This window comes from Arthrobacter cupressi, assembly GCF_900099975.1.
GTDB classification, from domain to species: Bacteria; Actinomycetota; Actinomycetes; order Actinomycetales; family Micrococcaceae; genus Arthrobacter; species Arthrobacter cupressi.
This window is the reverse complement of the sequence record NZ_FNEI01000015.1, coordinates 55,836-99,101: the sequence shown is the minus strand read 5'-3', so window position 1 is coordinate 99,101 and position 43,266 is coordinate 55,836. Positions and strand designations below refer to the sequence as shown.

At 65.4% G+C, this 43,266-nt stretch carries 42 protein-coding genes (1 of these 42 cut by a window edge); 31 read left to right on the top strand and 11 right to left on the bottom strand.

What is annotated here, in order from left to right:
- The 6 genes from BLP88_RS15815 to BLP88_RS15790 form a co-directional block, all read right to left on the bottom strand.
- Positions 1 to 412, bottom strand: a 412-nt coding sequence (locus BLP88_RS15815) for an aldehyde dehydrogenase family protein (RefSeq protein WP_139163417.1), incomplete at its 3' end; no start/stop codon positions are given.
- Between the two features lie 28 nt (positions 413 to 440).
- Positions 441 to 1,694: an aspartate aminotransferase family protein gene (locus tag BLP88_RS15810; protein WP_074590741.1), complete on the bottom strand. Its 1,254-nt coding sequence runs from the start codon at positions 1,692 to 1,694 to the stop codon at positions 441 to 443.
- Between the two features lie 77 nt (positions 1,695 to 1,771).
- Entirely contained in the window at positions 1,772 to 2,908 is a 1,137-nt protein-coding gene (solA, locus tag BLP88_RS15805; RefSeq protein WP_074590739.1) for an N-methyl-L-tryptophan oxidase, read from the bottom strand.
- Complete coding sequence (locus tag BLP88_RS15800; protein ID WP_074590737.1) at positions 2,908 to 3,675, bottom strand: amino acid ABC transporter ATP-binding protein; 768 nt, start codon at positions 3,673 to 3,675, stop codon at positions 2,908 to 2,910. The genes solA and BLP88_RS15800 overlap by 1 nt, the downstream gene beginning before the upstream one ends.
- Positions 3,672 to 4,598 carry an amino acid ABC transporter permease gene (locus tag BLP88_RS15795; RefSeq protein ID WP_245413147.1) on the bottom strand — a complete coding sequence of 309 codons (927 nt, stop codon included), beginning with the start codon at positions 4,596 to 4,598 and terminating at the stop codon, positions 3,672 to 3,674. Before BLP88_RS15795 ends, BLP88_RS15800 begins: the two co-directional genes overlap by 4 nt.
- A gap of 11 nt (positions 4,599 to 4,609) precedes the next feature.
- On the bottom strand, positions 4,610 to 5,518 hold the full coding sequence (locus BLP88_RS15790) for an ABC transporter substrate-binding protein (RefSeq protein ID WP_074590733.1): 909 nt from the start codon (positions 5,516 to 5,518) through the stop codon (positions 4,610 to 4,612).
- A 414-nt stretch (positions 5,519 to 5,932) separates the two neighbouring features.
- Between BLP88_RS15790 and BLP88_RS15785 the strand changes: the two genes are divergently transcribed.
- The 8 genes from BLP88_RS15785 (at position 5,933) to BLP88_RS15750 (ending at position 15,700) form a co-directional block, all read left to right on the top strand.
- Positions 5,933 to 6,604, top strand: coding sequence for a haloacid dehalogenase type II (locus tag BLP88_RS15785; RefSeq protein WP_074590731.1), 672 nt, complete (start codon positions 5,933 to 5,935; stop codon positions 6,602 to 6,604).
- Positions 6,605 to 6,632: 28 nt separating this feature from the next.
- Complete coding sequence (locus tag BLP88_RS15780) at positions 6,633 to 7,910, top strand: NAD(P)/FAD-dependent oxidoreductase (protein WP_074590729.1); 1,278 nt, start codon at positions 6,633 to 6,635, stop codon at positions 7,908 to 7,910.
- A gap of 79 nt (positions 7,911 to 7,989) precedes the next feature.
- Complete coding sequence (locus BLP88_RS15775; RefSeq protein ID WP_074590727.1) at positions 7,990 to 9,486, top strand: aldehyde dehydrogenase family protein; 1,497 nt, start codon at positions 7,990 to 7,992, stop codon at positions 9,484 to 9,486.
- Positions 9,487 to 9,508: 22 nt separating this feature from the next.
- Positions 9,509 to 10,603 (top strand): tartrate dehydrogenase, encoded by a 1,095-nt coding sequence (locus tag BLP88_RS15770; protein WP_074590725.1) that lies wholly within the window; start codon positions 9,509 to 9,511, stop codon positions 10,601 to 10,603.
- A 68-nt stretch (positions 10,604 to 10,671) separates the two neighbouring features.
- On the top strand, positions 10,672 to 11,583 hold the full coding sequence (locus BLP88_RS15765) for a D-2-hydroxyacid dehydrogenase (protein WP_074590723.1): 912 nt from the start codon (positions 10,672 to 10,674) through the stop codon (positions 11,581 to 11,583).
- A gap of 45 nt (positions 11,584 to 11,628) precedes the next feature.
- Complete coding sequence (locus tag BLP88_RS15760; RefSeq protein ID WP_074590722.1) at positions 11,629 to 13,146, top strand: CoA-acylating methylmalonate-semialdehyde dehydrogenase; 1,518 nt, start codon at positions 11,629 to 11,631, stop codon at positions 13,144 to 13,146.
- A gap of 28 nt (positions 13,147 to 13,174) precedes the next feature.
- Positions 13,175 to 14,647, top strand: a complete 1,473-nt coding sequence (gene aspA, locus BLP88_RS15755; RefSeq protein ID WP_074590720.1) for an aspartate ammonia-lyase — start codon at positions 13,175 to 13,177, stop codon at positions 14,645 to 14,647.
- A 9-nt stretch (positions 14,648 to 14,656) separates the two neighbouring features.
- Positions 14,657 to 15,700 carry an NAD(P)-dependent alcohol dehydrogenase gene (locus BLP88_RS15750; protein ID WP_074590718.1) on the top strand — a complete coding sequence of 348 codons (1,044 nt, stop codon included), beginning with the start codon at positions 14,657 to 14,659 and terminating at the stop codon, positions 15,698 to 15,700.
- Positions 15,701 to 15,709: 9 nt separating this feature from the next.
- On the opposite strand, the gene BLP88_RS15745 is transcribed toward BLP88_RS15750, so the two are convergent.
- Positions 15,710 to 17,875, bottom strand: coding sequence for an amylo-alpha-1,6-glucosidase (locus BLP88_RS15745; RefSeq protein WP_074590716.1), 2,166 nt, complete (start codon positions 17,873 to 17,875; stop codon positions 15,710 to 15,712).
- Between the two features lie 263 nt (positions 17,876 to 18,138).
- Between BLP88_RS15745 and BLP88_RS15740 the strand changes: the two genes are divergently transcribed.
- Complete coding sequence (locus tag BLP88_RS15740) at positions 18,139 to 19,122, top strand: alpha/beta fold hydrolase (RefSeq protein WP_245679892.1); 984 nt, start codon at positions 18,139 to 18,141, stop codon at positions 19,120 to 19,122.
- Positions 19,123 to 19,132: 10 nt separating this feature from the next.
- Here BLP88_RS15740 and BLP88_RS15735 read toward each other — a convergent pair whose 3' ends face one another.
- Together BLP88_RS15735 and BLP88_RS15730 are read right to left on the bottom strand one after the other, a co-directional pair.
- A complete protein-coding gene (locus BLP88_RS15735; RefSeq protein ID WP_074590712.1) occupies positions 19,133 to 19,828 on the bottom strand; it encodes a tyrosine-protein phosphatase in 696 nt (231 codons plus the stop codon).
- A gap of 12 nt (positions 19,829 to 19,840) precedes the next feature.
- Complete coding sequence (locus BLP88_RS15730) at positions 19,841 to 20,671, bottom strand: HAD-IIA family hydrolase (RefSeq protein ID WP_074590711.1); 831 nt, start codon at positions 20,669 to 20,671, stop codon at positions 19,841 to 19,843.
- Positions 20,672 to 20,792: 121 nt separating this feature from the next.
- Between BLP88_RS15730 and BLP88_RS15725 the strand changes: the two genes are divergently transcribed.
- The 6 genes from BLP88_RS15725 to BLP88_RS15700 all read left to right on the top strand — a co-directional run bounded on the left by BLP88_RS15725 (position 20,793) and on the right by BLP88_RS15700 (position 26,982).
- Positions 20,793 to 21,473 (top strand): TrmH family RNA methyltransferase, encoded by a 681-nt coding sequence (locus tag BLP88_RS15725; protein WP_074590709.1) that lies wholly within the window; start codon positions 20,793 to 20,795, stop codon positions 21,471 to 21,473.
- Between the two features lie 138 nt (positions 21,474 to 21,611).
- Positions 21,612 to 22,916, top strand: coding sequence for a type I glutamate--ammonia ligase (locus BLP88_RS15720; protein WP_074590757.1), 1,305 nt, complete (start codon positions 21,612 to 21,614; stop codon positions 22,914 to 22,916).
- The gene (locus BLP88_RS15715) at positions 22,916 to 24,118 is read left to right on the top strand and encodes an amidohydrolase family protein (RefSeq protein WP_074590707.1); all 1,203 of its coding nucleotides are present in this window, start codon (positions 22,916 to 22,918) and stop codon (positions 24,116 to 24,118) included. Before BLP88_RS15720 ends, BLP88_RS15715 begins: the two co-directional genes overlap by 1 nt.
- Positions 24,119 to 24,280: 162 nt before the next feature.
- Positions 24,281 to 25,300: a class II fructose-bisphosphate aldolase gene (gene fbaA, locus BLP88_RS15710; RefSeq protein WP_074590705.1), complete on the top strand. Its 1,020-nt coding sequence runs from the start codon at positions 24,281 to 24,283 to the stop codon at positions 25,298 to 25,300.
- A 3-nt stretch (positions 25,301 to 25,303) separates the two neighbouring features.
- Positions 25,304 to 25,723 carry a DUF3151 domain-containing protein gene (locus BLP88_RS15705; protein ID WP_074590703.1) on the top strand — a complete coding sequence of 140 codons (420 nt, stop codon included), beginning with the start codon at positions 25,304 to 25,306 and terminating at the stop codon, positions 25,721 to 25,723.
- Positions 25,724 to 25,875: 152 nt separating this feature from the next.
- Positions 25,876 to 26,982 (top strand): M14 family zinc carboxypeptidase, encoded by a 1,107-nt coding sequence (locus BLP88_RS15700; protein ID WP_084111285.1) that lies wholly within the window; start codon positions 25,876 to 25,878, stop codon positions 26,980 to 26,982.
- Positions 26,983 to 27,069: 87 nt separating this feature from the next.
- Here the strand turns inward: BLP88_RS15700 and BLP88_RS15695 are convergent, their stop codons facing one another.
- Complete coding sequence (locus tag BLP88_RS15695) at positions 27,070 to 27,771, bottom strand: FadR/GntR family transcriptional regulator (RefSeq protein WP_074590699.1); 702 nt, start codon at positions 27,769 to 27,771, stop codon at positions 27,070 to 27,072.
- 186 nt (positions 27,772 to 27,957) lie between these two features.
- On the opposite strand from BLP88_RS15695, the gene BLP88_RS15690 reads away from it, so the two are divergent.
- The 3 genes from BLP88_RS15690 (at position 27,958) to BLP88_RS15680 (ending at position 30,487) form a co-directional block, all read left to right on the top strand.
- Positions 27,958 to 28,485, top strand: coding sequence for a gluconokinase (locus tag BLP88_RS15690; protein WP_074590697.1), 528 nt, complete (start codon positions 27,958 to 27,960; stop codon positions 28,483 to 28,485).
- A gap of 143 nt (positions 28,486 to 28,628) precedes the next feature.
- Positions 28,629 to 30,035 (top strand): GntP family permease, encoded by a 1,407-nt coding sequence (locus BLP88_RS15685; RefSeq protein ID WP_074590695.1) that lies wholly within the window; start codon positions 28,629 to 28,631, stop codon positions 30,033 to 30,035.
- Positions 30,036 to 30,109: 74 nt separating this feature from the next.
- On the top strand, positions 30,110 to 30,487 hold the full coding sequence (locus BLP88_RS15680; RefSeq protein ID WP_217635157.1) for a hypothetical protein: 378 nt from the start codon (positions 30,110 to 30,112) through the stop codon (positions 30,485 to 30,487).
- A 10-nt stretch (positions 30,488 to 30,497) separates the two neighbouring features.
- Here the strand turns inward: BLP88_RS15680 and BLP88_RS15675 are convergent, their stop codons facing one another.
- Positions 30,498 to 31,937 (bottom strand): purine-cytosine permease family protein, encoded by a 1,440-nt coding sequence (locus tag BLP88_RS15675; protein WP_074590693.1) that lies wholly within the window; start codon positions 31,935 to 31,937, stop codon positions 30,498 to 30,500.
- Between the two features lie 368 nt (positions 31,938 to 32,305).
- Here BLP88_RS15675 and BLP88_RS15670 point away from each other — a divergent pair, with 368 nt between their 5' ends.
- From BLP88_RS15670 to BLP88_RS15610, 13 genes are all read left to right on the top strand, one after another.
- On the top strand, positions 32,306 to 33,595 hold the full coding sequence (locus BLP88_RS15670; RefSeq protein WP_074590691.1) for an adenylosuccinate synthase: 1,290 nt from the start codon (positions 32,306 to 32,308) through the stop codon (positions 33,593 to 33,595).
- A gap of 544 nt (positions 33,596 to 34,139) precedes the next feature.
- Positions 34,140 to 34,763: an endonuclease domain-containing protein gene (locus BLP88_RS15665; protein ID WP_245679889.1), complete on the top strand. Its 624-nt coding sequence runs from the start codon at positions 34,140 to 34,142 to the stop codon at positions 34,761 to 34,763.
- Positions 34,764 to 35,165: 402 nt separating this feature from the next.
- Complete coding sequence (locus tag BLP88_RS15660) at positions 35,166 to 35,720, top strand: RNA polymerase sigma factor (RefSeq protein ID WP_074590689.1); 555 nt, start codon at positions 35,166 to 35,168, stop codon at positions 35,718 to 35,720.
- On the top strand, positions 35,717 to 36,532 hold the full coding sequence (locus tag BLP88_RS15655) for a hypothetical protein (RefSeq protein ID WP_074590688.1): 816 nt from the start codon (positions 35,717 to 35,719) through the stop codon (positions 36,530 to 36,532). Before BLP88_RS15660 ends, BLP88_RS15655 begins: the two co-directional genes overlap by 4 nt.
- Before the next feature lie 70 nt (positions 36,533 to 36,602).
- Positions 36,603 to 37,028, top strand: coding sequence for a CoA-binding protein (locus tag BLP88_RS15650; RefSeq protein ID WP_074590686.1), 426 nt, complete (start codon positions 36,603 to 36,605; stop codon positions 37,026 to 37,028).
- A gap of 19 nt (positions 37,029 to 37,047) precedes the next feature.
- Complete coding sequence (locus BLP88_RS15645; RefSeq protein WP_074590684.1) at positions 37,048 to 37,443, top strand: MmcQ/YjbR family DNA-binding protein; 396 nt, start codon at positions 37,048 to 37,050, stop codon at positions 37,441 to 37,443.
- An 82-nt stretch (positions 37,444 to 37,525) separates the two neighbouring features.
- Positions 37,526 to 38,155, top strand: a complete 630-nt coding sequence (locus BLP88_RS15640) for a tetratricopeptide repeat protein (RefSeq protein ID WP_074590683.1) — start codon at positions 37,526 to 37,528, stop codon at positions 38,153 to 38,155.
- Positions 38,156 to 38,388: 233 nt separating this feature from the next.
- On the top strand, positions 38,389 to 39,792 hold the full coding sequence (gene ngcE, locus BLP88_RS15635; protein ID WP_074590681.1) for an N-acetylglucosamine/diacetylchitobiose ABC transporter substrate-binding protein: 1,404 nt from the start codon (positions 38,389 to 38,391) through the stop codon (positions 39,790 to 39,792).
- 92 nt (positions 39,793 to 39,884) lie between these two features.
- The gene (locus BLP88_RS15630; RefSeq protein WP_084111291.1) at positions 39,885 to 40,784 is read left to right on the top strand and encodes a carbohydrate ABC transporter permease; all 900 of its coding nucleotides are present in this window, start codon (positions 39,885 to 39,887) and stop codon (positions 40,782 to 40,784) included.
- A 5-nt stretch (positions 40,785 to 40,789) separates the two neighbouring features.
- On the top strand, positions 40,790 to 41,668 hold the full coding sequence (locus tag BLP88_RS15625; protein ID WP_218872483.1) for a carbohydrate ABC transporter permease: 879 nt from the start codon (positions 40,790 to 40,792) through the stop codon (positions 41,666 to 41,668).
- A gap of 171 nt (positions 41,669 to 41,839) precedes the next feature.
- Positions 41,840 to 42,160, top strand: a complete 321-nt coding sequence (locus tag BLP88_RS15620) for a putative quinol monooxygenase (protein ID WP_074590677.1) — start codon at positions 41,840 to 41,842, stop codon at positions 42,158 to 42,160.
- Between the two features lie 34 nt (positions 42,161 to 42,194).
- On the top strand, positions 42,195 to 42,488 hold the full coding sequence (locus BLP88_RS15615; protein ID WP_074590675.1) for a DUF503 domain-containing protein: 294 nt from the start codon (positions 42,195 to 42,197) through the stop codon (positions 42,486 to 42,488).
- A 125-nt stretch (positions 42,489 to 42,613) separates the two neighbouring features.
- A protein-coding gene (locus BLP88_RS15610; protein ID WP_074590673.1) for a hypothetical protein crosses the window boundary here: on the top strand, positions 42,614 to 43,266 show its 5' portion. 295 nt of this gene lie beyond the right edge of the window; only the first 653 of its 948 coding nucleotides appear in the window; its start codon is at positions 42,614 to 42,616; the stop codon falls past the right edge of the window.

The window sequence follows — 43,266 nt, the reverse complement described above, 5'->3', positions numbered from 1 at the left end:
TGCCGTCCACGGAGGTGGCCTGGTCGCCGCCGATGCGGACGGCTTCCTCGGAGAACCAGCGCAGCATTTCGGCGCCGTAGGCCACTTCGCCCTTGGCCTCGGCCAGGGGCTTGCCCATTTCGGCGGTCATGATCGAAGCCAGCCGGTCGGTGTTGGCGATGACGAGCTCAAAGGCGCGCCGGAGGATGTCCGCCCGCTGGCGCGGAGTGGACTTTGCCCACTCCGCCTGGGCGCGGCCCGCAGCCTCGATGGCTGCACGGGCCTCTTCCGGGCCGCCGTCGGCCACGTGGGCAATGACCTCGTGCGTGGCCGGGTTTTCGACGGCGAAAGTGGCTCCGCTGGCAGCCTTCTGCCAGGCGCCATCGATGAACAGTTCAGTGTGAAGACCTGAAGGGTCGAATGAGGTGCTCATGTCACGCTTTCATGGATCGGAGGGAAGATTAGACGGCGGCTGTCTTCAGCGCCTGGGTGAACCGGGTCAGGCCGGCCTGGATCTCGTCGCTGCTGACGTTGAGCGGCGGAATGATGCGGATGACGTTTCCGTGCGGGCCGCAGGTGAGGAGCAGGAGTTCCTCCGGGATGGCCGCCTGCTGGACGGCAAGTGCGGTTGCTGCGTCCGGCGTTCCATCTGCGGCGGTGAACTCCACGGACTGCATCAGGCCGCGCCCACGCACATCGCCGATCGTGGCGAACTGGCCCTTGAGGCTGTCCAGCCCGGCGCGGAGTTCGTCGCCGCGGACCAGGGCGTTCTGGACCATGTTCTCGCGCTCGATGACAGCGAGGGTCGCCACGCCCGCGGCGGCGGCGACGGCGTTTCCGCCGTAGGTGCCGCCCTGCGAGCCCGGCCAGGCTTTGCCCATCAGCTCCGTTGAAGCTGCGATGGCCGAGATCGGGAATCCGCTGGCCAGGCCCTTGGCGGTGATGATGACGTCCGGGGTGATGCCTGCCCAGTTGTGTCCCCAGAACTTTCCGGTTCGTCCGACGCCGGCCTGTACCTCATCGACGATGAGCACGATGCCGTGCTTGTCGGCGCGTTCGCGCAGCCCCTGCAGGAAGCCCGCCGGAGTGGGGATGTAGCCGCCGTCGCCGAGGACCGGTTCGATGATGAAGCCGGCTGTGTCGGCCGGGCTGGAGATGCTGGCCAGGAGTTGGTCCAGTTCCTTCAGGGCGAAGTCGACGGCGGTTTCCTCGTCCCAGCCGTAGCGGTAGGCGTGCGGGAAAGGCGCGATGTGCACGCCGCTCATCAGCGGCGAGAAGCCCGAGCGGAACTTCGTGCCGGCCGTGGTGAGGGAGGCGGCGCCGACGGTGCGGCCGTGGAAGCCGCCGTGGAAGGAGATGATGTTCGGCCGTCCGGTGGCCATGCGGGCCAGGCGGACCGAGGCCTCTACAGCCTCGGAGCCGGACGTGGCGTAAAAGACACTGTCCAGCCCCGAGGGCAGGAAGTCTCCCAGCCGCTCAGTGAGCTCAAGCAGCGGCTTGTGCATCACGGTGGTGTACTGCGCATGGACAATCTTCCCCACCTGCTCGCGGGCTGCCGCAACCACGTCGGGGTGGCAATGACCGGTGCTGGTGACGCCGATGCCCGTCGTGAAATCGAGGTACTTCTTGCCGTCGGTGGCATAGATCCAGCTGCCGAGGGCGTGGTCGACGATTACGGGCGTGGCCTGCTTGAGGATGGGACTGAGAGTTGCCATGGCTTCATGCTTTCTTATGAACTGTAGATTGTCAACAATTTGCGATGTGAGGCGCATCGCTGTGATGACAGGATGGTTTAGCTGGTTTTGAATCGTTCCGGGCGGACGAAGCCCAGGCCGTCGAACGTCTGCTTTCCGAGGGCTTCGTGTGCGGCGATGTGGCCGAAGCCGGTGGCGTTCTTGAAGCCGGCACCGGAGAAGCCGGTGGCGCAGTAGATCCTGCTGCCTTCGCTGAACGGGCCAAGGAGGGGCTGGCCATCTTCGGTGAAGAGGTCGGGGAAGGCATCAGAACGGACGATGTTCGGGATAAGGCCGGGGAAGAATTCGCTGACGGTGTCCGTGGTTTCTTCGATTTCCGCGGTGGTGAGCTCCCGGGGGACGGCGTCAGGGTCCGGCGTCGGCTTTCCGCGGCCGTCAAGTGTTGCCTTGACGGTGACGCCGTCGACGGCGGGTGCGCCGTACATGGAGCGGTCTTCGTAGATCCGGATGAAGATAGGGAATTTCTCCGGGGTGAATTGGCTGGCATCGTTGGCGACGAACCAGGACAGGAAGATCCTCTTGGTTTCCGTTGCGGCCTTCAGGTAGTCGGGCATGAGCCTGCGTGACCAGCCGCCGGAGGCGACGATGACGTTCTCGAAGGTCCAGGACCGGCCGCCGGCGGTGACGACAACGCCGTCGTTGGTTTCGGTGATGCTGTCCACGGGGGTGTTGCGGTGGACCGTGGCACCGTTGGCTTCGGCGGCGGCGACTGCCGCCGTGACCGCGCGGTCGGTGCGCAGGGCGCCGGCGTTGGGGTCGTAGACGGCGACGTCGTCGGGGCGGAGGTTGTGCTGCGGGTACCGTTCGGCCAGTTCCGCGTGGCTGAGGAGCTGGTGTTCGGCGCCGGTGGCCTTGGTGGTTTCCAGGACGGCGTTGATGTAGGGGCCGTTGGCGGTGCCGATGGACAGGCCGCCGCAGCGGGTGAGGATGTCCTGGCCGGTTTCGGCTTCGAGTTCGGCCCAGAGCCGCTGGGAGCGTTGCAGGATGGGGTAGTAGTCGGGGTTGCCGCGGTAGATCATGCGGAAGAGTCGGGTGTCCCCGCCCACGGCGCTGCGGCCGTGGGCGGGGGTTGCGGCCTCGAAGCCGACTACGGAGTCGGACAGGCGGGATGCTTGCCACAGGGCCATGCTTCCGATGCTGCCCAGTCCGATGACTGCGAGTTTTCCGTCGGTCATTAGAGCACCTTTTCCAGGAAGGACCGAGTGCGGGCTTCCTTCGGATTGCCAAGCACTTCGCGCGCATCGCCGCGTTCAACCACGAAGCCCTCGTCCATGAAAAGCAGGGAGTCGGAGACTTCGCGGGCGAAGCCCATTTCGTGGGTGACGACGACCATGGTCATGCCCTTTTTAGCCAGGTCCTTCATGACGGCGAGGACTTCGCCGACCTTTTCGGGGTCCAGGGCGGAGGTGGGTTCGTCGAAGAGCATGATTTCGGGGTCCATCGCCAGGGAACGGGCGATGGCCACGCGTTGCTGCTGTCCGCCGGAGAGCTGGGCGGGGTACTTGAATCCGTGGCCGTCGAGTCCGACGCTGGCAAGGAGTTCGTCAGCCCGGGCGGCAGCCTTCTTCTTGTCCTGGCCTTTGACCAGGACGGGACCGGACATGACGTTTTCCTGGGCTGTCATGTTGGGGAAGAGGTTGAACTGCTGGAAGACCATGCCGACCCGGGTGCGCTGCTCGGCCAGCTTCTTCTTGCTCAGGGCATGGTAGGCGGTTTCGGTTTCGTGGTAGCCGAAGGTTTCGCCGTTGACCTGCAGGACTCCGAGGTCCACCGTCTCCAGCCCGTTGATACAGCGCAGCAAGGTGGACTTGCCCGAGCCGGACGGGCCGATGATGCAGCAGACTTCGCCGCTGGCGACGTCCAGGTCGATGTTCTGCAGGACCGTCTTATGTCCGAAGGATTTGCGGATTCCGCGGGCGTGAATGGTGCCGTCGGTGCTCATCGGGCAGCGCCTTCCGGTTGGGCAACCCGCTTGGCCTTGCGGGGCAAGGTGGAGGTTGCGCGGGAGTATCGTTTCTCGAGCTGGGCCTGCGGGTAGCTCAACAGCAGGGTCATCACCAGGTACCAGAGGCTGGCGACAATCAGCAACGGGATGGTTTCGTAGGTACGGGCATAGATCAGCTGGGCGCTTTGGAGCAATTCCGCGACGCCGAGCACGCTGACGAGGGAGGTCTCCTTGAACATGCCGATGAACTGGTTGCCGGTCGCCGGGATGATCGAGGGCATCGCCTGCGGGATGATGACCTTGCGCATCCGCATTCCGGCGCTCATGCCCAGGGAGTCGGCGGCCTCGATTTGTCCCTTGCCGACGGCGGAGAAGCCACCGCGGATGATCTCGGCCATGTACGCGGCCTGGTTGAGGGTCAGGCCCACCAGGGCTGCGGTGATCGGGCCCATGATCGCATTAGTGTCCACGGCCGTGCCAATGTCCGTGAACGGGATCCCGATCCTCAGGTCAGGGTAGAGCGCGGAGATGTTGAACCAGAAGATCAGCTGCACCAGCACCGGGGTGCCGCGGAACAGGGTGAGGTAGAGTCCTGCGGCGATGGAAACCGGCTTGACATGCGAGGCGCGCATGACCGCCAGGGCGAGGCCGAGCAACGTTCCCAGTGCCATGCTCGCGACCGTGAGGAAGACGGTGAGCACCAGGCCGCGCAGGATCGATTCGGCGAAGAAGTACTTTCCGACGATGCCCCATTTGAAGTTGGGGTTAGTCAGGACCGAGGCGAGGATCCCGAGGCCAACGAGAATACTCAGCACCCATCCGGCGTACTCGGTGGGAGTCCGAAGCCGGAGCCGCGGCTTGAGGGCTGCATCGATGCCACCCATCGTGGTTTCACTTCCTTTGCTGATAGTTGTGACCATGGAGGCGCCCCCTAGTTGAGCTTGGCGTCGGTGATGGCGCCGGACTCAAGACCCCAGGTCTCGAGGGACTTCTTGTACTCCGGGGTCTCCAGGACGGACTGGATGGCGGCCTGCAGGGCGGGTGTCAGCGGCGAGCCCTTCTTTACGCCAATAGCGGTGACGTCGCTCGAGCCGACATTGACCCGGCCGAGGAGGGTGAAGGAGTCCGGCTGCTGCTTCGCGGCCCACCCGAGTGCGGTGGTGTCGTAGAGGATGCCGTCGATCCGCTTGGAGTGCAGCTGGGTCAGGGCTTCCTGGACGTTGGGCAACGTGACGGCGTTGATCGCCGGCTGTCCCTTGGAGGTGCAGGTCTGCTCGGAGAGGGCGGGGAGGCGCTTGAGCTGGCCGGTCGAGCCGGCAGTGACGGCGATGTTCTTGCCGCACAGGGTCTCCATGCTGAGGTTCAGCGGGTTGCCCGCGGCCACGGCCACGGAGCTGCCGGCCTTGAAGTAGTCAATCATGTCGAGCACCGCAAGCCGTTCTTCGGTCTTGGACATGGTCGTTGCCGTGAAGTCGTAGCGGCCGCCGTCGAGGCCCGGGACGATCGTGTCGAACTTCGTGTCCTCGAACTTCAGCTTCAGTCCCAGCTTCTTGGCCACCAACCGGGCGATGTCCGGGTTCAGGCCGATCGGCGTCTGGTTGTCCTCCGCGAGGAAGGTCGTCGGCGGGTAGTGCAGGTCCATCGCAACCGTCAGTTCGCCCTTGTCCTTGTAGGACTGGGGAAGCAGGCTGACAGCCTTGGCATCAGGCTGGATACCTGCCGAGATATCAGCGGTGCCCGGGCTGTTCGAATCCTGCGTCGCGGCGGCGCTGCAAGCGCTCAGGGCCACCAGCACTGCAAGGCCTGCAGCGGCAGTCTGGATCTTGCTCATTGTCTTCATGGTGCTTCCCTTCAAGAATGGGTTTCAGGTGAAGTTGGTTTCGCCGAACGAGTGGGTATTTTCGGAGGGCTTCCGAGTGGCGTCCTTGTCAGTTCGGAAGCCGGTCCCAGGGGGAAAACGGGGAGGTGTTGGGTTCAAAGTGCTGTGATACGGGTCTCGTTCTGCATCCACTGCCTATGCAACTCCTCAAATCGCAGATTGTCAACAATCGACGATAAGTAAAGTTGGACGCGGGTTTGGGATCCGAACTATATGAGAAGGTTTCGCAACAGAAACTGTTGACAATCTACAATTCTGGGACCTACAGTCAAAGCATCTGGTTCTCGACGTCCAGGAATCTCCCGCCCCCATGAGCTGAAGCGGGACGGCGGACCACCGGGCGTCCCGCAAAAGTCATCAATGAACGGACGAATTATGGCAACCACCAACCGGCCGAAGTACATCTCCTTCGATGTCTACGGCACTTTGATCAACTTCGACATCGATCCCACCACGCGTCGCCTGCTGGATGGCCGCCTGCCTGAAGAAGAGTGGCCCGCGTTCAAGAAGGTCTTCCGCGGGTACCGCTTCGACGAGGTCTGTGGTGACTACAAGCCCTACGAGCAGATCCTCCAGGACTCCTTTGACCGTGTGTGCAAGTACTGGGGCATTGAGTCGAACGAGGATGCCGGCGCGCAGTTCGCCGAGGCGGTCCGCGGCTGGGTTGCCCACGAGGACGTGCCGGCTCCGCTGAAGCTCATGGGCGACAACTTCAAGCTGGTGGCCCTGTCCAACGCAGACGACAGCTTCCTGGACATCAGCATTCCCAAGCTCGGCGCAAACTTCCACGCCGTGCTCACCGCCGAGCAGGCACAGGCCTACAAGCCGCGCTACCAGGCTTTCGAGTACATGCTGGACACCCTGAACGCCAAGCCGGAGGACTTCCTGCACATCTCCTCCCACACCCGCTACGACGTGCATCCGATGCACGACATGGGCTTCCGCAACCTCTGGCTGCTGGACCGTGGCTATGACCCCATTGGCCCGGGCTACGACCTCAATGTTGCCAAGTCCCTGGACGAGATCAACAAGCACCTCGGTCTCTAGACCGACTTCGAGGCGAAAGGCCATTTTCGTGAAACTTGTCCCTTATTGGCTGGACACAGCCGAGCCTTCCGGCGATTACCGCAGCACCCCGGTGCCGGAAAACGTCGACGTCGCGATTATCGGTGCCGGGTTCACCGGCCTTTCGGCTGCGCTTGAGTTTGCCCAGCAGGGCGCGAGCGTTGCCGTTTTTGAGCGCCACACCGTGGGCTGGGGCGCGTCAGGCCGCAATGGCGGCATGGCCACCACCGGCTTGGCCATTGGATTCAGCACTGCGGTCAAGCGGTACGGGGTGCCCCGCGCCGTGGAGATGTTCCGTGAGTACAACGACGCCATCGACAGCATCGAGAAGCTGGTCCATGACCACGCCATCGACTGCGACTTCAACCGCTTCGGAAAGCTTTCGCTGGCCTACCACGAGTCGCACAATGACGGTTTCAAGAAGTCCCAGGAACTGCTGGCCAAGCACGTGGACCACTACGTCACTGTCATCCCGAAGGCCGACATCCACAGCGAGATCGGCACCGACTTCTACAAGGGAGCGATGCTCGACCCGATGGGAGCGGGACTCCATGTCGGTAAGTTCGCCCACGGCCTCGCAGGGGCAGCCGCAACCGCAGGTGCACTGATCTGCGAAAACGCCGGAGTGACCGAGCTCAAGCGGGTCAACGGCACCGTGCACGACGTACACACCACGCGCGGCATCACCCGGGCCAAGCAGGTCCTGGTCGCCACGAGCGGCTACACCGGCAGCATCACCCCGTGGATGCAGCGCCGCGTGATCCCCGTGGGCAGCTTCATCATCGTCACCGAGCCGCTGCCCGAGGACGTCGTGAACCGCATCCTGCCGAACCGGCGGATGGCCTCGGACAGCAAGATGCTGACGTACTACTTCCGCATCACGCCCGACAACCGGCTTCTCTTCGGCGGGCGGGCGCGGTTTGCGCTGTCCAGCCCGGACTCGGACGTCAAGAGCGCCGAGATCCTCCGCAAGGCGATGCTCGAGCTCTTCCCGTACCTGTCCAACGCCAAGGTGGATTACATCTGGGGCGGTCTCGTCGACCTGTCGATGGACCAGATGGTCCACGCCGGCGTGCACGACGGGCTCTTCTACTCGCTCAACTACAGCGGCCACGGTGTCCAGATGGCGGCCCACATGGGCAAGCGGATGGCGCATTACATGGGCGGAGACAAGAGCGCCAATGTGTGGGAAGACCTGAAGAACCCGCCCGTTCCCGGCCACTTTGGTCCGCCGTGGTTCCTGCCCTTCATCGGGGCGGCCGCGAAGATCATCGACCGGATCAAGTAGCTCCTTAGACTAGCTGGCCAGTCGGGACCGGCTGGCCAGCTTTCCAATCATCCTTTACACCGCCTAGCCAAGGGATCACATGTTGCCATCAACAATCCTCGATGACGCGCGCCCTGAATCAGGGGACAGCCGCGTAGACGTTGCCAATCTTCCCGGAGGTGCCTTCCTCGAAGGACAGTGGCAAACCGCCGGGATGACCCTTGAGGTCGCGGATCCCCAGGACGGTTTGGTGGTGGGGCACGTCTGCGTCTCCACGGCGGAGGACGTGAAGCGTGCCATCGGCCATATCCACCGCCACTTGCAGTTCGCGGACTGGCCTTTGCGGGCCAGGCGCGAGGCGCTGGAGAAGGCTTCCCGGATGCTTGGAGAACAGGCTGAACGCTTCGCTGCGATCATCGCGGCGGAGAGCAGCAAGACAATCGTCGAAGCCGAGCGCGAGGTGCGCCGCTGCAGGGAAACCCTGCGGTTGTCCGCTGCCGCCGCGGAAGAACTGGTGGGGGAAACGCTGGCCTTCGAGGACAGTCTGGCCGCGGGGAACAAGGTCGGCTGGTACAGCCGGAAGCCAGTGGGCATCGTCGCGGCGATCACGCCGTTCAATGACCCGCTCAACCTGGTGGCGCATAAACTCGGACCCGCCCTGATCGGCGGCAACGGCGTCGTGCTCAAACCGTCCGGGCGGACGCCGTTGAGCGGGCTCGCGCTGGTACAGGTGTTGTTGGAAGCCGGAGTTCCGTCGGGGCGGATTGCCGCGATCGTCACTGGCGGAGGCGTGTCCGAAGCGCTGATCACCGATGAGCGGGTGGACCTGATCTCCTTCACGGGCGGCCCGGTCACTGCCGACCGCATCGCCGCCGCTGCGGGCGCCAAGAAGATCCTGTCCGAACTCGGGGGGAACAACGCCACGATTGTGTGCGCTGACGCCGATCCCGAAACCGCGGCCGAATCGATTGTGGCGGGCGCGTTCGGAGTGGCCGGGCAGAACTGCCTGTCAGTCCAGCGGGTGTACGCCCACATCTCCCTCTTCAATGACGTGCTAGCCCACGTAGTCCGCGGCACCAAGTCGCTGACCACCGGGCCCAAGCTTGACCGCGCCACCGACGTCGGACCCATGATTTCCGAAGCCGAGGCCCGCCGCGTTGAGGAATGGGTCGCAGAAGCCACGGCGGCAGGGGGCACCCTGCATGCGGGCGGCAAGCGCCGGGGCGCCTACTACGAGCCGACGGTCCTGACTGATGTGCCCTCGAAGTGCCGGGTCATCCGGGACGAAGTCTTCGGTCCTGTGGTGAGCATCCTGCCGTTCATCGAGGTGCAGGACGCCATCTACGCGGCCAACAACTCTGACTACGGCCTGCAGGCCGGGGTGTTCACCCGGTCCATTGACCAGGCCTTGGCGATCGCGGACAAACTGCACGTCGGCGCCGTCGTCATCAACGAGACCAGTGACCTCCGGATTGACTCGATGCCGTTCGGGGGCTTCAAGAAGTCCGGCGTCGGGCGCGAAGGCGTCCGGCACGCCGTCCGCGAAATGACGGAACCCAAGAACACGATCATCAACCTCGGCGAACCACCGCGGTAACTGACGGCCCTACGGAGAGCCCATGAACACCCACAACATTGCGGTCATCGCAGGCGATGGCATCGGCAAGGAAGTTGTCCCGGCAGCAATCGCGTGCCTGGAGCGCATTGCAGCCATCCATTCGCTGGGCCTCAACTTCACCCACCTCGAGTGGGGGTCCGACCACTACAAGCGGCATGGACGGATGATGCCGGCTGATGGCTTGGACCAGTTGGCGGTGCACGACGCCATTTTCCTCGGCGCGGTGGGCGATCCGGAGGTCCCGGACACCGAGTCGCTGTGGGGCCTGCTGATCCCGATCCGCCGGGAGTTCCAGCAGTACGTCAACCTCCGTCCGGTCAAGACGCTCGACGGCGTCGCCTCGCCTCTGGCAGCGAAGAACCCGATTGACCTCCTGATCGTCAGGGAAAACAACGAGGGCGAGTATTCGGAGGTCGGCGGACGGATGTACCGGGGCCTGCCGCAGGAAAGCGCCGTGCAGGAAACCATCTTCACCCGCCTGGGGGTTTCCCGGGTCGCCCATTTCGCCGCCTCCCTCGCCTCTGCCCGCAGTGGAAGGCTGACGTCCGCCACCAAGAGCAACGGCATCATCCACACCATGCCTTTTTGGGACGAAGTGGTGGAGGAAACCGTTGGTGGTTATCCGGGGGTGGCGGTTACGCACGAGCTGGTGGATGCCTTGGCCGCGCACCTGGTCCTGAAGCCCTGGACGTTGGATGTCGTTGTTGCCTCCAACCTTCTCGGCGACATCCTGTCCGATTTGGGCAGCGCGGTCACCGGGTCCATCGGGCTTGCCCCGAGTGCCAACCTGAACCCGGACGGGTACTACCCGTCCCTTTTCGAACCGGTGCATGGCTCGGCTCCCGACATCGCCGGCAAGGGCCTTGCCAACCCGGTGGGCCAGATCTGGTCCGGCGCGATGATGCTGGAACACCTCGGCCATTCCGAGGCGGCCGCACACCTCCAGGCGGCGTTCGAGTCCGCCCTGCGGGATGGCCACGGAACCCGCGACGTCGGGGGGACATCGTCGACGTCGGAATTCACGGCCGCTGTCCTCGCAGCCATCGAGGCACTGGCCGCTGATCAGCCGGCCGTTTCAGGGATATCGGCGCCGTGACTGCCGTAGGGGGAAGCGGGCGCCCGAAAGTTGCAGTCCTGTACAGGGAAGCGCTGCCGCCGGGGCTAATGGAGATCGAAAAGCTCGCCGAGGTCCGGCTGACCAAGGCGGACGGCCTCGCGAAGGCGCTGGACGGCGCGGACGTGCTGTATCAATGGCACTCCTTCTCGCCCGCGCTCAAGGAGAACTGGGACGCCGCGTCGTCAGTGAAGTGGGTACATGTCTCCGCAGCCGGGGTAAGCCAGTTGATGTTTGACGAGCTGGTTGCAAGCGACATCACCTACACGAATTCCCGTGGTGTTCTGAGCCGGGCAATTGCAGAGTTCGCGCTCGGATTTGTACTCGACGTCGCCAAGGACGCACAGGGCTCGTTCCGGCTGCAGCAACAGAAACGCTGGCAGCACCGGACGACCCGCAAGATCCAGGGGCAGTCCGCGCTGGTGGTGGGCACAGGCTCCATCGGCCGTGAGATTGGCCGGCTTTTCCGGGCTGTGGGGATGGAGGTCGACGGCGCCGGCCGGACGGGCCGGTCCGGAGACGCCGACTTTGGCCTGATCTACTCTTCCCGCGAGCTGGCCCAGATTGTCCGTTATTACGACTACGTGGTTCTTGCCGCACCGTTGACCCAGGAGACCAGGGGTTTGGTCGATGCCAGGGTCCTGGAAGCCATGAAGCCCACTGCAGCCCTGATCAATGTGGGCCGGGGGCAGTTGGTTGAGACGGACGCGTTGATCGACGCCCTCGAATCCGGCTCCATCGCCGCTGCTGCCCTGGACGTGGTAGACCCCGAGCCGCTGCCGGAAGGGCATGCGCTGTGGGGGATGGAGAACGTCATCATCACCCCGCACATGTGCGGTGACACCGTGGACTACCTCGATGACCTCGGAAAGCTCTTCGTGGCGAACCTCGAGCGGTACTGCAACGGCGAACCATTGGAAAACATCGTGGACAAGTCCCTGGGATACGTCCCTGGCTTCTGAGCCCCTCATTACCGAAAAAGCGATCACTTCCAAAAGGACAACGGAATGACCAGGTCAACGACGACGACACTCTCCCGGATCCATCACTTCATCGACGGTGGTGAGACTGCCGGCTCCGGGGACATCACCCGCCCGGTGTACAACCCGGCGACGGGCAAAGTCACGGGCGAATTGAGCCTGGCCAACCGGGCAGACCTGGACGCCACCGTCTCCGCCGCCAGGAAGGCGGCGGAGACATGGGGCAATATCTCCCTGGCCAGGCGCACCGCGGTGCTGTTCAAGTTCCGCGAGCTCGTCGCAGCCCACGTGGACGACCTCGCAGCGCTGATCACCGCCGAGCACGGCAAGGTCCTCTCCGACGCCAAGGGCGAGATCGGCCGTGGCTTGGAAGTCATCGAATACGCCTGCGGAGTCCCCACCCTTCTCAAGGGCGACTACTCGGACCAGGTCTCCACCGGCATCGATGTGTTTTCCTTCCGCGAGCCCCTCGGCGTCGTCGCAGGCATCACGCCGTTCAACTTCCCCGTCATGGTGCCGTTGTGGATGGCGCCCATGGCGATCGCCACCGGCAACGCGTTCATCCTCAAGCCCTCCGAGCGCGACCCGTCCCCGTCGCTGCTGCTGGCCAGGCTCTGGAAGGAAGCGGGTCTGCCGGACGGGGTTTTCCAGGTCCTGCACGGCGGCAAGGAAACCGTGGAGGGGCTGCTGACGCACCCGGACGTGGATGGGATCTCCTTCGTCGGCTCCACCCCGATCGCGCAGTACGTGCACGAGACAGCCACCAAGCACGGGAAGCGGGTCCAGGCGTTGGGCGGGGCGAAGAACCACGCCATGATCCTGCCCGACGCCGATCTGGACAACGCCGCCGACCATCTGGCCGCCGCCGCGTTCGGTTCCGCCGGGCAGCGGTGCATGGCCATCTCCGTCGCAGTCGCCGTTGGCGACGCCGCCGACGCCCTCGTCGCCAAGGTCCGGGAACGTGCCGAAGCCGTCCAGGTCAGCAACGGCACTGAACCCGGCGCGGACATGGGTCCGGTCATCACCCCGGCCTCGAAGGAACGCATCGTCAAGATCGTTAGCGAAGCCGAAGCTGCCGGCGCCGCGGTGATGGTGGACGGCCGCGAGCTCGTGGTCCCCGGCCACGAAGAAGGCTTCTGGGTGGGCCCCACCGTGATCGACCACGTGACGACCGGAATGAGAGCCTACACCGAGGAGATCTTCGGACCCGTCCTGGTAGTCGTCCGGGTCGACACGCTTGAGGACGGCATCAGCCTGATCAACGCCAACCCCTACGGCAACGGCACCGCGATCTTCACCGCCTCCGGCGCGGCGGCGCGGAAGTTCCAGCGCTCGGTGGATGTGGGCATGATCGGAATCAACGTCCCCCTCCCGGTCCCGGTGGCCTACCACTCCTTCGGCGGCTGGAAGGCCTCATTGTTCGGCGACAAGCACATCTACGGCCCCGAAGGCGTGTCCTTCTACACCCGCGGCAAGGTCATCACTTCCCGCTGGCCGGAAGCGAAGGACGCCTCCGGCGCCTCCTACAACTTCCCCTCCAACTAACCAGCCCCTCCGGAAGTCGAACTGAGCCATGGCACACAGCACAACAGCATCCGTTCTGGACGGCACCGAGCCGGACTTCCCGGCAGGCCGGACGGAGACCGATTTCCTGGGAACCCGGACTCTTCCGGACTCGGCCTACTGGGGTATTCAGACCCTGCGGGCCGTGGAAAACTTTCCGATCACCGGTACCGCGATCTCTGCCTACCCCCAGCTGGTCAAGGCCCTCGCCCAGGTCAAGCATGCAGCGGTGCTGGCAAATTCCGATCTGGGTCTGATTGCCGAGGCGAAGAAGGACGCCATTGTCCAGGCCTGTGTGGACATCGAAGAGGGCGGGCTGCTGGACCAGTTCGTCGTCGATGTCATCCAAGGCGGCGCCGGTACCTCCACCAACATGAATGCCAATGAAGTCATAGCCAACCGGGCGCTTGAGCACCTTGGGCTCGGCAAAGGTGCCTACAGCGCGATCCATCCCAATGGGGACGTCAACATGGGCCAGTCCACCAATGACGTCTACCCTACGGCGATCAAGATCGCCACGATCAAGGGTGGCCTGGAGCTCCTGGAGGCCATGCAGCACCTGCGACGCGCCCTTGCCCGCAAAGCGGTTCAGTTCGACGCCGTCGTCAAGGTCGGCAGGACCCAGCTGCAGGATGCCGTCCCGATGACCTTGGGACAGGAGTTCAGCACGTACGAAGTGATGGTGGAAGAAGATGAGCTTCGGCTTCGCGAGGCACTGGCCCACCTCCATGAAATCAACCTCGGGGCAACGGCAATCGGAACCGGCATCAACACCCATCCGAGATATGCCGCGATTGCCCGCACCCACCTCAGCGGAATAACCGGGCTCCCGTTGGTGACCGCCGGGAATCTCGTAGAGGCCACCCAGGACTGCGGGGCTTTCGTGCTCTTCTCCGGAATGCTGAAACGGATTGCCGTGAAGCTGTCCAAGATCTGCAACGACCTGCGGCTGCTGTCCTCCGGTCCCCGGGCAGGCTTCGCCGAAATCAACCTGCCCCCGCGCCAGGCGGGATCCAGCATCATGCCAGGCAAGGTCAATCCGGTCATTCCGGAAGTAGTTAACCAGGTGGCCTTCGAGGTGATGGGCAACGACCTGACCGTTACTGCCGCCGCCGAAGCAGGGCAGCTGCAGCTCAACGCCTTCGAGCCCATCATCGCGCGCTCGCTGTTCGCCAGCCTGGCCCACCTCACCGCGGCCTGCACCACGCTTGCGGACCATTGCATCGACGGAATCACAGCCAACAAGGAATACCTTCGGTCCCAGGTGGAGGCGAGCATCGGCGTCGTCACCATCCTCAACCCGATCATCGGCTACGACGCGGCAACGTCAATCGCCCGGCAAGCCCTGTCCACCGGGGCGAGTGTTTCCTCGCTGGTACTCGAACGGGAACTGCTCACGGCCGAGCAGCTCGAGGAGATCCTGAGGCCGGAACACCTTGCACGGCCCCAGAGCCCGGTCTTCGACAGGCTCCCCGCTTCTTAAGGAATCAGCATGTCCACCCTTGCCCGAGCCTATGTTGCCCATTCACCCACAGAACCCCTCCGGCCCGGCACCATCGAACGACGCGAACCCGGCGACTTCGAAGTTCGTATTGCCATCAGATTCACGGGGATCTGCCACTCGGATATTCACACCGCCCGCGGCGATTGGGCCAGCGCCAGGTACCCGGTGGTTGTCGGACATGAGATCGCCGGCGTCGTGGAAGCCGTCGGGGCAAAGGTTACCCGGCACGTGGTAGGGGATCGCGTGGGAGTGGGCTGCTTCGTGGATTCCTGCCGGGAATGCGCCAACTGCCTGGCAGGCGAGGAACAGTATTGCCTGGCCGGTTCCGTCAGCACGTACAACTCGGTGGGCAGGGACGGACTGCCCACGGCCGGCGGCTACAGCACCAGCATCGTGGTGGATGAGAACTACGTCCTGAAGATTCCCGAAGGCATTTCGCTGGAGGCCGCGGCACCGCTGCTGTGTGCCGGCATCACGATGTATTCGCCGCTGCGCAACTGGGATGCCGGTCCGGGGAAACGCGTGGCCATTATCGGCATGGGCGGCCTGGGTCACATGGGTGTCAAGATCGCGGCCGCCATGGGCGCCGAGGTGACCGTGCTGAGCCAATCCCTGAAGAAAGAGGAGGACGCGCGCCGCCTTGGCGCCGGGCATTACTACGCCACGTCCGACCCGGCCACCTTTGACGCACTTAACGGGCACTTCGACCTGATCATCAATACCGTCTCTGCGAATATCGACGTCGACCAGTACCTCTCCCTGCTCGCCCTCGGCGGGACCCTGGTGCTCGTTGGACTGCCTACCGAACCCCTGAGCCAGCGGGCATGGTCCCTGGCGAGTTTCCGCCGGAACCTGGCCGGCTCCAAGATGGGGGGCATCCGGCAGACCCAGGAAATGTTGGACTTTTGTGCGGCTAAAGGACTCGGGGCCGAAGTGGAAGTCATTCCCGCCCACGAGATCAACGAAGCCTTTGGCCGGGTCGTCGCCAGTGATGTGAGGTATCGCTTCGTCATCGACGCCGGGACATTCTGAGCAGTTGATTCACCCCTGCGGTGCCTGTTGGTGCGGCTTGAATTGGTCCACCAGTTCGGTCAGCCAAGGCCGATGCCCGCGATGGAAGGTCACGCCGTCGGGCAGTCCGGTGACTGACGCCGTTGAGTCGGTGACGTCGATGGTGACGCGGCCACGCCCCACCGGGGCGTTGGAGATGTGCAGGTCGCCAAAGGCCTCGGGAAGCACCGGGTCCATCCAGAGGCCGCCGCGGGAAACGTGGGCGTCGTAGCGCAGCAGGCTGGTCACGAGCATGATCGGCGCGGTGGCCGCCCAGGCCTGCGGAGAACAGGCTGTGGGGTAGGCAACCGGCTCCGCGAAGTGTTCCCGGTCGAAGCCACAGAACAGCTCGGGCAGGCGCCCCTCCGAGTACTCGGCTGCCTCCAGCAACGCGGTGGCGATCCGCTGGGCCTCCTCCACGAAGCCATAGCGCATCAGGCCAGCGGCAATGACCGCGTTGTCATGCGGCCAGACGGATCCGTTGTGGTAACTCGCGGGATTGTAGGCAGCCATGTCGCTGGCGAGGGTCCGCACGCCCCAGCCGCTGAACATTTCCGGGGACATGAGGCGTTCGGCCACCAGCGGGGCCCTGTCCTTGTCCACAATGCCGAACCACAGGCATTGCCCCATGTTGGAGGCGCACGCATCCACGGGCTTCTTACCGCCATCCAGCGCGATGGCATAGTAGCCACGGTCCGGCAGCCAGAACCGCTCGTTGAACTGCTCCTTAAGGCGTTCGGCACGTTCCGTCAGCTCGGTTCCCAACGCAGCGTCACCGGCGTCGAAGGCCATCCAGGCCCGGGCCATGTAGGCGTCATAGACGTACGCCTGCACTTCGCACAGAGCGATCGGGGGCTCGGCGAGCGTGCCGTCGGCGAAATTGACGCCATCCCAGGAGTCTTTCCAGCCTTGGTTGATCAGGCCGCGCTCGTTGAGGCGCTGGTATTCAACAAAGCCATCACCGTCCTTGTCCCCGTACTCCTCGATCCAGGCCAAGGCCCGGTCCGCGTGCGGCAGGAGGGCGGCGATTGTTTCCGAGGCGAAACCCCAGCGGCTCACTGAGCCAAGGACGCTGACAAACAGCGGCGTCGCATCAACACTGCCGTAGTAGGTGGACTTGCCGCCAAGAGCCAGGCCGCTGGACACGTCCAGCCGGACCTCGTGCAGGATCTTGCCTGGCTCCTCCTCGCTCATCTCGTCCACCACCTTGCCCTGGTGGTCCGCCAAGGTTTGCAGGGTGCCCAAGGCAAGCGACGGGTCCACAGGAAGCGACATCTCGGACGCCCACAGCGAGTCCCGCCCGAACAGGGTCATGAACCACGGCGCCCCCGCCGCTACGACAACGTGTTCGGGGTGTGCCGGATCCTCAATCCTCAGCGCGCCAAGGTCGTCATAGCTGCGCCGCAGGGTCCGTTCAATGACGTGGTTGCCCACCTGCACCACCGGGATCTTCCGCACCCATTCCTGCCGGCGCATGTCCCGGGGCGATAGTCCGCCTGCCTCGGGGTGCAGGAAGGGCGCCAGAGTGTCCTCGCCTTCCGAAGCGGGCACGACGGTCAGCGAGGTGGTCCAGTGGCCCTGCCGGGGCACGACCGTCCGATAGGTAACCGCATCGGGCCCGACGTCGGCACCGGGTGCGGTGACGATGACCTCCTTGCGAATGCCCTCCCAGACTCCGCGGATGTTCAGGGATACGTCGCCCGGGTGCCGGGTTTCATCCCATCGGCGTTCCAGCCTCGCTTCCTTAACCTCGAACAGATCGGCGAAGTCCGCCTCTATTCCTATGCGCACAACGCACTCGACCGGGTTCACGGAGAAGTTCCGGATGGTGATGTTCTCCAGCAGCCCGGCTCCCACTTCCCGCAGCCGTTCCACGATGAGCGGACTGTCAGCGTAACCGTCGGAACGGGGAACCCTGCCGGCAAACAACGCCCTGAAGGGTTCCTTGGTTTCCGCGGCCAATGGTTCCAGGGGCTGTCCATTCACGGTCAGGCTCCAGCGGGAAAGAATCCGCGTGTCTTGAACGAAAAGGCCGTGCGGGTGTCCGGGCTGGATGTCCCCGTTTGCCAACGAGATGCAGAAGGAGGATCCTTCCACCAACGTCACCGCGCCGCTCCCCAAGGGGCCTGCGGCCGTGTCTGCATTCCATCCAGCCATCGTCGGTTCCTCCACCCTGGGGCGGTACCGCGCCAAGACAGTGGTCCGGCCTCCCGCCCCGGCTGCGTTTGCTTGCATAAGACGGTACGCCTGACCGACTGCAGGCACTAGGGCATCCTGCCGCTGGAAGCAGTTCCTGGCCGGGCACTTTCGGGCCTGCGCACGCAAAGTCATAAGCTGGCAGTGTGGAGCATTACCGCAGGGGGGATGAGCCAGCCGCTGCGGAATCGCCGGAGCGGCAGTCACCCGAGCACGCGGCAAGGATTCTCCGCCATGCGGCGGAGCTGAAGGATTTCTCCCGGCGCAGCTTCCTGATCGGTGCCGGTTCCTCGGGGCTGCTGGCGGCGGACATGTTCATCACCCGCCAGATCCAGGCCGAGCGGCGCGTGACGAAGATTCTGCCCGTGGGCGACGACGTCGCCGAGGCGTATTTTCCCGACGCCGCGTGGATCCTTTTCCCCGGATACAAGACCAGCTGGGAAGAGGCCCAGTGGATCCTGAACTCGCTGCGCGGGGCGCTGAGGCAGCGCGGCCAGCTGGCCGCCGTTGGGTACTCGAACCTCGGCCTGGAAGTCGATGAGGTGACCGACGCCGTCGTCGCGCATGTCCGCGAACGCAAGCTGCGCAAGCTCTACTTCTACGGCCACAGCTTCGGCGGAATGGTGGCCACCGAGGTGGCCACCCGGCTGCGCGAGTGGCACGGGGTCAAGGTGGAGCTCATCCTGCTGGACTCGTCCCCGTACAGCAAGTACGACGTCCTGGACCAGAGCTGGTTCGACGGCGTGGTGTTCCTGTACGAGAGCGGCTTCCGCGTTCCGTCGGTGCTGCGCGGCGGCTACGAGCTTGGCGAGCGGGTGGTCCACAAGAACGAACGCAGCTGGCGGCAGATCTGGGACCAGACCTTGGAGCAGCTGACCCCGATCGCGCCCTCCAGCGTGCTGATCCAGAGCGAGTCGGCCTACATTTACCACTTCGACGCCACCCGCTTCGTGGACCGGCTGGGGGAGACGAAGATGGCGTTCATCGGGAATCCGCGCGACGGCACCGTGAACTACGAAACGGCGCGGGCCGGCTGGGCGCGGACCTTCAGCAGGAACATGGCGTCCTCGGACCGGAGGACCGACGGCGCCCTGCCCGCCCACGCCAGCCCGCAATGGAACCCGTTCGTCTACCGGCCGGTGGTCCAGGGCCTGGAGGATGAACTGCTGCCGTTGCCGGGCGCGGCCGGGCGGGTCACGCCCTACTGAGGCATCACCCCTACTGGGCCGCGTCACTCCTTGCCAAAGGGGTACCCAGCGCGTCGAGCTCGGCGGCGCTCAGGCCGGCGTCGCGCAGGTAACCCGCGGCGTCGCCGAACTCCCGTGCGAAGCCGGCCAGGAAATGCCGGATGGCCCCCTCCGGGGACTGCAGCAGCATGAGCGCCGGGTTGAACGCCTGCGGCGGAAGGGCGGGGACCGCCACGCTCCAGGTCTGGGCCATGACGGCCAGCAGTTCCGGGAGGGCGGCCGTGGTGGCGGTGTAGTCCGCCACCACTACCTCGGGATCGGTGCCTACCGCCAGCAGGGCCAGGGCCGAGACAACGCCGGTCCTGTCCTTGCCGAGCGAACAGTGGACGAAGGCAGGGCCGTGCGCCGCGGGCCGGAGGGACGCGGCCACCCAGGCCGGGCCGGTGCGCACCCAGTCCAGGTACAGCTCGCCGAGCTCTTCGGCCGTGCCCACCGGAGGCAGGCCCTGCGGGGCGGGGTCGAAGGGGTTTTCCAGGAGGTCGACGCCGTTGCCCGGCACGAGCAGCCACGGCAGCAGGTCCCGTTCCCGGCCGCTGCGCAGGTCCACCACGGTGCGGATGCCGTGCCCGGACAGGAACTCCACCGTGGTGGTGGCGTCCAGGCCAAAGGGCTGGCTGCCCCGCACCAGCCGGCCGCCCAGGAGGGGCCGAAGATTCAGCACCGCCATGGCCTTGCTCCCCTAGATCTGGTCCTTGAGTTCGGCCACCGAGGTCAGGACCTGGTTCGGCCGGAACGGGAAAGCCCCGATTTCCTCCCGCTGGGTGATGCCGCTGAGCACCAGCACGGTGTGCAGGCCCGCCTCCATGCCGGCGACGATGTCGGTGTCCATGCGGTCGCCGATCATCGCGGTGGTTTCGGAGTGGGCGTCGATACGGTTCATGGCCGAGCGGAACATCATGGGGTTGGGCTTGCCCACGATGTACGGTTCGCGGCCCGTCGCCTTGGAAATCATGGCGGCGATGGCGCCGGTGGCCGGGAGCGGGCCCTCCTTGGACGGCCCGGTGGCGTCCGGGTTGGTGGCGATGAACCGCGCCCCGCCCAGGATCAGGCGCACGGCCGTGGTGATCGCCTCGAAGGAATAGGTGCGGGTTTCGCCGAGCACCACGAAGTCCGGGTTCTGGTCGGTGAGGATGAAGCCGGCCTCGTGGAGCGCCGTCGTCAGCCCCGCCTCGCCGATCGTGTACGCACGGTTCCCGGAATCCGAACCCTCCACCTGGTCCTTCAGGAACTGGGCGGTGGCCAGGGCCGAGGTCCAGATGTTTTCCTCGGGGACCTCCAGGCCGGAGGAGCTGAGGCGGGCGGCGAGGTCGCGCGGAGTGAAGATCGAGTTGTTGGTCAGCACCAGGAAGCGCTTGGAGGTGTCCACCCAGCGCTGGATCAGTTCGGCCGCGCCCGGAATGGCCTGGTTCTCGTGGACCAGGACGCCGTCCATGTCTGTCAGCCAGCACTCGATTTCGTGGCCGTTGCGGTACCTCGCGCCGGACTTGGGGGCCGCGCTTGTCTTCGCCATTCTTTACCTCCGCTGTTGGGGCTGTTCTGACCCCAAGTCTTTCACCTTTCGATACGCCGAAACACCGGGCGCCGCCGGGTTACGCGACATCGGCTCCCCGCACCCCCGCTAGGGTTGAGGGGTGAATGACGACGCACCTTCCGAAGCCCAGGCCCCAGCAGAGCCCGACGGCGGGAAAACCGCCCCGGCGGAGGTCGGCGTCGGACCCTGGGAAGGTCCTTTGCCCGCAGGTGAGCACTGGGATCCGGACCTGCTGGCCGACGGCGACCGCCGCAACGTGGTGGACAAGTACCGGTACTGGAAGCACGAGGCGATCGTCGCGGACCTCGATTCGAAACGGCACGACTTCCACATCGCCATCGAAAACTGGCAGCACGACCTCAACATCGGCACCGTGGTGCGTACCGCCAACGCGTTCCTCGCCAAGGAAGTCCACATCATTGGACGACGGCGGTGGAACCGGCGCGGGGCCATGGTCACCGACCGCTACCAGCACGTCCGCCACCACCCCACCGTGCAGGACTTCGTTGCGTGGGCGCAGGGGGAGGGCCTGGCCATCATCGGGATCGACATCTTCCCGGACTCGGTGCCGCTGGAAAGCTATGACCTGCCCCGCAACTGTGTGCTGGTGTTCGGCCAGGAGGGCCCGGGACTGACCCCCGAGGTGCACGACGCCGCCGTCGCCACGCTCTCGATCGAACAGTACGGCTCCACCCGGTCCATCAACGCCGCCTCGGCCGCCGCGATCGCCATGCACGCCTGGATCCGGCGGCACAACTTCGGCCAGCGCGTCACCGGCTGACGTCCCGCGGGTTGTTGCCCGCCTGTATGTTCGGCGATGCCGCGGGGGGCATGATGGACCCACAGATGCACACCGTCGAGGGGAACCGTTGTGGAAGCCGTGTCGAGTGGGGCCGGGCAGGATGCCCCCGAAAGCATCATGTCGCAGCTTGAATCCGACGGTGTGGCGCTGCTGGTGGGGACGGCCGTCGATTACGCCGGCGGGACCCACTGCAAGGCGGTCCCGATCCGGCGGCTTCCGGCCTTCCAGCGGGCCGGGATGGGGGCTTCGCCATCGTGGAACGTCTTCTGCGCGGACAACGGCATCGCCTTCACGTCCTCCATCGGGGCCACCGGGGATCTCCGCCTCCGGCTGGATACGGCCCGGGTCCGCAAGATCGACGACGGCCTGGCCTGGGGGCCGGCCTCCTTCCACGAGCAGGACGGAAGACCCTCTCCGCTGTGCTCCCGCGGCCGCCTGGCCGGCGTCGTGGACAGACTCGTGGTGCAGGGACTGTCGCCACTCATGGGCGCCGAGCTTGAGTTCGTCCTCACCACCCGCGACGGCGGGCACCTGCCCAAGCCCGGCTGGTCCGCCTACGGCATGAGCGCCCTCTCGGACCAGCGCGGCTTCCTCGTGGACCTCACCGCAACATTCGAAGCAGCAGGGCTGGCTCCCGAACAGATCCACGCCGAATACGGCGAAGACCAGTTCGAGGTTTCCCTGCCGCCCGCCACGCCCGTCGAGATGGCGGACGCGTCCGTGCTGGCTCGCATCCTCATCGGGATTGTCGCCTCGCGCCACGGCCTGGCCGTCTCATTCTCGCCCCTTCCCTGGGCGGACGGGGCCGGCAACGGGGCGCACCTCCACCTCTCGCTGGGCCGGGACAACGCACCCTTGTTCAGCGGCGGCACAGGTCCCTACGGCATCACCGGGGAAGGCGGATCCGCGATCGCCGGGATGCTCGCGGGCCTGGACGACTTCCTCGGTATCTACGCCGGCTCGGTCCTGTCCGCCCATCGGCTGCAACCCGGACGGTGGTCCGGGGCCGCGGCGTGCTGGGGCCTGGAGAACCGCGAGGCCGCTGTGCGTTTCGTCGCCGCGAGCGCCGGCAACCCGCACGGCGCAAACGTGGAGCTGAAAGTGGTGGATCCCAGCGTCAACATCTACCTCGCCGCGGCGGCCCTCCTGGGCTCGGTACTCCACGGCATCGAAACCGGACTGCCGCTCCCGGCGGAGGTGCCCGGCAATCCCGCCGACGCCGACGACTGGCCCGCCACCGCCATCGATCCGGACCAGGCCACCGTCCTCAGCTCCCTGGAGGCTTCGCAACTTGCCGGGAGGATTCTTGGGCCGGACATCGTGGAAGGCGTGGTGGCGGTCCGCCGCCACGAGGCCGCTAAATTCGCCGGCAAGGATCCCGTCGAGGCCGCACAGGCCCTTCGCTTCGCCTGGTCAGCCTGATGTCAGCCGGGATGGACGTCCTGGCGGGGCTGGAGGACCGGGTCCCCCGGGGACTGGCCGAAGCCGTATCCGCCATGCCGCTGGTGGACCACCATGTGCACGGCTCCCTGACCAAACCCCTCACCCGGGCGGAATTCGAAGAGGCGATCAATGAAGGGTCCCCGGAACCGATCCCGGACTTCATGACGCAGTTCGATTCCCAACTGGGATTCGCCATCCGGCGCTGGTGCGCTCCGCTGCTCGGCCTCCCGCCGCATGCCGGCGCCGGGGAGTACTGGGAAGCCCGCAGCGCCCTGGCGCCCACGGAGCTCAACCGCCTGTTCCTGGCCCCGGCCGGGGTGGCGCACTGGATCGTCGACACCGGACTCAGCGCTTCGTCCGTGACCACGCCGGAAACGATGGCCCGGGACTCCGGGGCCACCGTCTCCGAAATCCTCCGGCTCGAACTTCTGGCCGAAAAGGTTGCAGCCCGCACCGCTTCCCCGGCTGACTTCGCCGAGGACTTCCGGGCGGCGCTCGCAGCGGCGGTCCCCGGCGTCGTCGGCTTCAAGACCATCGCCGCCTACCGATGCGGCTTCGACGTCGACTGGTCCACGCCCGGCGGGCGCAGCCTGGAGCGGGCCGTGGCCCGCTGGACGGCACGCTCCAGTACCGCAGCTTCCCGTACCGCCGCTTCCGGGACCGCTCTGAGGCTTCAGGACCCGGAGATCATCTCCTTCATCGTCCACGCCGCCGCGGAGTCCCGGCTGCCGCTCCAGATTCATGTGGGGTACGGCGACCGGGACCTGGACCTCCACCGCTCCAACCCCATGCTCCTCCTGCCGCTGCTCCGCCAGGCCGGGATCCGGGACACCCCCGTGATGCTGCTGCACTGCTACCCCTACCACCGCGAGTCCGGGTACCTGGCCCAGGCGTTCAGCAACGTGCATTTCGACGTCGGACTGGGCCTGAACCATGTGGGCTCCCGCAGCGCGGACGTCGTCGGCGAAGCCCTCGAGCTGGCGCCCTTCGCCAAGCAGCTCTATTCCTCCGACGCTTACGCGGTCCCGGAACTGCACCTCCTCGGCGCCATCCACTGGCGCCGCTCGATGGCGCAGGTCCTTGGCGACTGGGTGCGCCGCAGTGAATGGTCCGAGGCGGACGCGATCCGGGTAGCCGGGATGATCGGCTCGGGGAACGCCCGCCGCATCTACCGGCTGTAGGTACAACCGGCGGCGAAGCGCCGGGCTAAACAGGGCCAGTGTTACCGAGGCCTGACCCGAAGCGCCCCCTGTTGTTGGATCTGGCTAGGATGGTGCCTAGCCGTAACTGGTCTGTTTCAGGGTCAGCACACCCATAGACGAAAACACAGCATAGGAGTCACCATGCCCATTGCAACCCCAGAGATTTACTCCGAGATGATCGACCGGGCGAAGGCCGGCGGTTACGCTTTCCCGGCGGTGAACGTGACGTCGTCGCAGACCCTGAACGCGGCGATCCGCGGTTTCGCCGAGGCGGAGTCGGACGGCATCATCCAGGTGTCCACCGGCGGTGCGGCGTACTGGTCCGGCGCCTCGGTGAAGGACATGGTGGCCGGTTCCCTGGGTTTCGCGGCGTTCGCCCGTGAGGTGGCTAAGAACTACAACGTCAACATCGCCCTGCACACGGACCACTGCCCGAAGGACAAGCTGGACGATTTCGTGCTGCCCCTGCTGGCCGCTTCCGAGGCCGAAGTGAAGGCCGGCCGTAACCCGATCTTCAACTCGCACATGTGGGATGGTTCCCACGAGGCGCTGGGCGAGAACCTGCGCATCGCCCGTGAGCTGCTGGAGCGCACCGCGGCCGCGAAGATCATCCTCGAGGTCGAGATCGGCACCGTCGGCGGTGAAGAGGACGGCGTGGAGAACGAGATCAACGAAAAGCTCTACACCACCACCGAGGACGCTTTGGCCACCATCGAGGCCCTGGGTGCCGGCGAGAACGGCCGCTACATCACGGCCCTGACCTTCGGCAACGTGCACGGCGTGTACAAGCCCGGTGGCGTGAAGCTGCGCCCGGAACTGCTCAAGCAGATCCAGTCCGAGGTGGGTGCGAAGATCGGCAAGGACAACCCCTTCGACCTGGTGTTCCACGGCGGTTCCGGTTCCTCCGACCAGGAGATCGCCGACGCCGTCTCCTACGGTGTGATCAAGATGAACGTGGACACGGACACCCAGTACGCCTTCACGCGCCCGGTGGCCGGGCACATGTTCTCCAACTACGACGGCGTGCTGAAGGTCGACGGCGAGATCGGCAACAAGAAGACCTACGACCCTCGCGTCTGGGGTGCTTCCGCCGAGGCCGGCATGGCTGCCCGCATCGTCGAATCCGCCCGCCAGCTCGGCTCGGCAGGCAAGACCTTCTAAGTCATGTCCGACGAATTCCGCAAGAACCTGCTGGGTCCGGAACCCACGCTGCTGCCCGCCGAATCCGAGGTGTACCAGCACCTCGCGCTCGGCCAGGAAGCCGTGGACCTGGTGGCCAAGCACCCCACGTCCTCGCTCCTCTGGGCAATCCTGGCCGAGGAGGCCTGGGCCGGGGGCCGCACCATCGAGTCCTACGCGTACGCCCGGGTGGGCTACCACCGCGGACTGGACTCGCTGCGGCGCAACGGCTGGCGCGGCGTCGGGCCGATCCCGTGGGAGCACGAGCCGAACCGCGGCTTCCTGCGTGCCCTCTACGCGCTGGGACGCGCTTCGGCAGCCATCGGCGAAGCCGATGAACCCGAGCGGATCGAGAAGTTCCTCAACGACTCCGATCCCGCGGCGAAGGCAGCGATCGAGGCGTAAAGCCAGTACGACGACGGCGCCCCTCACCAATGGTGAGGGGCGCCGTCGCGTCTTAACGCCGTCGTCGTTCCTGCTTTGCGGGTTCTGTTCAGTTTTGTCGAGTTCATTGACAGGATCTGTTCAGCTTGTTTGGGTGTTTGTCACAGGCGGCAATGGGGGACGTGGCCGGCTGCACGCTTTCAACGCACTCGAAAGAGGTACGCACCGTGAGAAAAACCTTCAGGACCCTGGCCGTTTCCGGCGCCCTCGCGCTGGCGGTGGTGGCGGGATCGGCCCCGCTGGCAAGCGCCGTGGGCGAGGGCCCCGGCTACGGCGACAACGGCCAGATCACCACCTCCAGGCTCACCACCTATGACCAGCTGGTCGCCTTCCTGAAGGACCAGGACGCCCGCCAGCCGGCCATGGAGCTGGAGGTCATCGGCAAGACGGTCAAGGGCCGGGACCTCCACCTGGTCAAATACGTCACGGATCCGGCCAAGCCCACCATCCTCTACCTGACCCAGCAGCACGGCAACGAGCAGCTCACCACCGAGGGTGCCATGCAGTTCATCAAGCACCTGGGAACAGCGAACTCGTCTGGCATCCTGGACGGCGTGAACATCCTGATCGTCCCCATGCTGAACGCTGACGGGGCCATGGGCGATGTGAACTTTCCGCTGGACGATTATGTGGCCAAGGGCGACCGCCACCTCACCCGCTACAACGCCGAGGGCGTGGACCTGAACCGCGACCATGTGGCCAAGATCCAGCCCGAAACCCAGGCCCTGCACAACAACGTGATGCGCAAGTACCGCATCGACTACATGATCGATCTGCACCACCAGGGCACCCGCGCCGAACGCGACGGGAAGCTGGTCTCCGGCTCCATCCTGTACCCCACCACGCCGAACGCAGACCCCGCCGTCGTGCAGAAATCCAAGCAGCTCGGCTCGGTGGTGTTCAGCAGCGTCGACTCCACCGGCTGGGGCCACCTCGGAAAGTACGAAGGCGGCAGCGCGGAGACCATCAGCCGCAACGGCATCGCCGTGGAGTACGGGATCGCCACCCTGCTCTTCGAGATGCGCGGCATGTCCGACCACTACCTCGGCGGCTATGCGCTGGGCCAGCGCAGCAACGGATACCTGATCAAGCAGACGGTCATCACGCTGGCCTCCACCGCGGCGGCCATTGCGGACGGTTCCATCGCCGACGCCGACACCACCTTCTGGGACAGCCTCGCCACCCAGAACTCCCGCGACGGCGGGGAGGAAGACGAGTAAGACCTCCCGCGAACGTACAGTTGGGGCCCCTAAATCGCCGATTTAAGGGCCCCAACTGTACGTTCGGGTTTCAACCGAGGGGGATCCTCAGTCCAGGCCCATGGCCTGCCGGACTTCCACCACCACGCGGTGCATCGCTTCCTCGGCCTTGTTCGTGTCGCCGCGCGAGACGGCTGCGGCAACGTCCTCGTGTGCCTTGAGCGCCGCCTCCTCGGGCCGGAACGGCATGAGGCCCTGCTGGGTGCGGCTGGTCAGGACCTCGGCCACCATTTCGTCGATCGCGGCGAACATCTCGTTGCCGCTGGCGTGCAGCAGCAGCCGGTGGAAGGCGATGTCCACGGCGAGGAAGGCTTCCAGGTCCCCGGCTTCGCCGAGCCGGCGCAGCTCGGCGGCCAGGGCGCCCAGTTCTCCGCGCTGGGCGTGCGTCGCCCGGCGCGCCGCGGCTGCTGCGGCAATGGGTTCGACGGCGATGCGCAGCTCCGTGAGGGAGGCGTACTGGGCTTCGCGGCGTTCGGAGAGCAGCCGCCAATGCACCAACTTGGGGTCGAAGACGTTCCAATGCCGGGGATCCTGGACCACGATGCCCACCCGGCGGCGCGAGTAGACCAGGTTCATCGATTCCAGCACGCGCATGGTGTCGCGGGCGACGGTGCGGGAGACGCCGTATTCCTGCTGCAGGTCCTCGAGGGTGAGCCGGGACCCGGGGGCGAGGCGGCCGGATGCGATCGATTCGCCCAGGGTGTCCAGCATGCGCTGGTGGAGGCCGCCCTCCGGTGTCGCCGTCGACATTTCCCGCCCCTCCCGCGCCGATTCCACGCCTCAGCTTAGTGCCTGCGTCGCAAAAGTATGACCAAAGGCACATTAAGTACTACCAATCACTCTCTAATGGTGTTATCTTTTTCGGGAACACGGCGCATCCGCGCCACCCCCGAGCTTCTTCGGAAGCCAACGACGTCTTCCTGCGGAGGTAGGGCAATGGAGTCATCTGCAATCCACGTGGTCGTCATGGGCGTTGCCGGCGCGGGCAAGTCCACGATCGCCGGGGCCCTCTCGTCGGCCCTTGGCTGGGACATGGCCGAGGCCGACCGTTTCCACACCGCGGCCAACATCTCGAAAATGGCCGGCGGTGTTCCGCTGACCGATGAGGACCGCTGGCCGTGGCTGCGGAGCATCCGCGACTGGATGTCGTCCGAGGCCGCGGCAGGCAACAGCACCGTGCTGACCTGCTCCGCCCTCAAACGCAGCTACCGGAACCTGCTGGCCGAGGCCGAAGGCCGCGTGGTCTTCGTCCACCTCGACGGCAGCCCGGAACTGCTCGCCGAACGCATGGGCGCCCGGGCCGGCCACTTCATGCCAACCACCCTGCTGCCCAGCCAGCTGGCCACCCTCGAACCGCTCAGCGCCGAAGAACTCGCCGCGGGAAGTGTCCGGCTGGACATCGTACGGGACCCGGACACCCTGGTGGCCGCCGTCGTCGGCTCGCTGGCACTGCAGGGCGCCTGAACGGCACCAACAGCGCGCCACCATTAGCGCGCCACCGCTAACACCTCACACTCCCCAACCTCAGCCCGTCCATCGGGGCACGCCGCGCCGGCGCAGTCCGGCGCGCCCCGAAACGGCTGATGAACCCTGCCTGAGGAGGCACCATGAACGCCATCGAAGGATGGACCCAAACCCTCGGCGCCGGCCCGCTGCTGCTCATCGCGGCCGCCGCCATTGCCGTCCTGCTCGTGCTGATCATCCGCTTCAAGATGCACGCACTGCTGGCCCTGATTACGGTCAGCCTGGCCACGGCCTTCGCCACCGGAATCCCCGCGGACAAGGTGGTGGGCGTCCTGGTCGGCGGCTTCGGCACCACCCTGGGCACCGTAGCCTTGCTGGTCGGCCTGGGCGTCATGCTCGGCCGCATTGTGGAGACGTCAGGCGGGGCCAAGGTCCTGGCCGACTATCTCATTGGCGTGTTCGGCGAGAAGCGTGCCCCCTTCGCGCTCGGCCTCGCCTCACTGATCTTCGGCTTCCCGATCTTCTTCGACGCCGGCCTGGTGGTGATGCTGCCGGTCGTGTTCGCCGTTGCCCATCGGCTCGGTGGCGGTGTCCTGCGCTTCGGCCTGCCCGCCGTCGGCGCCTTCTCGGTGATGCACGTCTTCCTGCCGCCGCACCCGGGCCCGGTGTCCGCCTCCGCGATCCTCGGCGCGAACGTGGGCCTGGTGGTCATCGTCGGCCTGATTGCTGCCCTGCCAACGTGGTACCTCACGTGCTACTTGTACGGTCTGTGGACGGGCCGCAAGCTGGTTCTCCCTGTTCCGGAGATCCTTGGCCATGCTTCCGCCGACGCCGAGGCACACCCGCCCCGTTTCCGTACTGTCGTCAGCATCCTGCTGCTGCCTCTCGTGCTGATCTTCCTCAACACCGGCCTCAACACCTTGGCCACGTCCCACCTCCTGCCTGACTCCGTGAAGGAACAGCAGTGGTTCCAGATCATCCGTGCGCTTGGTGACACACCTGTTGCCCTGCTCATCTCCGTGTTCGTGGCCGCACTGGTTCTCGGGATGCGCCGCGGCCTGCACGGGGCCCGGCTCGAAGGGCTCCTTGAATCCTCCCTCGGACCGGTCTGCTCGGTCATCCTCATCACCGGTGCGGGTGGCATGTTCGGTGCCGTGCTGCGTACTTCCGGAATTGGCAAGGCCCTGGCCGATGTGCTGGGCGACGCCGGTATCCCCTTGATCCTGGCCGGCTTCCTGATCTCCTCGATCCTGCGCATCGCCCAGGGCTCGGCAACCGTGGCCTTGACCACCACCGCGGGCCTGATCGCCCCGGCCGTTGCCGAAGTAGGGCTGGACGGGCTCCAACTCGCCGCGCTCGTGGTGGCCGTCGCCGCCGGCTCCGTGGTGGTCTCGCACGTCAACGACGCCGGATTCTGGATGGTGGGCCGCTTCATGGGCATGGACGTGAAGACCACGCTGGCCACCTGGACTGTCATGGAAACCTTGATCGGCGTCATGGGCTTCGGCATCGCCGCGGTGGTGTTTGCCGCCGCCGGTGCCGCCGGCTAGCAACGGTTCCACAGGCGAACGGCCCGGTACCTCACTGAGGTGCCGGGCCGCCGTCGTGCCTTAGGAAAAGGTGAGTGGACCTCGACGGCGGGCCCGCCGTCGGGCATGATGCCGCCATGGAGAAACGCGAGTCATCCGCTGCCGCCGTCGCCGCCTTCGAGGACCTGGGTACTGACTTGCTCGACGCCGGAGTGGTGACGGGCCAGATGTTCGGCGCCCGTTCGCTGCTGCTGGACAAGAAGGCGATCGCCTGCCTGAACGGGGACACCGTCGCCTTCAAGCTCGGCCGGGATAATCCCGGGCACGAACGCGCGCTGGCGCTGCCCGGGGCCGTGCTCTTCGACCCCTCGGGCATGGGCCGGCCATTCAAGGACTGGGTGGAGGTTCCGCTCGCTGCCGCGGGGGAGTGGCCGGCCCTGGCGGACGCCGCCCTCGCGAACGCCCGCCAGTAGCGTCAGGCGGTTACGACGCCGGCACCCGGGCGGGTGCCGCGTCCTCGTCGGGGTAGATCGTTTCCAGCGGCGCCCGGTTGGTGGCCTTTGCCCACGGGTAGTAGACCGCCATGGTCACCACGATGCCCACGATCCAGGAAATGTCCGCGCCGCCGAGCCAATGCGTCACCGGGCCGGTGTAGAGGGCCTGGGCGAGGAACGGGATCTGGACGACGACGCCGATGCCGTAGGACACCAGGGCAGCAGCGTTCCACCGCCCGTAGCGGCCGTCCGGGTTGTAGAGGGCCGGGATGTCGAGACGGTCGCGGGAGATCTTGTAGTAGTCCACGAGGTTGATGACGGACCACGGTGTGAACACCATCAGCAGCATCAGCACGAAGTTCTTGAACAGGTTCAGGAAGTCCTTGCTGGCGAACAGGGCGATCAGCACGCTCGCGGCGATGACCAGCAGGATGAACGCGATGCGGGCCGTGCGCGACACCGTGTCGCGGCGGTTGACGGCGGTGCCGATGGTCACCGAGCACATGAAGGCCCCGTACGCGTTCAGGCAGTTCACCGTGAGCTTGCCGCTGACGATCACCAGGTAGATGAAGACGGCGACCAGGCCGCCGCCGGCGAGGTCGCCCATGTAACCCACCTGGTTCTTCAGGAAGTCCCCGCCCAGGTGCGCGGCGGACAGGCCGCCGGCCAGGGCGCCGATGGTCATGGCCCACTGGGCGCCGCCCACGGAACCGGCGAAGGTGTACCAGAACGTCCGGCGCTCGCTGGTGTCCTGGGGCAGGTACCGGGAGTAGTCGGCAACGTAGGGGCCGAAGGTCAGCTGCCAGCCGGCGCCCAGGGCGATGGCCGTGAGGAAGGTGGGCCATTCGAAGCCCTTGAGGAACATGATCTGACCGATGTCGTACCTCGTCAGCACGGCGAACGTCAGGTACAGGAACCCGGCCAGGCCCAGCACCGTGGCGATGCGGCCCAGGGCGTGGATGTACTTGTAGCCCAGAATGGCCAGCAGGGCGGTGGCGGCGCCGAAGACCAGGATCCCGACGGCGGGAACGTTGACTCCCAGGATGAGGTTGATGGCCTGCCCGGAGAGCACGGTGCCCGTGGAGGCGAAGCCCACGTACATCAGGATGACCAGGACCAGCGGGATGACAGCGCCGTAGACGCCGAACTGCGCGCGGCTGGAAATCATCTGCGGAAGGCCGAGCCTGGGGCCTTGGGCGGAGTGCAGCGCCATGACGATGCCGCCGAGCACGTTGCCAACGAGCAGGCCGATGATGGCCCAGAACGCGTCGGCACCAAAGACCACTGCGAGGGCGCCGTCCACGATCGCGGTGATCTGGGCGTTGGCGCCAAACCACAGGGTGAACTGGGATTTCGGGTGTCCGTGGCGCTCGCCGGGCGGGATCATCTCGATCGACCGTGCCTCGACGGCGCTGCTTGCTGCTGCCATGATTACTCCTCATGCTTGACGTGCATGTTCCATGTCACAGGACGGCCGGCCCCTGAACCATGCCATTAAGAGCCCTGGTGTCGCCCATCCCAGACACTTTGCCGCGTGTCGCTGGCCGGTTCCCGGGCCCTGCTATGTCTTCCCGGCCGGGGCCCCGTGCCGGCGCCGGCCTCCTGTGCGGGGTCATGACACCGTGTTCGGGGGCTGGATCCGCTAAACTTGGCTGGTAAGAGCCCCGGAACTCTTGCCCTTCCTGCCCATGAATCTTTGTTGAAGACCGTGGACAGGGCCTGGCTTCGGGGCGTTCTCATGTACGGCGCCAGGCGCGGTTCCCCGCCGCCTGCCCGAAAAGAATGGGGGAGGATCCCATGCCCGCTATCGTGATCGTCGGAGCCCAGTGGGGCGACGAAGGCAAAGGCAAAGCGACCGACCTGCTCGGCGGCCGCGTGGACTACGTGGTCAAGCCCAACGGCGGCAACAACGCCGGGCACACCGTCGTCGTCGGCGGCGAGAAGTATGAGCTCAAGCTCCTTCCCGCAGGCATCCTGAGCCCCAACGCCATTCCGATCATCGGCAACGGCTGCGTGGTGAACCTCGAGGCCCTGTTCCAGGAAATTGACGGCCTCGAAGCCCGCGGTGCCGACACCTCCCGCCTGCGGGTTTCCGCCAACGCCCACCTCGTGGCCCCGTACCACCAGGTGCTGGACAAGGTCACCGAGCGCTTCCTCGGCAGCCGCGCCATCGGCACCACCGGCCGCGGAATCGGCCCGGCCTACATGGACAAGGTGGCCCGCCTGGGCATCCGCGTCCAGGACGTCTTCGACGAGTCGATCCTCCGCCAGAAGGTGGAAGGTTCGCTGCGCCAGAAGAACGAACTCCTGGTCAAGGTCTACAACCGCCGCGACGTCGTGGTGGACGAGATCGTCGAATACTTCCTCTCTTTCGCCGAGCGCCTGCGCCCGCTGGTCATCGACTCCACCCTGGTCCTGAACAACGCGCTGGACGAGGGCAAGGTGGTCCTCATGGAGGGCGGCCAGGCCACGTTCCTGGACGTCGACCACGGCACCTACCCGTTCGTGACCTCCTCCAACCCGACCGCCGGCGGCGCCTCCGTGGGCTCGGGCATCGGTCCCACCCGCATCTCGCGCTCCATCGGCATCATCAAGGCGTACACCACCCGCGTCGGCGCCGGCCCGTTCCCCACCGAACTCTTCGACGAAATGGGCCTGTACCTGCAGAAGACCGGCGGTGAGTTCGGCGTGAACACCGGCCGCCCGCGCCGCTGCGGCTGGTACGACGCCGTCCTGGCCCGCCACGCTTCCCGCGTGAACGGCTTCACCGACTACTTCGTCACCAAGCTGGACGTGCTCACCGGCATCGAGCAGATCCCGGTCTGCGTGGCCTACGACGTGGACGGCGTCCGCCACGACGAAATGCCCATGACCCAGACCGAGTTCCACCACGCGGTGCCGATCTTCGAGTACTTCGACGGCTGGACCGAGGACATCACCGGCGCCAAGACCCTGGAGGACCTGCCGGAGAACGCCCGCAACTACGTGCTGGCGCTCGAAAAGCTCTCCGGCACCCGCTTCTCCGCGATCGGCGTCGGCCCGGACCGCGACCAGACGATCGTGCTGCACGACCTGATCGAGGACTAAGCCCTCATAGCGCCCGACGGCGCCCGACGGCGGCGGGTCACCCTTTGGTTCCAGGCGAACCTTCCGGGTGGCCCGCCGTTTCCATTCGGGGCGCCTGGCGTTGATCCTGCAGATCAGGCGGGCTGCGCCGCCGCAACCCCGCCTGATCTGCAGGATCAAACTCACGAGGGCGGCCCGGCCTGTGGATAACCCCGGTGCCCAGCCTCAGGTCGGCCAGACTTGTTCAATGAGCAAGGCCGACCCCCTTCCCGTAAGCCTGGCGTTGCGCTCCTTTACATTGAGCGAGGGGCTGGCCGCGGGACAATCGCTGAGCCGTCTGAGGGCCAAGGATCTCAGGACGCCCAGCCGGGGAATCAGGGTTCCCGTCGGAGCCGCGCAGTGCCTTGCGGAAAGAGTCAGGCCGTACCTGCAGCTTTCCTCCGGCACTGTAGCCAGCGACAGCACCGCTGCCCGCTTGCTTGGAGCGCCGTTGCCGAAGGAACTGGAGGGAGAATCCAGACTGCATCTGAGTTCATCCTCGAGGACCGGGCCGCGACGCAAACACGTGGTGGGGCATAGCCGGCGTTTCGAACCGGAGGAGGTGATCCTGCTCAGCGGCCTGCCCGTGACCTCGCCGGCAAGGACCTGGCTGGACCTTGCGTCGATGCTCTGCCTGGATGACCTCGTCATCGCCGGAGATTTCCTGGTGTGCACCCACGAAGACCGAGGCTTCGGCAGATCCCGACCTCCATTGGTTTCGCTGGAAGAACTGAACCTCTATATTTCCAGGAAACGCCGTGTCCCGGGCCTCGCCAAAGCGCGGAACGCGCTGCCCCATCTCCGGGTGGGCGTGGACTCCCCGCAGGAGACCCGGCTTCGTTTGATGCTGCAAGCTGCCCAACACCTGCCGCCGTTCCGGGTGGACTATCCCGTGTCCTCGGACGACCACGAGTTTCCGAGATGGGTGGATCTTGCTTGTCCGGAATTCCGCACGTGCATCGAATACGAGGGCGCCCATCACCTCACTCCCATGCGGCAGGTGGCGGACAAAGGCCGGGACAGATTCATGGTTGACTGCGGCTGGAACCAAGTGAAGATCTACGCCAGGGACCTGGAGCTGGGTGCCGAATGGGTGGTTCCCCAAGTGGAAGCTGCGCTCCGTCGGGGAGGATGGCGCCCGCCGTCGTGAGATTGATCCTGCAGATCAGGTGAGCTGTGCGGCCTCAATCCCGCGTTATCTGCAGGATGAAGCCGCGGCCAAGGACGGGCCGGGGTGCACGCGCCGCCACGCCCGAAGGAAACCGCCTCTGAACCGGGAAAACGCCACTCCAGGAAAAAATTTCGAATTCCGCGTAACCCTTTGGGCGGCCGGAACGATTACTCCAGTGAACGGGCCGAGCTGGAATCTGTCCCCCATCATGTTCCAGCTCGGCCCTTCGTTTTGCCTGCAAAAGGATGCGGGCCGGCCCGGGGCGTGTTCTTGGGCTGCTGCTGCGGGGGCGGTTAGGCTGGGGGAGTGCCCGGCGCTGCCCGAAGGGACAACCGCGCACCATCGCCGCAGACCCCCGCATCCACCGAAAGCACCTGAAACGTGACCAACGCCCTGACCGATGAAGCGTTGCAGGCCCTTCAGGGCAATGACGCAGAACTGTTCAGCGCCGTGTACCAGGCATTCGCCGGGCAGGTGCTGGGTTACCTCAGCGCCAAGGGTGTGCAGGATCCCGAAGCCGTCACGCAGGACGTGTTCCTCACGGTGCTGTCGCGGATAGACGCCATTTCGGGCGGGGTCAAAGGTCTCCGTACTTTTGTCTTCTCCGTTGCCCACGCCCGCATGGTGGATGACCACCGCAGGCAGGGCAGGGCGCCGGAGCACCAGGAGTTCGAAGCCGAACGGGACACCCGGGAGGTACTTTCGGCCGAAGCCGAGGCGATGGACCGGGTGGCGCCCGGAGAGGTGCTCGCACTGCTCCGGTTCCTGCCGGAGGAACAACGGGAAGTCCTGTCGTTACGCATCATTGCGGGCCTGACGGTGGAACAAGTTGCCGAAATCATGGGGAAAAGCCAAGGTGCAGTAAAGCAGTTGCAGCGAAGGGCCTTGAACACCCTCCGTGAACACTCGGCAGTAAAGGAATATGTGGCGCCATGACGCGTTCCCACACGGATCGTGAAGACATCGTCTCCGAGCTCATGCTGGACGCCGGCACGCCCGGTGACCCGCTGTTGAAGGCTGCCCTCGAATCCATCGCAGGCCTCGCGGCGCTGCCCGCTCCCGCCCCACGCGGCGACCTCGCCCTGCTGCTCGGTGTCCCGTCCGCAGCTTCCGACGGCGGCACGCACCCCCGCGTCGACGAGCTCGCCAAGCGCCGCCGCCTGAAAAGCCGGCCAGCCATCCTCGCCGGTGCGGTCGTCGCGACTATGGGCTTGGGCATCGGAAGCGTTGCCGCGTCCGGCGGCTTCCCGGAGAACCCCCCGGAATTCGTCACCTCACTGATCTCCGGCTGGGGGCCGCACGGGAACCCGGCCCCGTCGTCGCTGGTGCCCCCTGTGCCGGCCCCCGACGCCCCCACCGTCACCACGGTCCCGGGACCTGCCGACCCTCCAGCAGCCGAGCCCGGAACGGGCGCCCCGCTGAACGCATCTCCGCAGTCCCCCGGCGGTGCTCCCGCGGGCTCCGAGCTGCCGGCCGCCCAGGACTCCGTCCCGGCCCCCCCTGGCAGGGCGCCCGCCGCCGAAAAGAAGGCGAGCGAAGAGAAGCCGGGCGGGAAGAAGACGGACGAGGAGAAAGCCGCCGGAAAGAAGGCCGCCAACAATGACGCCGCGAACAAGAACGCCGCGAACAAGAACGCCGCGGCAGAAGAGAAGGCGCCCGGAAACTCGGTAGGGAGGCCTTCCACTGTGCGGCCGGAAGATGTCGTGAACGTCCTGCGGAGGATCGTTCCTTTCGGCATCGCTTTTTGAAGCCGTTCCAAGCCCTTCGGAGCGGGGCGTCCTGCGATGGTCCCTTCAGCGCCGGGCGTAGGCTGGGGGAATGACCCACGCGAATGATCCGGCCGTCGTCGAACGCCTGATGCGGACCAAGGGCCGCTGGGCGATTGTGGGGCTGAGCAAAAACGAGTGGCGGTCCGCCTACGACGTCGCGCTCTATGTCCGCGACCGCATGGGTATGGAAATTATCCCGGTGAACCTGCGCGGGGAAGACGTCCATGGCGAAACCGGATACAAGACCCTGGCGGACATTCCCGCCGAAAAGCAGCCGGTCGACGTCGTGGATTGCTTCGTCAATTCCACCCGGGTGGGTGCGGTGATCGACCAGGCGATCGCTGCCGGCGCCAAGGCGATATGGCTTCAGCTCGGTGTCAACGACGACGAAGCGGTGGAGCGCGCGAAAGCCGCCGGCCTGGACGTGGTGGTCAACACCTGCCCGGCCCGGGAAGGCTGGCACTACGGTCTGTAGCCTGGGCTAGGCTCAAACCATGGACGCTGCCACCCTCCGCCGGATCTGCCTCGGATTCCCCGGCGCCTTCGAAGACTTCCCCTTCGGCCCGGAAGCCTCCGTGTTCAAAGTGCGTTCCGACGTGGGCCAGGAGCAGGACGCGAAGATGTTCGCGCTCTCCGCTCTGGACGCCGAGCCGCTGTCGGTGAGCCTGAAATGCGAACCAGCCTTGGCCGTACAGCTGCGCGCGGCGCATCCCGAAATCACCGGCGCCTGGCACATGAACAAAACCCATTGGAACGGCGTCCGGCTGGACGGTGCCCTGCCCGACGCCATGGTCCGCGACATGGTGGAGGACTCCTACGACCTCGTGGTTGCAGGCCTCAGCAGGCGGCAGCAGGAACAACTCGGGTGGGCGCGCCTCGCCGGAAAGTGAGCGGCCGCGGCCCGGCGCGCGTCGGATAGATTGAGAGTGCGCAACACCATTCGACGCCTTTGACGCAATCGGGAGCGGCCAGATGCTGGAGCAGAGAACACTCGACGGGTTGTGGAACTTCGACAACCCGGCCTTATCCGAAGCCCGTTTCCGGGAAGCCATGCAGGACTCCCGTTTTGACGATTTCGAGCGGCTGGAACTGGCCACCCAGTTGGGCCGCGCCATCGGGCTGCAGGGCCGCTACGAAGAGGCCGACGCCCTGCTGGATTCGATCGACACCGAAGAAGAACCCACCATCGCCATCCGTGTCCTCCTGGAGCGCGGCCGCCTGCTCAATTCCTCCGGGCATCCCGCCATGGCCGTGCCACTGCTTGAACAGGCCGCGGAACTCGGCGACCACCTCGGCGAGGAATTCCTTACGGTGGATGCGCTGCACATGCTCGCGATCGCCGACTCCGGCCACCAGGAATCATGGACGCGAAGCGCGCTTGAGTACGCCTCCGCCGTCGACGATCCCCGTACCAAGCGGTGGATGGTTTCGCTGCACAACAACCTCGGCTGGGCGCTGTACGACGACGGCCGGCGCACCGAAGCGCTGGTGGAGTTCCAACTCGCTGAGCAATGGGCGGAACGCGTCGGGACTCCGCAGCAGCAGCAGTGGGCGCGCGAAGCCATCGAAGAGTGCGAGAGGTCGCTCAGCAGACGGCCCTGAGCTGCGGTTTCTTCCTTTTTGGAGCGTGCCTGGAGGTCCCGGCGGGGCTTTCGGACTAGATCACGTTTTGACAAAAGTTGATTGAAACTAGCAAGAAATATTGATTTCCGATCACTTGTGGTGAAGTATGTCACACGAGGATGGTGCTGCTTCGGGCGCCTTCCAGCCGATCCGAAACCACCTGGCACGGGCGCCATCCGGATCGGCCCTACGAGTCCCTGGAGGGTATTAGGATGAACGTTCAGCAGTCCTTCGCACGCCGTGGTTTCCTCCGCGGTGCGCTCGCCACCGCCGTGCTGGCACCGATGGGTGGAGCCCTGGCCTCCTGCGCATCAGGCGGCGGCACCACTGCCGGTCCCACCGGCACCGTCTCGGACACCAACCCGTTCGGCGTTCCGGACAACTCCACGGTTGACGCCGTGATTTTCAAGGGTGGCTACGGCATCGACTATGTCGATTTCGCCGGCAGCATCTTCAACAAGAACCATCAGGGTTCCACTGCCAAGATCAACCCGTCGACCGCGATCTCCACGGAACTCCAGCCGCGCTTCGCCGGCGGCAACCCGCCGGACCTCGTGGACAACTCCGGCGCCCAGTCCATCGGTATCAGCACCATCCTGGACCAGCTGGAAGACCTCCAGCCCGTAGTGGATGCCAAGAACCTTGAGGGCACCCCGATCAAGGACACCCTCTACGAAGGCGTGCTGGCCCCGGGTACCTTCAACGGCAAGCTGGTCGCCATCAACTACGTGCTCACCCTCTTCGGCGTCTGGTATTCCGCGTCACTCTTCGAGGCCAATGGCTGGACGCCTCCGAAGACTTGGGACGAGGCCTACGAACTCGGGGAGAAGGCCAAGGCCAAGGGCAAGTACCTGTTCCTCTGGGGCAAGGAAGCCGCCAGCTACTACCTTGAGCTGGCCCTGTCCTCCGCCATCAAGGAAGGTGGCGATGAGGTCCGCGTGGCCCTGGAGAACCTCAAGGAAGACAGCTGGAAGCACCCCGCGCTCACCAAGGTCTTCGAGGCCCTGGACAAGCACGTCAAGGCCGGCCACTTCAAACCGGGTGGCTCCGGCACTGCCTTCACCGCGGCGCAGGCTCAGTGGAGCAACGGCCAGGAGGCCCTGCTCTACCCGTCCGGTTCGTGGATCGAAAACGAAATGAAGGACCAGACGAAGGCCGACTTCAAGATGACGGGCGCACCCGTGCCCACCCCCAGCAGCAGCCCGAAGATGCCGTACGAGGCATTGCACTCCGGTGGCGGCGAGCCCTTCATTGTTCCGTCCCAGGCCAAGAACAAGGCAGGCGGCAAGGAAATCCTCCGCATCATGCTGTCCAAGGATGCGGCCGCCAACTTCGCCAAGACCAAGCTGGCTCCCACCGTGGTCAAGGACACCGTCCCCGCGGACGGCTTCGGCTCGACCGCCCTGGTTTCGCAGACCAAGATGCTCGATGCGGCCGGCAAGAATGTCTTCAACTGGCAGTTCCTGGACCTTTACGGCATGAACAAGGACGTCCTGGTTGTCTGGAATGCCTTCCTCGATGGCAAGTCGAACGCTGCCAATCTGGCCAACGACATGCAGAAGATGTCGGACAAGATCCGCAACGACAGCTCCATCAAGAAGGTTGAAATCAAGTGAGCTTGCCCCCACCAACTGCGGTTCTGGAAGGCGGCCGCAAGGCCGCCATCCAGAGTCGCCGCAAGAACCTGACCTTTGACAAGGTTTCCTTCATGGCCGTGTTCCTCGGGATACCGCTGGCGATCTACCTGGTCTTTGTGATTTGGCCGTTCCTGCAGGCATTCGTCTATTCATTGACCGACTGGTCCGGCTTCAGCCCCAACTACAAATTCGTCGGGCTGGACAACTATGCCCGCATCTTCACGGACGACCAGTTCCTGAAGGCGCTCAGCAACAACGTCATCCTGCTGATCGTCGTTCCCCTGGTCACAGTGGTCCTGAGCCTCGTCCTGGCCACCCTCGTCACAGTGGGTGGCAGCAGCAAGGGCCAGGTCAAGGGCCTGCGGAACTCCAGCTTCTACCGCGTTGTCTCCTTCTTCCCGTACACCATTCCCGCCGTTGCGATCGGCATCATGTGGGGCCAGATCTACGACCCCAGCGGCGGCCTACTGAACGGCGCCCTGAACGCGCTGGGGCTCAACTTCAAGGATTATGCCTGGCTGGGCAACACCAATACGGCCATGTGGTGCTCCATCTTCGTGATCATCTGGGGCTTCGTGGGCTTCTACATGGTGCTCTTCATCGCCGGCATCAAAGGCATTCCCGCGGAACTCTTCGAGGCTGCCCGCATCGACGGCGCAGGCCGTTTTCGCACTGCCGTCAGTGTCACCATCCCGATGATCCGCGACAACATCCAGACGGCCTACGTCTATCTGGGCATCTTCGCCCTGGACGCCTTCGTCTACATGGCTTCGTTGTTCCCGAACGCAGGCGGCCCGGAGAACTCCACCTTGGTCATGTCCCAGCAATTGTTCTTCACCGCCTTCCAGCGCGGCCAGTTCGGCATGGCGACCGCAATGGGCGTCATCCTGGCCCTGGCAACCTTGCTCTTCTCCGGCCTCGTGTTCCTGGTGAATAAGCTGACCGGCGGTTCCGAGGGAGGCCGGCTGTGACTCTTCTGAAACAAAAGACAGTCCCCGTGGGCCACATCGAGCGAGAAGCCAAGAGCACTCCGGGTGACCGGGCCGTAGCGGCAACATCGCATGTCGTCCTGGCGATTTGGTCCGCCATCGTGGTCCTGCCGCTGCTGTGGACCTTCATGTCCTCCTTCAAGACCTCCAATGAGATCTTCGCGTCGCCGTTCGCACTGCCCGGTGCGTGGAAGCTGGACAACTACATCAAGGCGTGGAGCGAGGCCGGCATTGGCGCGGCCTTCATCAACTCGGTGATTGTGGTTGGCGTCTCGCTGGTGCTGGTCATGTTGCTGGGGGCCATGTGCGCCTACGTGCTGGCCCGCTTCACCTTCAGGGGCAGCAGGATCATCTACGTCCTGATGCTGGCCGGCCTGACCTTCCCAATCTTCCTGGCCATGGTTCCGCTCTTCGGCGTCCTCAAGGGAATGGGGCTGCTCAACCAGCTGCCGGGCCTGATCATCACCTACGTGGCCTTCGCGTTGCCGTTCACTGTGTTCTTCCTGTTCGCGTTCTTCAAGAACCTTCCGGGTGAAATCGCCGAGGCCGCTGCGATCGACGGCGCCGGGGAGTGGCGGACGTTCTTCCAGATCATGCTGCCCATGGCCAGGCCCGGCCTGGCATCCGTGGCGATTTTCAACTTCCTGGGCCTGTGGAACCAGTTCCTCATCCCGGTCACCATCAATGCCGGCGGCCCGAAGGTCCTCTCCCAGGAACTGTTCGCCTTCGCCCAGCAGATGGGCTACGCGGTGGACTTCGGGGCACTGTTCGCAGCTGTCACCGTCACCGTGATCCCGGTCCTGATCGCCTACATCCTGTTCCAGCGCCAGCTGCAGGGCTCGGTGTCGCAAGGCACCTCCCGCTAGCCCGGCTTCCCCACACAGCGCCCGACGGCGGTCCACACCTTCCGGTGCGGGCCGCCGTCGTCGTTTCCCGGCGCGGTCCTGGCCGCCCCGGTGGCAGAATTGGGAGCGAACTGTCAGCGCGGACGCCGGTCCGCGCTGCCGCGCGCCGGCCCGCCCGAAGGAAAGGCGCCCATGATCTTCATCGTGGTCAAATTCAAGACCAAGCCCGAATGGACCGAGCGCTGGCTCGACCTCGTGGCCGGCTTCACCGAGGCTACCCGCGCGGAACCGGGCAACCTGTGGTTCGACTGGTCCCGCAGCGTCGAGGACCCCAACGAGTTCGTGCTGGTGGAAGCCTTCAAGGACGACGCCGCCGGCGACCACGTCAACAGTGAACACTTCAAGAAGGCCATGGCGGACATGCCGCAGGCCCTCGCGGAGACCCCGCGGATCATCAGCCGCCAGCTCGACGGCGAGGGCTGGGATTTGATGGGCGAGCTCAGCATCGCCTAGCCCGGCGTCCGGCCGGCCGGCCCATAATGGCCCCATGTGGATCGGTTGGATCGAGTTCGACATCCTCCTGGGCGACGTGCACAGCCTCAAGGAGAAACGCTCACTGGTGCGGCCCGTGGTGGCCCAACTCAAGCGCCGCTTCGAGGTGTCCGCGGCGGAGACGGGCCTGATGGACCAGCACCGCCGGGCCCTGATCGGGGCTGCGGTGGTTGCCCCGGACCGGGCGCACCTCGTGGAGGTGCTCGACGCCGTCGAACGCCTGGTAGCCGGACGTCCGGAGCTCGAGCTGCTCAGCGCCCGCCGCCGCGACGTCCACAGCGAAGACTAACCACCTACCCCGTCGATTGCTGAGTATTTGTCGTTTTGATCGCTCAGAACGACAAATACTCAGCAATCGATGACGGTTGTGGATAACTTCTGCGGTCATCGGGCTGAATCTGTTCTGATGTGCCCATGAAAACCGCGCGCCAACTACCGGTAGAACTGCAGGGCAGGCCCTTCACTCTCGCCGAGGCGCTGCGCCATGGGGTCACTCCCCGGCGGCTTCGCCATGGATCGCTGGTGGCGTTGGGCCGGGGCATCCGCTCTGGAATCCCGACGGCGGATGTTCCCCTGGAAGTCAGCGTGCGGCCCTTCATTGAAGTCAACAAGGGATGCGCCGCATCCCACCTCACAGCGGCGGCGCTCCTGGATCTGCCGAGCCGAAGGCGGAAGGAGCCCTCGCATATGTTCCACATCATCAGGCCCGAGGGCACGGCGCACCTGAACAGGCCGCACGTCGTGGTCCACCGGATGAAGCTCTATGAAGACGAAATCACCACCCTGAACGGGATCAGGCTCACAACCCCGGAACGGACCTGGTTGGACCTCGCTGAGACTTTGTCCGTGGATGAACTCGTGGTGGCGGGGGACCATTGCGTGAGAATACCCCGGCCCGAATTCGAGGGGCGGGATAAACCGCTATGCACCGTGGCCGATCTGCAGAGGATGATCGACCGCCACAAAGGGAAGCGTGGCCTGCGGAAAGCGAAGGAAGCAATCCGCCTGATAAGGGTCGGTTCGGACTCGCCCAGTGAGTCGCTGCTTCGCCTGGCAATCGTGCGCTC

Coding starts and splice junctions, on each gene's coding strand:
- BLP88_RS15675 (WP_074590693.1), bottom strand. CDS start 31,937: ATGGCAGCAGCAAGCAGCGCCGTCGAGGCACGGTCGATCGAGATGATC.
- BLP88_RS15705 (WP_074590703.1), top strand. CDS start 25,304: ATGTCCGACGAATTCCGCAAGAACCTGCTGGGTCCGGAACCCACGCTG.
- BLP88_RS15790 (WP_074590733.1), bottom strand. CDS start 5,518: ATGAAGACAATGAGCAAGATCCAGACTGCCGCTGCAGGCCTTGCAGTG.
- BLP88_RS15810 (WP_074590741.1), bottom strand. CDS start 1,694: ATGGCAACTCTCAGTCCCATCCTCAAGCAGGCCACGCCCGTAATCGTC.
- ngcE (WP_074590681.1), top strand. CDS start 38,389: ATGAACGTTCAGCAGTCCTTCGCACGCCGTGGTTTCCTCCGCGGTGCG.
- BLP88_RS15745 (WP_074590716.1), bottom strand. CDS start 17,875: ATGGCTGGATGGAATGCAGACACGGCCGCAGGCCCCTTGGGGAGCGGC.
- BLP88_RS15775 (WP_074590727.1), top strand. CDS start 7,990: ATGTTGCCATCAACAATCCTCGATGACGCGCGCCCTGAATCAGGGGAC.
- BLP88_RS15800 (WP_074590737.1), bottom strand. CDS start 3,675: ATGAGCACCGACGGCACCATTCACGCCCGCGGAATCCGCAAATCCTTC.
- BLP88_RS15720 (WP_074590757.1), top strand. CDS start 21,612: ATGTCGCAGCTTGAATCCGACGGTGTGGCGCTGCTGGTGGGGACGGCC.
- BLP88_RS15795 (WP_245413147.1), bottom strand. CDS start 4,598: ATGGTCACAACTATCAGCAAAGGAAGTGAAACCACGATGGGTGGCATC.
- BLP88_RS15715 (WP_074590707.1), top strand. CDS start 22,916: ATGTCAGCCGGGATGGACGTCCTGGCGGGGCTGGAGGACCGGGTCCCC.
- BLP88_RS15730 (WP_074590711.1), bottom strand. CDS start 20,671: ATGGCGAAGACAAGCGCGGCCCCCAAGTCCGGCGCGAGGTACCGCAAC.
- BLP88_RS15690 (WP_074590697.1), top strand. CDS start 27,958: ATGGAGTCATCTGCAATCCACGTGGTCGTCATGGGCGTTGCCGGCGCG.
- solA (WP_074590739.1), bottom strand. CDS start 2,908: ATGACCGACGGAAAACTCGCAGTCATCGGACTGGGCAGCATCGGAAGC.
- BLP88_RS15655 (WP_074590688.1), top strand. CDS start 35,717: ATGACGCGTTCCCACACGGATCGTGAAGACATCGTCTCCGAGCTCATG.
- BLP88_RS15640 (WP_074590683.1), top strand. CDS start 37,526: ATGCTGGAGCAGAGAACACTCGACGGGTTGTGGAACTTCGACAACCCG.
- BLP88_RS15695 (WP_074590699.1), bottom strand. CDS start 27,771: ATGTCGACGGCGACACCGGAGGGCGGCCTCCACCAGCGCATGCTGGAC.
- BLP88_RS15700 (WP_084111285.1), top strand. CDS start 25,876: ATGGGGGACGTGGCCGGCTGCACGCTTTCAACGCACTCGAAAGAGGTA.
- BLP88_RS15765 (WP_074590723.1), top strand. CDS start 10,672: ATGGAGATCGAAAAGCTCGCCGAGGTCCGGCTGACCAAGGCGGACGGC.
- fbaA (WP_074590705.1), top strand. CDS start 24,281: ATGCCCATTGCAACCCCAGAGATTTACTCCGAGATGATCGACCGGGCG.
- BLP88_RS15650 (WP_074590686.1), top strand. CDS start 36,603: ATGACCCACGCGAATGATCCGGCCGTCGTCGAACGCCTGATGCGGACC.
- BLP88_RS15750 (WP_074590718.1), top strand. CDS start 14,657: ATGTCCACCCTTGCCCGAGCCTATGTTGCCCATTCACCCACAGAACCC.
- BLP88_RS15735 (WP_074590712.1), bottom strand. CDS start 19,828: ATGGCGGTGCTGAATCTTCGGCCCCTCCTGGGCGGCCGGCTGGTGCGG.
- BLP88_RS15620 (WP_074590677.1), top strand. CDS start 41,840: ATGATCTTCATCGTGGTCAAATTCAAGACCAAGCCCGAATGGACCGAG.
- BLP88_RS15645 (WP_074590684.1), top strand. CDS start 37,048: ATGGACGCTGCCACCCTCCGCCGGATCTGCCTCGGATTCCCCGGCGCC.
- BLP88_RS15685 (WP_074590695.1), top strand. CDS start 28,629: ATGAACGCCATCGAAGGATGGACCCAAACCCTCGGCGCCGGCCCGCTG.
- BLP88_RS15785 (WP_074590731.1), top strand. CDS start 5,933: ATGGCAACCACCAACCGGCCGAAGTACATCTCCTTCGATGTCTACGGC.
- BLP88_RS15615 (WP_074590675.1), top strand. CDS start 42,195: ATGTGGATCGGTTGGATCGAGTTCGACATCCTCCTGGGCGACGTGCAC.
- BLP88_RS15630 (WP_084111291.1), top strand. CDS start 39,885: ATGGCCGTGTTCCTCGGGATACCGCTGGCGATCTACCTGGTCTTTGTG.
- BLP88_RS15770 (WP_074590725.1), top strand. CDS start 9,509: ATGAACACCCACAACATTGCGGTCATCGCAGGCGATGGCATCGGCAAG.
- BLP88_RS15670 (WP_074590691.1), top strand. CDS start 32,306: ATGCCCGCTATCGTGATCGTCGGAGCCCAGTGGGGCGACGAAGGCAAA.
- BLP88_RS15760 (WP_074590722.1), top strand. CDS start 11,629: ATGACCAGGTCAACGACGACGACACTCTCCCGGATCCATCACTTCATC.
- aspA (WP_074590720.1), top strand. CDS start 13,175: ATGGCACACAGCACAACAGCATCCGTTCTGGACGGCACCGAGCCGGAC.